General features: G+C 59.2%; 56 protein-coding genes (2 of these 56 running past the window's edge). 18 read left to right on the top strand and 38 right to left on the bottom strand.

The window, feature by feature from the left end; all coding sequences use genetic code 11:
- The 6 genes from odhB to sdhC all read right to left on the bottom strand — a co-directional run.
- Nucleotides 1-1020: the 5' portion of a 2-oxoglutarate dehydrogenase complex dihydrolipoyllysine-residue succinyltransferase gene (gene odhB / locus AB4P97_RS03780; protein WP_042558292.1), read on the bottom strand. The gene continues 210 nt to the left of window position 1, outside the view; only the first 1020 of its 1230 coding nucleotides appear in the window; the start codon lies at nt 1018-1020; the stop codon falls past the left edge of the window.
- 42 nt (nt 1021-1062) lie between these two features.
- Nucleotides 1063-3894 (bottom strand): 2-oxoglutarate dehydrogenase E1 component, encoded by a 2832-nt coding sequence (locus tag AB4P97_RS03775; RefSeq protein ID WP_042558291.1) that lies wholly within the window; start codon nt 3892-3894, stop codon nt 1063-1065.
- A gap of 251 nt (nt 3895-4145) precedes the next feature.
- Nucleotides 4146-4850 (bottom strand): succinate dehydrogenase iron-sulfur subunit, encoded by a 705-nt coding sequence (locus tag AB4P97_RS03770; protein ID WP_007959035.1) that lies wholly within the window; start codon nt 4848-4850, stop codon nt 4146-4148.
- 11 nt (nt 4851-4861) lie between these two features.
- Entirely contained in the window at nt 4862-6634 is a 1773-nt protein-coding gene (gene sdhA, locus AB4P97_RS03765) for a succinate dehydrogenase flavoprotein subunit (RefSeq protein ID WP_042558290.1), read from the bottom strand.
- Between the two features lie 3 nt (nt 6635-6637).
- Nucleotides 6638-7006 carry a succinate dehydrogenase, hydrophobic membrane anchor protein gene (gene sdhD / locus AB4P97_RS03760; protein WP_007977503.1) on the bottom strand — a complete coding sequence of 123 codons (369 nt, stop codon included), beginning with the start codon at nt 7004-7006 and terminating at the stop codon, nt 6638-6640.
- Complete coding sequence (gene sdhC, locus AB4P97_RS03755; protein ID WP_080896000.1) at nt 7000-7374, bottom strand: succinate dehydrogenase, cytochrome b556 subunit; 375 nt, start codon at nt 7372-7374, stop codon at nt 7000-7002. Before sdhC ends, sdhD begins: the two co-directional genes overlap by 7 nt.
- Nucleotides 7375-7736: 362 nt before the next feature.
- Here sdhC and gltA point away from each other — a divergent pair, with 362 nt between their 5' ends.
- Nucleotides 7737-9026, top strand: a complete 1290-nt coding sequence (gene gltA / locus AB4P97_RS03750) for a citrate synthase (RefSeq protein WP_042558288.1) — start codon at nt 7737-7739, stop codon at nt 9024-9026.
- Nucleotides 9027-9398: 372 nt separating this feature from the next.
- Here the strand turns inward: gltA and AB4P97_RS03745 are convergent, their stop codons facing one another.
- The 3 genes from AB4P97_RS03745 to AB4P97_RS03735 form a co-directional block, all read right to left on the bottom strand.
- The gene (locus AB4P97_RS03745) at nt 9399-11057 is read right to left on the bottom strand and encodes a cation acetate symporter (protein ID WP_042558287.1); all 1659 of its coding nucleotides are present in this window, start codon (nt 11055-11057) and stop codon (nt 9399-9401) included.
- Entirely contained in the window at nt 11054-11365 is a 312-nt protein-coding gene (locus AB4P97_RS03740; protein WP_042558286.1) for a DUF485 domain-containing protein, read from the bottom strand. Before AB4P97_RS03740 ends, AB4P97_RS03745 begins: the two co-directional genes overlap by 4 nt.
- Before the next feature lie 249 nt (nt 11366-11614).
- A complete protein-coding gene (locus AB4P97_RS03735) occupies nt 11615-12466 on the bottom strand; it encodes a glycine betaine ABC transporter substrate-binding protein (RefSeq protein ID WP_042558285.1) in 852 nt (283 codons plus the stop codon).
- Nucleotides 12467-12767: 301 nt separating this feature from the next.
- On the opposite strand from AB4P97_RS03735, the gene AB4P97_RS03730 reads away from it, so the two are divergent.
- Nucleotides 12768-14363 carry a glycosyl hydrolase family 17 protein gene (locus tag AB4P97_RS03730; RefSeq protein WP_042558284.1) on the top strand — a complete coding sequence of 532 codons (1596 nt, stop codon included), beginning with the start codon at nt 12768-12770 and terminating at the stop codon, nt 14361-14363.
- A 106-nt stretch (nt 14364-14469) separates the two neighbouring features.
- Here AB4P97_RS03730 and AB4P97_RS03725 read toward each other — a convergent pair whose 3' ends face one another.
- Nucleotides 14470-14838, bottom strand: coding sequence for a hypothetical protein (locus AB4P97_RS03725; RefSeq protein WP_042558283.1), 369 nt, complete (start codon nt 14836-14838; stop codon nt 14470-14472).
- Between the two features lie 224 nt (nt 14839-15062).
- On the opposite strand from AB4P97_RS03725, the gene AB4P97_RS03720 reads away from it, so the two are divergent.
- Nucleotides 15063-16361: a serine/threonine protein kinase gene (locus tag AB4P97_RS03720; RefSeq protein ID WP_042558282.1), complete on the top strand. Its 1299-nt coding sequence runs from the start codon at nt 15063-15065 to the stop codon at nt 16359-16361.
- A complete protein-coding gene (locus tag AB4P97_RS03715) occupies nt 16354-17142 on the top strand; it encodes a VacJ family lipoprotein (protein WP_042558281.1) in 789 nt (262 codons plus the stop codon). Before AB4P97_RS03720 ends, AB4P97_RS03715 begins: the two co-directional genes overlap by 8 nt.
- Nucleotides 17143-17280: 138 nt before the next feature.
- Here AB4P97_RS03715 and AB4P97_RS03710 read toward each other — a convergent pair whose 3' ends face one another.
- The gene (locus AB4P97_RS03710; protein ID WP_042558280.1) at nt 17281-18195 is read right to left on the bottom strand and encodes a DUF808 domain-containing protein; all 915 of its coding nucleotides are present in this window, start codon (nt 18193-18195) and stop codon (nt 17281-17283) included.
- A 135-nt stretch (nt 18196-18330) separates the two neighbouring features.
- Here AB4P97_RS03710 and AB4P97_RS03705 point away from each other — a divergent pair, with 135 nt between their 5' ends.
- A complete protein-coding gene (locus AB4P97_RS03705; RefSeq protein ID WP_042558279.1) occupies nt 18331-18936 on the top strand; it encodes a TetR/AcrR family transcriptional regulator in 606 nt (201 codons plus the stop codon).
- A 114-nt stretch (nt 18937-19050) separates the two neighbouring features.
- Here the strand turns inward: AB4P97_RS03705 and AB4P97_RS03700 are convergent, their stop codons facing one another.
- Together AB4P97_RS03700 and AB4P97_RS03695 are read right to left on the bottom strand one after the other, a co-directional pair.
- Complete coding sequence (locus AB4P97_RS03700) at nt 19051-19509, bottom strand: transposase (RefSeq protein WP_042558278.1); 459 nt, start codon at nt 19507-19509, stop codon at nt 19051-19053.
- Nucleotides 19510-19721: 212 nt separating this feature from the next.
- Entirely contained in the window at nt 19722-20162 is a 441-nt protein-coding gene (locus tag AB4P97_RS03695; RefSeq protein ID WP_042558277.1) for a heme-binding protein, read from the bottom strand.
- Between the two features lie 268 nt (nt 20163-20430).
- On the opposite strand from AB4P97_RS03695, the gene gcl reads away from it, so the two are divergent.
- The 11 genes from gcl (at nt 20431) to AB4P97_RS03640 (ending at nt 32760) form a co-directional block, all read left to right on the top strand.
- Nucleotides 20431-22206, top strand: a complete 1776-nt coding sequence (gene gcl / locus AB4P97_RS03690) for a glyoxylate carboligase (protein WP_007919935.1) — start codon at nt 20431-20433, stop codon at nt 22204-22206.
- A gap of 140 nt (nt 22207-22346) precedes the next feature.
- Entirely contained in the window at nt 22347-23129 is a 783-nt protein-coding gene (hyi, locus tag AB4P97_RS03685; RefSeq protein ID WP_395602086.1) for a hydroxypyruvate isomerase, read from the top strand.
- Nucleotides 23130-23256: 127 nt separating this feature from the next.
- On the top strand, nt 23257-24150 hold the full coding sequence (locus tag AB4P97_RS03680) for a 2-hydroxy-3-oxopropionate reductase (RefSeq protein WP_042558274.1): 894 nt from the start codon (nt 23257-23259) through the stop codon (nt 24148-24150).
- A gap of 153 nt (nt 24151-24303) precedes the next feature.
- On the top strand, nt 24304-25578 hold the full coding sequence (locus tag AB4P97_RS03675; RefSeq protein WP_150597139.1) for a glycerate kinase: 1275 nt from the start codon (nt 24304-24306) through the stop codon (nt 25576-25578).
- On the top strand, nt 25575-26990 hold the full coding sequence (gene pyk, locus AB4P97_RS03670; RefSeq protein ID WP_042558272.1) for a pyruvate kinase: 1416 nt from the start codon (nt 25575-25577) through the stop codon (nt 26988-26990). Before AB4P97_RS03675 ends, pyk begins: the two co-directional genes overlap by 4 nt.
- Nucleotides 26991-27203: 213 nt before the next feature.
- Nucleotides 27204-28118, top strand: coding sequence for an urea transporter (locus AB4P97_RS03665; RefSeq protein WP_395602085.1), 915 nt, complete (start codon nt 27204-27206; stop codon nt 28116-28118).
- A gap of 21 nt (nt 28119-28139) precedes the next feature.
- Entirely contained in the window at nt 28140-28964 is an 825-nt protein-coding gene (locus AB4P97_RS03660) for an ion transporter (protein WP_042558270.1), read from the top strand.
- A 100-nt stretch (nt 28965-29064) separates the two neighbouring features.
- Nucleotides 29065-30063: a sulfate ABC transporter substrate-binding protein gene (locus AB4P97_RS03655; RefSeq protein WP_042558269.1), complete on the top strand. Its 999-nt coding sequence runs from the start codon at nt 29065-29067 to the stop codon at nt 30061-30063.
- Nucleotides 30064-30381: 318 nt separating this feature from the next.
- Nucleotides 30382-31569: an MFS transporter gene (locus AB4P97_RS03650; protein ID WP_395602084.1), complete on the top strand. Its 1188-nt coding sequence runs from the start codon at nt 30382-30384 to the stop codon at nt 31567-31569.
- A gap of 151 nt (nt 31570-31720) precedes the next feature.
- Nucleotides 31721-32188, top strand: coding sequence for a helix-turn-helix domain-containing protein (locus AB4P97_RS03645; RefSeq protein WP_042558267.1), 468 nt, complete (start codon nt 31721-31723; stop codon nt 32186-32188).
- A complete protein-coding gene (locus AB4P97_RS03640; protein ID WP_047300289.1) occupies nt 32185-32760 on the top strand; it encodes a PIN domain-containing protein in 576 nt (191 codons plus the stop codon). Before AB4P97_RS03645 ends, AB4P97_RS03640 begins: the two co-directional genes overlap by 4 nt.
- Before the next feature lie 50 nt (nt 32761-32810).
- On the opposite strand, the gene AB4P97_RS03635 is transcribed toward AB4P97_RS03640, so the two are convergent.
- From AB4P97_RS03635 to ccmA, 10 genes are all read right to left on the bottom strand, one after another.
- Nucleotides 32811-33218, bottom strand: coding sequence for a hypothetical protein (locus tag AB4P97_RS03635; protein WP_042558265.1), 408 nt, complete (start codon nt 33216-33218; stop codon nt 32811-32813).
- 24 nt (nt 33219-33242) lie between these two features.
- Complete coding sequence (gene ccmI, locus AB4P97_RS03630; protein WP_395602083.1) at nt 33243-34442, bottom strand: c-type cytochrome biogenesis protein CcmI; 1200 nt, start codon at nt 34440-34442, stop codon at nt 33243-33245.
- Entirely contained in the window at nt 34435-34908 is a 474-nt protein-coding gene (locus AB4P97_RS03625) for a cytochrome c-type biogenesis protein (protein WP_042558263.1), read from the bottom strand. Before AB4P97_RS03625 ends, ccmI begins: the two co-directional genes overlap by 8 nt.
- Nucleotides 34905-35441 (bottom strand): DsbE family thiol:disulfide interchange protein, encoded by a 537-nt coding sequence (locus tag AB4P97_RS03620; RefSeq protein ID WP_047300287.1) that lies wholly within the window; start codon nt 35439-35441, stop codon nt 34905-34907. The genes AB4P97_RS03625 and AB4P97_RS03620 overlap by 4 nt, the downstream gene beginning before the upstream one ends.
- The gene (locus tag AB4P97_RS03615; RefSeq protein ID WP_042558261.1) at nt 35438-37426 is read right to left on the bottom strand and encodes a heme lyase CcmF/NrfE family subunit; all 1989 of its coding nucleotides are present in this window, start codon (nt 37424-37426) and stop codon (nt 35438-35440) included. Before AB4P97_RS03615 ends, AB4P97_RS03620 begins: the two co-directional genes overlap by 4 nt.
- A gap of 3 nt (nt 37427-37429) precedes the next feature.
- The gene (gene ccmE, locus AB4P97_RS03610) at nt 37430-37885 is read right to left on the bottom strand and encodes a cytochrome c maturation protein CcmE (protein ID WP_115147812.1); all 456 of its coding nucleotides are present in this window, start codon (nt 37883-37885) and stop codon (nt 37430-37432) included.
- On the bottom strand, nt 37882-38058 hold the full coding sequence (gene ccmD, locus AB4P97_RS03605; protein ID WP_007959239.1) for a heme exporter protein CcmD: 177 nt from the start codon (nt 38056-38058) through the stop codon (nt 37882-37884). The genes ccmE and ccmD overlap by 4 nt, the downstream gene beginning before the upstream one ends.
- Nucleotides 38055-38810, bottom strand: coding sequence for a heme ABC transporter permease (locus AB4P97_RS03600; RefSeq protein ID WP_042558258.1), 756 nt, complete (start codon nt 38808-38810; stop codon nt 38055-38057). The genes ccmD and AB4P97_RS03600 overlap by 4 nt, the downstream gene beginning before the upstream one ends.
- A gap of 96 nt (nt 38811-38906) precedes the next feature.
- Nucleotides 38907-39575: a heme exporter protein CcmB gene (gene ccmB, locus AB4P97_RS03595; RefSeq protein ID WP_007919970.1), complete on the bottom strand. Its 669-nt coding sequence runs from the start codon at nt 39573-39575 to the stop codon at nt 38907-38909.
- Nucleotides 39572-40207 carry a cytochrome c biogenesis heme-transporting ATPase CcmA gene (gene ccmA / locus AB4P97_RS03590; protein WP_042558256.1) on the bottom strand — a complete coding sequence of 212 codons (636 nt, stop codon included), beginning with the start codon at nt 40205-40207 and terminating at the stop codon, nt 39572-39574. The genes ccmB and ccmA overlap by 4 nt, the downstream gene beginning before the upstream one ends.
- A 197-nt stretch (nt 40208-40404) precedes the next feature.
- Between ccmA and AB4P97_RS03585 the strand changes: the two genes are divergently transcribed.
- Both AB4P97_RS03585 and AB4P97_RS03580 read left to right on the top strand, forming a co-directional pair.
- Nucleotides 40405-41979, top strand: a complete 1575-nt coding sequence (locus AB4P97_RS03585; protein WP_395602082.1) for a flagellar hook-length control protein FliK — start codon at nt 40405-40407, stop codon at nt 41977-41979.
- Nucleotides 41976-42305, top strand: a complete 330-nt coding sequence (locus AB4P97_RS03580) for an EscU/YscU/HrcU family type III secretion system export apparatus switch protein (RefSeq protein WP_047300283.1) — start codon at nt 41976-41978, stop codon at nt 42303-42305. Before AB4P97_RS03585 ends, AB4P97_RS03580 begins: the two co-directional genes overlap by 4 nt.
- Before the next feature lie 101 nt (nt 42306-42406).
- Here the strand turns inward: AB4P97_RS03580 and AB4P97_RS03575 are convergent, their stop codons facing one another.
- The 15 genes from AB4P97_RS03575 to AB4P97_RS03505 all read right to left on the bottom strand — a co-directional run.
- Complete coding sequence (locus AB4P97_RS03575; RefSeq protein WP_047300282.1) at nt 42407-42799, bottom strand: DUF2802 domain-containing protein; 393 nt, start codon at nt 42797-42799, stop codon at nt 42407-42409.
- Complete coding sequence (locus AB4P97_RS03570; protein ID WP_042558251.1) at nt 42800-43285, bottom strand: chemotaxis protein CheW; 486 nt, start codon at nt 43283-43285, stop codon at nt 42800-42802.
- A gap of 86 nt (nt 43286-43371) precedes the next feature.
- Nucleotides 43372-44322 (bottom strand): CheW domain-containing protein, encoded by a 951-nt coding sequence (locus AB4P97_RS03565; protein WP_200610785.1) that lies wholly within the window; start codon nt 44320-44322, stop codon nt 43372-43374.
- A 117-nt stretch (nt 44323-44439) separates the two neighbouring features.
- Nucleotides 44440-45228, bottom strand: a complete 789-nt coding sequence (locus AB4P97_RS03560; RefSeq protein ID WP_042558249.1) for a ParA family protein — start codon at nt 45226-45228, stop codon at nt 44440-44442.
- Nucleotides 45229-45271: 43 nt separating this feature from the next.
- A complete protein-coding gene (gene motD, locus AB4P97_RS03555; RefSeq protein ID WP_210622246.1) occupies nt 45272-46162 on the bottom strand; it encodes a flagellar motor protein MotD in 891 nt (296 codons plus the stop codon).
- Between the two features lie 15 nt (nt 46163-46177).
- Nucleotides 46178-46918, bottom strand: coding sequence for a flagellar motor protein (locus AB4P97_RS03550; protein ID WP_047300280.1), 741 nt, complete (start codon nt 46916-46918; stop codon nt 46178-46180).
- On the bottom strand, nt 46918-48069 hold the full coding sequence (locus AB4P97_RS03545; protein WP_395602081.1) for a chemotaxis response regulator protein-glutamate methylesterase: 1152 nt from the start codon (nt 48067-48069) through the stop codon (nt 46918-46920). Before AB4P97_RS03545 ends, AB4P97_RS03550 begins: the two co-directional genes overlap by 1 nt.
- A 49-nt stretch (nt 48070-48118) precedes the next feature.
- A complete protein-coding gene (locus AB4P97_RS03540) occupies nt 48119-50356 on the bottom strand; it encodes a chemotaxis protein CheA (RefSeq protein ID WP_395602080.1) in 2238 nt (745 codons plus the stop codon).
- A gap of 36 nt (nt 50357-50392) precedes the next feature.
- Nucleotides 50393-51181: a protein phosphatase CheZ gene (locus AB4P97_RS03535; RefSeq protein WP_042558244.1), complete on the bottom strand. Its 789-nt coding sequence runs from the start codon at nt 51179-51181 to the stop codon at nt 50393-50395.
- Nucleotides 51182-51203: 22 nt separating this feature from the next.
- The gene (locus tag AB4P97_RS03530) at nt 51204-51575 is read right to left on the bottom strand and encodes a chemotaxis response regulator CheY (RefSeq protein ID WP_008072643.1); all 372 of its coding nucleotides are present in this window, start codon (nt 51573-51575) and stop codon (nt 51204-51206) included.
- Between the two features lie 167 nt (nt 51576-51742).
- Nucleotides 51743-52483, bottom strand: a complete 741-nt coding sequence (gene fliA, locus AB4P97_RS03525; RefSeq protein WP_007920004.1) for an RNA polymerase sigma factor FliA — start codon at nt 52481-52483, stop codon at nt 51743-51745.
- Nucleotides 52480-53310, bottom strand: a complete 831-nt coding sequence (fleN, locus tag AB4P97_RS03520; protein ID WP_016771060.1) for a flagellar synthesis regulator FleN — start codon at nt 53308-53310, stop codon at nt 52480-52482. The genes fliA and fleN overlap by 4 nt, the downstream gene beginning before the upstream one ends.
- 116 nt (nt 53311-53426) lie before the next feature.
- Entirely contained in the window at nt 53427-54767 is a 1341-nt protein-coding gene (gene flhF / locus AB4P97_RS03515) for a flagellar biosynthesis protein FlhF (protein ID WP_047300277.1), read from the bottom strand.
- 11 nt (nt 54768-54778) lie between these two features.
- A complete protein-coding gene (gene flhA, locus AB4P97_RS03510) occupies nt 54779-56908 on the bottom strand; it encodes a flagellar biosynthesis protein FlhA (protein ID WP_042558242.1) in 2130 nt (709 codons plus the stop codon).
- A gap of 405 nt (nt 56909-57313) precedes the next feature.
- Nucleotides 57314-57671, bottom strand: the 3' end of a protein-coding gene (locus tag AB4P97_RS03505; RefSeq protein WP_395602079.1) for a hypothetical protein. The gene runs 1193 nt beyond the window's last position; 358 of the gene's 1551 nt are visible here — the last part of the coding sequence; its start codon lies beyond the right edge, outside the window; its stop codon occupies nt 57314-57316.

The following is a 57671-nucleotide window of genomic DNA, read 5'->3' as shown; positions in this document are numbered from 1 at the left end:
CGGGGTCGACATCATCGAACCGAAGGTACCACCGTTGGTGATGGTGAAGGTACCACCGGTCATCTCGTCCATCGACAGTTTGCCGTCACGGGCTTTCTTGCCGAAGGTGGCGATGCCGCCTTCGATTTCAGCCAGGCTCATCAGTTCGGCGTTACGCAGAACCGGAACCACCAGACCGCGGTCGCTGGAAACAGCAACACCTACGTCGGCATAGCCGTGGTAAACGATGTCGGCACCGTCGATCGAAGCGTTGACAGCCGGGAAGCGTTTCAGCGCTTCGGTAGCAGCCTTCACGAAGAACGACATGAAGCCCAGACGTACGCCGTTGTGCGACTTCTCGAACAGGTCCTTGTACTTCGAACGCAGCGCCATGACTTCAGTCATGTCGACTTCGTTGAAAGTGGTCAGCATCGCCATGTTCGACTGAGCTTCAACCAGACGCTTGGCCACTGTGGCACGAACGCGGGTCATCGGAACGCGCTTCTCGATGCGGTCGCCAGCGGCGAACACAGGAGCAGCAGCCGATGGTGCAGCAGCCTTGGCAGGAGCGGCGGCCGGAGCAGCTTTCTTGGCTTCAACAGCGGCAACCACGTCTTCCTTGGTTACACGGCCATCTTTACCGGTGCCTTTGACGGACGCCAGGTTGATGCCGTTTTCTTCAGCCAGTTTGCGTGCAGCAGGCGCGGCGATAGCATCTTCGTCGGTGCCGGCAGCAGGTGCAGCAGCAGCTTGGGCAGCGGCCGGAGCAGCAGCAGCGGCAGCCGGAGCAGCGGCAGCAGCGCCACCCGCTTCAATGGAGCCCAGGACTTCGTCGGACAGAACAGTGTCGCCTTCGTTCTTGACGATAGCGCCCAGTACGCCGTCGGCAGTCGCCAGAACTTCCAGTACGACTTTGTCAGTTTCGATGTCGACGATCAGGTCGTCACGCTTGACGGCGTCGCCCGGTTGCTTGTGCCAGGTGGCAACGGTGCCATCGGCAACCGATTCCGGGAAAGTGGGGGCTTTGATCTCGATAGCCATTATCTGTAGTTCCTTAAATTCGGTTTCAGGTGCGCGAAGGCGTTAAACGGTAAACGCGGCTTGCAGCAGTTTTTCCTGCTGCTCGGCGTGCATCGATGCGTAACCACAAGCAGGTGCAGCAGAGGCATCACGGCCCGCGTACTCGAGTACGAGAGATTTGTCGTGTTTGCCAACGATGCGGCGCATGTGGTGCTGGCTGCAGTACCAGGCACCCTGGTTCATCGGCTCTTCCTGACACCAAACGATATGTTTGAGGTTGGTGTACGGAGCCAGGACTTCAATCAAGTCGTCCTCAGGGAATGGGTACAGCTGCTCGATACGCACGATGGCGATATCTTCACGGCCTTCGGCACGGCGTTTTTCCAGCAGGTCGTAGTAGACCTTGCCGCTACACAGAACAACGCGCTCGACCTTGTTCGGGTCCAATACGTCGATTTCCGGGATAACGGTCTGGAACGAACCCTCGGCCAGATCTTCCAGGGTCGAGACAGCCAGCTTGTGGCGCAGCAGCGACTTCGGAGTCAGGACGATCAACGGTTTGCGCAGCGGGCGAATCACCTGACGACGCAGCAAGTGGTAGATCTGAGCCGGCGTAGTCGGTACCGCTACCTGAATGTTGTGCTCGGCGCACAATTGCAGGTAACGCTCCAGACGAGCCGAAGAGTGCTCAGGACCCTGACCTTCATAACCGTGCGGCAGCAGCATGGTCAGACCGCACAGACGGCCCCACTTGTGCTCGCCACTGGTGATGAACTGGTCGATAACCACTTGGGCACCGTTGGCGAAGTCGCCGAACTGGGCTTCCCAGATCACCAGCGCATCCGGCGTGGTGGTCGAGTAACCGTATTCGAACGCCAGAACGGCTTCTTCCGACAGGAACGAGTCGTACAGGTCAAAACGTGGCTGACCGTCGTACAAGTGCTGCAGCGGAATGTAAGTGCCCGCATCTTTCTGGTTGTGCAGAACAGCGTGACGGTGCGAGAACGTACCGCGACCGATGTCCTGACCGGTCATGCGAATCGGGTGACCTTCGAACGCCAGGGTCGCGTACGCCATGGTTTCGGCGTAACCCCAGTTGATCGGCAGGCCGCCGGCTTGCATCTTCTGACGGTCTTCGTAAATTTTCGAGACCTGGCGCTGAACCACGAAGCCTTCCGGAATTTCCAGCAGCTTGGCGGACAGTTCCTGCAGGGTCTTGAGGTCGAAGCGAGTGTCGTGACGCGCGGTCCAGGCGTGGCCCAGATACGGACGCCAGTCCACGAACAACTCTTTGTTCGGCTCTTTGACCAGGCTTTTTACTACGTGCAGACCGTTGTCCAGCGCGTTGCGGTATTCGTCGACTTTCGCCTGAACACGCTCAGCGTCGAGCACACCGCTCTGAGTCAGACTGTCAGCGTACAGCTCACGGGTGGTGCGCTGTTTGGTGATCTGCTGATACATCAGAGGCTGGGTGCCGCTCGGTTCGTCAGCTTCGTTGTGGCCGCGACGACGGTAGCAGACCAGGTCGATCACCACGTCACGCTTGAACTGCATGCGGTAGTCGATGGCCAGCTGAGTCACGAACAATACGGCTTCCGGATCATCGCCATTCACATGGAGGATCGGTGCCTGGATCATTTTCGCAACGTCGGTCGCGTACTCGGTGGAACGCGAGTCCAGCGGGTTGCTGATGGTGAAACCAACCTGGTTGTTGATCACGATGTGCACGGTACCGCCGGTCTTGAAACCGCGGGTCTGCGACATCTGGAAGGTTTCCATCACCACGCCCTGGCCGGCAAATGCCGCGTCGCCGTGGATGGAGATTGGCAGCACCTTCTCACCGGTAGGGTCGTTACGACGATCCTGACGGGCACGAACCGAACCCTCGACCACCGGAGAAACGATTTCCAGGTGGGACGGGTTGAACGCCATGGCCAGGTGAACTTCACCACCGGTGGTCATCACGTTGGACGAGAAGCCCTGGTGGTATTTAACGTCACCGGAACCCAGTTCGACCTTCTTCTTGCCTTCGAACTCGTCGAACAGCTCGCGCGGGTTCTTGCCGAAGGTGTTGACCAGCACGTTGAGACGGCCACGGTGGGCCATGCCGATCACGACTTCCTTGGTGCCATACGAACCGGAGCGTTGAATCAGCTCGTCGAGCATCGGAATCAGGCTTTCGCCGCCTTCCAGACCGAAACGCTTGGTACCCGGGTATTTGGTGCCCAGGTATTTTTCCAGACCTTCGCCGGCGGTGACGCGCTCGAGCAGGTGGCTCTTGATGTCGGCGGAGTACGTTGGACGGCCGCGCACGCTTTCCAGACGCTGCTGGAACCAGTGACGCTGCTCGGAATCGGTGATGTGCGTGAATTCAGCGCCGATGGTGCGGCAATATGTCTGCTGCAACGCTTCGTGAATTTCGCGTAGGCTCGCTTCCTCTTTGCCGATAAACAGGTCGCCGGCACGGAAGGTCGTATCAAGATCGGCATTGGTCAAGCCGTAATGATTGATCGACAGGTCTGCAGGTGCAGGACGCTGCCACAGCCCCAGCGGGTCAAGCTGGGCTGCCTGGTGGCCACGCATACGGTAGGCCTGGATCAATCGCAGCACTTCAACTTGCTTCTTCTCGTGCTCACTGCTCACGCTGCCGGCGGAAACCGGTTGAGCGCGGCGCTGGTTCTTTGCCAGCAGCACGAAATGATCGCGAATCGTGGAGTGCGAAACATCAGTGGCAGAGCCGCCGTCGGCAGGCAGCTTCTGAAAGTAGGTGCGCCACTCTTCTGGCACAGCGTTAGGGTCGTGCAGGTAGAGCTCATAAAGCTCTTCCACATAGGCAGCGTTTCCACCTGAAAGGTAGGCGCTGTTCCACATGCGCTGCATCACGCTTTCTTGCATGCTTGGTCACCCTCGGTTAGGGGAACACCATCGATGTCGACACCGAGCAAACTTGCAGAAGTCCGAATGCAGCGACTAAAACAAGCCACTTAGGATCACACTGATAGTCCGGGTACCAGCCCGGATGCCCCTGCTTGTCTCATTTCTTCAAAATAAGAGCCGCAGCTTGTGGCTGCTGCTCTGGTTATAGCCATGACGCGGGTTGAAGCCCGCGCCACAGCCTCTACGGTGCAGCGGTTACAGCAGCTGAATCACACGCCGCTCGAAAGCAGCATGTTACGGATGTGACCGATGGCCTTAGTCGGGTTCAGGCCTTTCGGACATACGTTGACGCAGTTCATGATGCCCCGGCAGCGGAAAACACTGAACGGGTCATCCAGCGAAGCCAGACGCTCGGACGTCTTGGTGTCACGGCTGTCTGCCAGGAAGCGATAAGCTTGCAGCAGTGCGGCCGGGCCCAGGAACTTGTCCGGGTTCCACCAGAAGGACGGGCAAGAGGTCGAGCAGCAAGCGCACAGAATGCACTCGTACAGACCGTCGAGCTTTTCACGCTCTTCAGGGGACTGCAGACGCTCGATGGCCGGAGCCGGCGTGTCGTTCTGCAGGAATGGCTTAACCTTCTCGTATTGCTTGTAGAAGATGCTCATATCGACAACCAGGTCACGGATAACCGGCAAACCTGGCAGCGGACGAACGATCAACTTGTTGCCTTTTACGACAGCGGACAGCGGCGTGATGCACGCCAGGCCGTTTTTGCCGTTGATGTTCATGCCGTCGGAACCGCAAACACCTTCACGGCAAGAGCGACGATAGGAGAAACCCTCGTCCTGCTCTTTGATCAGGGCCAGCACGTCCAGCACCATCAGGTCTTTACCACCGGTATCAACCTGGAATTCCTGCATGAACGGCGCGGCGTCCTGATCAGGGTTGTAACGATAAACGCTGACTTGCAACATGGCGGCCACCCTTAATAAGTCCGAATCTTAGGTTCAAAAGTCGGAACAGTTTTCGGCGAGAAATTCACGGCACGCTTGGCAACGCGCTTGTCACCCGGGAAGTACAGGGTGTGGCACAGCCAGTTTTCGTCATCACGATCTTCAAAGTCTTCACGGGCGTGCGCGCCGCGGGACTCTTTACGGACTTCGGCCGCAATGGCAGTAGCCTCAGCGACTTCCAGCAGGTTTTGCAGCTCAAGCGCTTCGATACGTGCAGTGTTGAACGCCTGCGACTTATCGTTGATTTTCACGTTGGCGATACGGGTGCGCAGGTCTGCCAGCTGGGCAATACCTTTCTGCATGTATTCGCCGGTACGGAATACGCCGAAGTAGTTCTGCATGCAGCTTTGCAGCTCGCGACGCAGCGTAGCAACGTCTTCGCCATCGGTACGGCTGTTCAGTGCATTGAGGCGCGACAGGGCAGCGTCGATATCAGCTTCGGTGGCGTCATCGTATTCGATGCCGTCAGTCAATGCTTTCTCGAGGTGCAGGCCGGCAGCGCGACCGAACACTACCAGGTCGAGCAGCGAGTTGCCGCCCAGACGGTTGGCACCATGAACCGATACGCAAGCCACTTCGCCGACGGCGAACAGACCATGAATGATCTCGTCCACGCCTTCAGCGTTCTGGGTGATCGCCTGGCCATGAATGTTGGTCGGAACACCGCCCATCATATAGTGGCAAGTCGGAACAACCGGAACCGGAGCAACAACCGGGTCAACGTGTGCGAAAGTCTTCGACAGTTCGCAGATGCCTGGCAGACGGCTGTGCAGCACTTCTTCACCCAGGTGATCGAGCTTGAGCAGCACGTGGTCGCCATTCGGACCGCAACCGTTACCCGCGATGATTTCCTTAACCATCGAGCGGGCAACAACGTCACGACCGGCAAGGTCTTTGGCGTTCGGAGCATAACGCTCCATGAAACGCTCGCCGTGCTTGTTGATCAGGTATCCACCTTCACCACGGCAACCTTCGGTAACCAGTACACCGGCGCCGGCGATGCCGGTTGGGTGGAACTGCCACATTTCGATGTCCTGTACCGGCACACCCGCACGCAGAGCCATGCCGACGCCGTCACCGGTGTTGATCAGGGCGTTGGTGGTGGACGCGTAGATACGACCTGCACCGCCGGTTGCCAGAACAGTAGCCTTGGCGCGGATGTAGGTGGTTTCACCGGTTTCGATGCAGATAGCGATCACACCGACGAACTCGCCTTGAGCGTTTTTCACCAGGTCGACAGCGTAGTACTCGTTCAGGAACGTGGTACCGGCTTTCAGGTTGCCCTGATAAAGGGTGTGCAGCAGTGCGTGACCGGTACGGTCGGAAGCGGCGCAAGTACGGGCAGCCTGCCCGCCTTTACCGTAATCCTTCGACTGACCGCCGAACGGACGCTGGTAGATGCGGCCCTGTTCGGTACGCGAGAACGGCATCCCCATGTGGTCCAGCTCATAAACGGCAGCCGGGCCTTCCTGACACATGTATTCGATAGCGTCCTGGTCACCGATGTAGTCGGAGCCCTTGACGGTATCGTACATGTGCCAGCGCCAGTCATCGTTCGGATCGGCAGAAGCGATCGCGCAGGTGATGCCACCCTGAGCCGATACAGTGTGCGAACGAGTCGGGAAAACCTTGGTGATCACGGCAGTCTTGTGACCACCCTGTGCCAGTTGCAGCGCAGCGCGCATGCCAGCACCGCCGCCACCAATAATGATGGCGTCGAAAGAAATCGTTGGAATGTTAGCCATGAATCAGATACCCCAGAGAATCTGCACACCCCAGACGAAGTAAGCGAACATCGCAACGCCGCATACTGCCTGGAAAAGGAAACGTACTGCGGTCGCGGACTTGCCCAGCGCCATTGGCGTCAGGTAGTCGGTCGCGATGGTCCACATGCCGACCCAGGCGTGAGCGCCAAGGGCAACGAGGGCCAGCAGACTGAAGATACGCATCCCGTTGTGGGCGAACAGGCCATGCCACTGGTCGTAACCAATGCCCGGATTCGCTGCAAGGTATCCGATCAGGAAGATGAAATAAGCCGCGAGAACAACCGCAGACACACGTTGCGCCATCCAGTCATAGAGGCCCGAACGCGAAAGGTTCGTAACGCTGGTTACCATATCCAAACTCCTGCCAGAACGATCAGCACCACGGAAATGGCGACGATGATTTTCGAGCCCAGGCGGCCGCCTTCCAGCGTCTCACCGATGCCCATATCCATGATCAAGTGGCGCACACCGGCTACCAGGTGATACAGCAGAGCGGACAGGAGGCCCCATGCTACGAACTTGGCCAGCGGGCTGGTCAAGCATGCCTTCACCTCGGCAAAACCTTCCTCGGAATCCAGGGATTTGCCCAATGCATAAAGCATGAAGCCCAGGCCCAGGAAGAGGATGATGCCGGAAACACGGTGAAGAAACGACGTAACGCCGGTGATGGGGAGTTTGATGGTCCTTAGGTCTAGGTTTACAGGTCGTTGGCTTTTCACGGCTTTTTTTTCACACTGAAGAGCCCCTAACAATCAGGGCAAAGTTGTTGGGGAGTGCACTGGTCAGGTAACCACCACCCAGGGATGCGACCCCCAATAAAGCAGGCCCAAAAGCCCTTGGCGGTCGGTGGCCGAGTATAGACAGTTAGGCTACTAATGACAACGCAATCACCTACCCCAAATAGCGCATTGCACAAGTCGTATAAAAGGCGTAAATGGCAGTCAATTTCGAGGAAAAAGGGCAGTTAAAGCCTTCTGGAGCAAGACTTTAGGCAAATTGACATTCGAATTTATCTCACTATAGTGGTGCGGGCCCTGCGTGGGGGGTCTGTCTGATGGTTCAAGCATAAATAGGAGGCCACATGGCTGACAAAAAAGCGCAGTTGATCATCGAGGGCGCAGCCCCCGTCGAGCTGCCCATTTTAACCGGCACCGTTGGTCCCGATGTTATTGATGTTCGGGGCCTGACGGCCACGGGCCGCTTCACTTTCGACCCGGGTTTCATGTCGACCGCCTCGTGCGAATCGAAGATCACCTATATCGACGGCGACAACGGCATTCTGTTGCACCGCGGCTACCCGATCGAACAGCTGGCTGAAAAGTCGGACTACCTGGAAACCTGCTATCTGCTGCTCAACGGTGAACTGCCGACCGCAGAACAGAAGGCCCAGTTCGTCAGCACCGTGAAAAACCACACCATGGTTCACGAGCAGCTGAAAACCTTCTTCAACGGTTTCCGTCGCGACGCCCACCCGATGGCCGTCATGTGCGGCGTAGTCGGCGCCCTCTCGGCCTTCTACCACGACTCCCTCGACATCAATAACCCGCAGCATCGCGAAATCTCCGCGATCCGTCTGGTTGCGAAGATGCCGACCCTGGCAGCGATGGTTTACAAGTACTCCATGGGTCAACCCATGATGTACCCGCGCAACGACCTGACGTACGCGGAAAACTTCCTGCACATGATGTTCAACACCCCGTGCGAGATCAAACCGATCAGCCCGGTGCTCGCGAAGGCCATGGACAAGATCTTCATCCTCCATGCCGACCACGAGCAGAACGCATCGACCTCCACCGTGCGTCTGGCGGGCTCTTCGGGTGCCAACCCGTTCGCCTGTATCGCCGCCGGTATCGCCGCACTGTGGGGCCCTGCCCACGGCGGTGCGAACGAAGCCGTTCTGACCATGCTTGACGAGATTGGCGATGTGTCCAACATCGACAAGTTCATCGCCAAGGCCAAGGACAAGAACGACCCGTTCAAGTTGATGGGCTTCGGTCACCGCGTTTACAAGAACCGCGATCCTCGCGCGACTGTGATGAAGCAGACCTGCGACGAAGTATTGAAGGAACTGGGCATCAACAACGATCCGCAACTCCAACTGGCCATGCGCCTGGAAGAGATCGCGCTGACCGACCCGTACTTCATCGAACGCTCGCTGTACCCGAACGTCGACTTCTACTCGGGGATCATCCTCAAGGCGATCGGCATTCCAACCAGCATGTTCACTGTGATTTTCGCGCTGGCACGTACTGTTGGCTGGATCTCCCACTGGAAAGAAATGCTCTCGAGCCCGTACAAGATTGGCCGTCCGCGCCAGTTGTACACCGGCTACGAGTCGCGTGACATTACCAAGCTGGAAGACCGCAAATAAGATTTGTCTTGCGATAAAGTCTTAGCGTTGCACCGGAAACGGCCTCTATTCATATAGGGGCCGTTTTTGTTTATGGGGGTTCAGGGTTTGGTTTGTGGGCATATCCGTTGCTGCGGGTGCCGCCGCTGGCGATTTTGCTCTTACAGCGACTCACTTTCCCAGGCGCCGATAAGCAAACATTAGCTTTGCCCCCCCCCGAAGCACGGTCTGCCGAAGAGGGCAAAAGATTAAAAGCCGAGATGGCTGGGGTGAGGGGCAAACTCGCCACAATCCAAAAACAGCCCAAGCCCGATAACCGCCCACAAAAAATGCCCCGATCTCTCGACCGGGGCATTTCTGTCTAACTCAACTTACCCAATCAATCCAAAAGCCTTAGTGCGAAACCGCCCCACTCGCCCCCAACCCTGTCTGCGAACGCACAAACTGAGGGAAGAACAAAGCACGTTCCCGGTCCGCAGCCGCCGACTTGTCAGTGATCGAGAAGAACCAGATCCCCACAAACGCAATGATCATCGAGAACAGCGCCGGGTACTCATAAGGGAAGATCGCCTTCTCATGATGCAGAATCTGCACCCAGATGGTCGGGCCGAGAATCATCAGGCCAACAGCGCTGACCAGACCCAACCAGCCACCAATCATCGCCCCACGAGTCGTCAGCTTCTTCCAGTACATCGAAAGCAGCAGTACCGGGAAGTTACAGCTCGCCGCGATGGAGAACGCCAGGCCAACCATGAACGCAATGTTCTGGCTCTCGAAGAGGATACCCAGACCAATCGCCAGCACCGCCAGGGCAATCGTGGTGATCTTCGAAACGCGAATCTCGTCCTTCTCGTTCGCCTTGCCCTTTTTGATAACGCTGGCGTAGAGGTCGTGAGAAACCGCCGAAGCACCCGCCAGGGTCAAGCCTGCCACTACAGCGAGGATGGTCGCGAAGGCAACCGCCGAGATGAAGCCAAGGAAGATGCTACCGCCGACCGCGTTGGCCAGGTGCACCGCCGCCATGTTGTTGCCGCCCAACAGCGCGCCAGCAGCATCTTTGAAGGCCGGGTTAGTGCTGACCAGCAGGATCGCGCCGAAGCCGATAATGAACGTCAGAATGTAGAAGTAGCCAATGAACCCGGTAGCGTACAGCACGCTCTTACGGGCTTCTTTTGCATCACTCACGGTGAAGAAGCGCATGAGAATGTGCGGCAGGCCAGCGGTACCGAACATCAACGCCAGACCCAGCGAGAATGCCGAAACCGGATCCTTGACCAGACCGCCCGGGCTCATGATCGCTTCGCCCTTGGCGTGCACCTTGATCGCCTCGGAGAACAGCGTGTTGAAGTCGAAGTTGACGTGCTTCATCACCATCAGTGCCATGAACGATGCACCCGACAGCAGCAACACTGCCTTGATGATCTGCACCCAGGTGGTTGCTAGCATGCCGCCGAACAGCACGTACATGCACATCAGCACACCAACCAGAATCACCGCAACGTGGTAATCCAGACCAAACAGCAGCTGGATCAGCTTGCCCGCACCCACCATTTGCGCGATCAGGTAGAACGCCACCACCACCAGCGAACCGCAGGCGGACAGCGAGCGAATCTGGGTTTGCCCGAGGCGGTAGGACGCCACGTCGGCAAAGGTGTATTTACCCAGGTTACGCAGACGCTCGGCGATCAGGAACAGAATGATCGGCCAGCCCACCAGGAATCCGATCGAGTAGATCAGGCCATCGTAGCCGGAGGTGAACACCAGCGCGGAAATCCCCAGGAAGGACGCCGCCGACATGTAGTCACCGGCAATCGCCAGACCGTTCTGGAAACCGGTGATCTTGCCGCCCGCTGCATAGTAGTCGGCCGCGGAGTTGTTTTTCTTCGAGGCCCAGTAGGTGATGTACAAAGTGGCGCCGACAAATGCCACAAACATCAGGATCGCGGGAATGTTCAGCGGCTGCTTGGCCACCTCACCGGTCAAGGCATCAGCCGCCCAGGCACCCGGTGCGAAAGCTGCAACGCTCAATAGAGCCAGTAGACGCCGGATCATTGCTGAGCCTCCTTGAGAATCGCATTGTTCAGGTCGTCGAACTCGCCATTGGCGCGCTTTACGTAGATGCCGGTCAGGATGAAGGCCGAAAGAATCAGCCCGACACCGATAGGAATGCCCCAGGTAATGGAGGACTCAGGACTGATCTTCGCGCCCAGAAGATGCGGCCCGTAAGCAATCAGAAGGATGAAACCGGAGTAAAGCCCAAGCATGATCGCTGAAAGAATCCAGGCGAACTTTTCTCGCTTGCTAACCAGTTCCTTGAATCGGGGACTGTTTTGAATCGAGAGGTAAATGCTGTCGTTCATTGTTTTTATCCTCGCAGCACAGATTATTGTTGGAACGATATCCACTGTATGCGGCTGCGAGCCAGGTTCCAGACGACCTTAGTAGTAGAACGCCATGACAGCTTTGCCATTCTCAAGCACATATAAAAAACTGTGGGAGCTGGCTTGCCAGCGATTGCGTCATGCCAGTCGACTGATTAGCCAACTGACAGACCGCTATCGCGGGCAAGCCCGCTCCCACAGGGTTCGCGGTGAAAAAGCTATGTCAGGTTATTTAGTCCAGTCAGCCACGCGCTCCGGGTGCTTGGCTACCCAGGCTTTGGCGGCGGCGTCAGGTTTTGCACCGTCCTGAATCGCCAGCATCACTTCGCCAATTTCGTCCTTCGAGGCCCACTGGAAGTTTTTCAGGAACTTCGCCACTTCCGGCGCTTTGGCATCAAGCTCTTTGCTGCCGATGCTGTTCACGGTTTCAGCTGCACCGTAAACGCCTTTCGGGTCGTCGAGGAAGCGCAGTTTCCATTTGGCGAACATCCAGTGCGGGACCCAACCGGTGACGGCGATGGATTCGTTTTTCTTCTCGGCGCGGGTCAGTTCGGCGATCATGCCGGCGCCGGAACTGGCCTTGAGCGAGTATTTGTCGAGGCCGTAGTCCTTGATCGCCTGATCAGTCTTGAGCATCACACCTGAACCGGCATCGATGCCGACGATGCGATTTTTGAACGTGTCGTCGGTTTTCAGGTCTTCAATGGATTTGGCTTTGACGTACTCCGGCACGATCAGGCCGATTTTTGCATCCTTGAAGTTCGGGCCGTAGTCGACGACCTGATCCTTGTTCTTCGTCCAGTAATCTCCATGGGTTACTGGCAGCCAGGCCGAGAGCATGGCGTCGAGTTTGCCGGTGGCCACACCTTGCCACATGATCCCGGTGGCGACGGCTTGCAGTTTCACGTCGTAGCCCAGTTTCTGCTTGATCACTTCGGCCGCCACGTGGGTGGTCGCGACGCTGTCGGACCAGCCGTCAACGTAACCGATGTTCAGGGTCTGTTTTTCAGCGCTGGCGAAAGTGGAGCTCATCGCAAGCGCCAGAACGGCACCTGCGCTTAAAAGTCGTCGCATCTTCATCGTTACTTCCCCGAAATGCTGCGCCCGACGGATGCCGGGCATCGTCAACGTATTGTTATGGTGCACAGCGCCCCCATCACGCCCGACCGCACACTCATTCGAACATCAGCGCGATTTATCAATAAGGGTTACTGACGGTTTCGATCATCAACCTGACGCCCGAGGCGACCTGCTCTGCCAGCGACCTCAAGGCAGCGAGAAACGACATTAGAAGGCCATAACCACGTCTATATAAATGACGCCAAATAATCCGCCCGAACTTTGCATGTCAAAATCATGCGAGCCACCTACCGCCGGATAAATGCAGGTAACATGCGTCGCTTTGCAGCCACTCGGCCTGACCATGTCCGCGACGTCCCGCTTTCCTTTTCTCCCTTATCTCTTCGCCTGCCTGCTCGGACTGTTTGCCTTCGGCGGCTTCTGGTATGGCCTCGGCAAACCGGTGATCCTGCCGGACGCCGCGACACCGACGCACAAGCTGCAATGCGCCTCCTACACCCCGTTCGACAAAGACCAGTCGCCATTCGACGTACCGTTCAAGTTGCGCCCGGAGCGCATGGACGCCGACCTCGCCCTGCTCGCCACCCGCTTCGAATGCATCCGCACCTACTCGATGACCGGCCTTGAAGCACTGCCGGATCTGGCGCGTAAACATGGCCTGAAATTGATGATCGGCGCCTGGGTCAACAGCAACCCGGTGGACAGCGAGAAGGAAGTCGACCTGCTGATCGCATCGGCCAACGCCAACCCGGACGTGGTCAGCTCGGTGATCGTCGGCAACGAAGTGTTGCTGCGCAAGGAAGTCACCGGCGGACAGCTGGTGAAGCTGATCAACAAGGTCAAAAGTCAGATCAAACAACCGGTGACGTACGCCGATGTCTGGGAATTCTGGCTCAAGCACCCGGAAGTCGCGCCAGCGGTGGATTTCCTGACCATTCACTTGCTGCCGTACTGGGAAGACGATCCGTCGAATATCGATGCGGCGCTGCAGCATGTGGCGCAGGTGCGCCAGGTATTCGGCAACAAGTTCGCCCCCAAGGACGTGATGATTGGCGAAACCGGCTGGCCGAGTGAAGGTCGCCAGCGCGAGACGGCACTGCCGAGCCGGGTCAACGAAGCGAAGTTCATTCGTGGTTTTGTTGCCATGGCCGAGAAAGAAGGCTGGCATTACAACCTGATCGAAGCTTTCGATCAGCCATGGAAGCGTGCCAGTGAAGGCGCGGTTGGCGGGTATTGGGGGCTGTTCGATGCCGACCGTCAGGACAAAGGCATACTCGCGGGGCCGGTCACGAACGTGCCGCACTGGAAGCAGTGGCTGGCGGTCGGCGGTCTGATTTTCCTTGGCACCCTGTTTCTCGGTGGTCGGGTGCGCAATACGCGCTCGGCATTGGTGCTGCCGCTGTTGGGCGCGCTCGCCGCTTGCTCGATCGGGGCCTGGGGTGATCTGGCATTTGTGACCACACGATTTGCCAGTGAATGGCTGTGGGTGGGCTTGCTGACGGCCTTGAATCTGTTGGTGCTGGCACATGCCGCGCTAACCTTGAGCGCTCGTACGGGCTGGCGTGAACGCATCTTCAATCTGCTGGAACGGCGTGCCGGATGGCTGGTGGCGGCCGCCGGATTTGCGGCGGCGGTGATGATGCTCGAGATGGTGTTCGATGCACGTTATCGCAGCTTTGCCACCATGGCATTTGTGCTGCCGGCGCTGGTTTATCTCTGCCGACCGGTGAACGTGCCGCGTCGGGAGATTGCTCTGCTGACGTTCATCATAGGCGCCGGCATTGCGCCGCAGTTGTATCTGGAAGGCATGCAGAATCAGCAGGCCTGGGGTTGGGCACTGGTCAGCGGGTTGATGGTTGTGGCTTTGTGGCGCTGCCTTCGCGTTCGCACCCGCTGATCTTCAGCGTTTGTGCCGGCCTCTTCGCGAGCAGGCTCGCTCCCACATTAGACCTGGGTGTTCCCCAATACCCTGTGGGAGCGGGCTTGCCCGCGATGACTGACCGTTATGCGCTACGGGACGCCCGGACCAGGCGCAGCCCAGCAATCACCCCGGCAAACACCGCCAACGTCGTGTTGTACAACGCCAGTGCCGGCAGCCCGAACACCAGCGCCAACACCGCCAACCACCACCCTGCCCGCCCCGGCACGACAAAACCGATCAGCGCACAACACAGTGCCGCCCAGCCCAATACCTTGAAGTGAATCATCAGCCCAAGATTGGCTCGCAGCTGACATTCCCAACGGCTGGCCTCATCGACGCAAATTCCCACCCATTTGCCATCCTCCATGAAGCCATAACGCGCGCCGTAGCTGGCGGCCAGCCACAATGGCAACAAAACGAGTAAAAGAATCACGGGCAAGCGGCGGGACATGAAGCACTCCAATCTTCGGAAATCGGCCGCCAGCTTAATCCGCCGCCAACCATACGCAAGCAATAACAACTGTTAACTAGTCATCCAATCAGTGCAAAGTGTATCGTCCAGCTACTATTACTCCGAATTCTGCCTGTTTGGTGCCGCGGCATGGCACTTTGGCGCAAGCGCGGTGGTCATAGCCTGCGAACTTCATTCGGCACCTTCCTCTTAGGGATTCAGTCATGCTCCATTCCTTGCGCTTCGCCGCGCTGTTTAGCGGCCTTATTTTGAGTGCGTCCGCACTGGCGGTGGATATCGACGCCGCCAGTTATGGCTATCCCCTGACCAACCCGTTCGAGGCGACCATCGCCACGACTCCGCCGGACTTGCGCCCGGAACTGCCGTTGGACGACGACATCAATCAATCGGACCGCAGCGTCACCCTGCGTCCGGAGCGCGAGTTCATCCTGCCGGACAACTTCTGGCCGGTGAAGAAGCTGACCTACCGCATCGCCGAACAGGACAAACCCGCGCCGCTGATCTTCCTGATCGCCGGCACCGGCGCGCGCTTCGACAGCACGCTCAATGAATACCTGAAAAAGCTCTACTACAAGGCCGGCTACCACGTCGTGCAGCTGTCTTCACCTACCAGCTTCGACTTCATCAGCGCTGCGTCCCGCTTCGCTACGCCGGGTATTACCAAAGAAGACGCCGAAGACATGTACCGGGTGATGCAGGCCGTACGGGCGCAAAATCCGGATGTGCCGGTCACCGACTATTACCTCACCGGTTATAGCCTCGGTGCGCTGGATGCCGCATTCGTCGCGCACCTGGACGAGACCCGTCGCAGCTTCAACTTCAAGAAAGTTCTGCTGCTCAATCCGCCCGTCAATCTCTACACCTCGATCACCAACCTCGACAAACTCGTGCAGACCGAGGTTAAAGGCATCAACAACAGCACCACCTTTTATGAACTGGTGCTGGCCAAGCTGACCCGCTACTTCCAGCAGAAAGGCTACATCGATCTCAATGACGCCCTGCTTTACGACTTCCAGCAGTCCAAGCAGCATCTGAGCAACGAGCAGATGGCGATGCTGATCGGCACTTCGTTCCGCTTCTCGGCAGCCGACATTGCCTTTACCTCGGATCTGATCAACCGTCGCGGCCTGATCACCCCGCCGAAATACCCGATCACTGAAGGCACCAGCCTCACGCCGTTCCTCAAGCGTGCGCTGCAATGCGACTTCGATTGCTACCTGACCGAACAGGTCATTCCGATGTGGCGCGCGCGCACCGACGGCGGCAGCCTGCTGCAACTGATCGACCAGGTCAGCCTGTACGCACTCAAGGATTACCTGCACGACAGCCCGAAAATCGCGGTGATGCACAACGCCGACGACGTGATTCTCGGCCCGGGCGACCTTGGCTTCCTGCGCAAGACCTTCGGTGATCGCCTGACCGTTTATCCACTGGGCGGCCATTGCGGCAACATTAACTACCGCGTCAACAGCGACGCAATGCTGGAGTTCTTCCGTGGCTAAATATCTCCTGCTGGTAGCAGCGTTCCTCTGTGCAGGCGTGGCCCAGGCCGACAACAGCAAAGCCAATGCACCGGTGGTGGTTGACAGCGACGGTTTCAAGGAGCCGCTGTCCAAACTCAAGTTCAACCCGGGCCTGGACCAGCGTGAATTCGAACGTTCGACGCTCAATGCGCTGGCCGTCTATGACCCGCTGGAGTCGTGGAACCGTCGGGTTTACCACTTCAACTATCGCTTCGACCAATGGGTGTTCCTGCCTGTAGTCGACGGCTATCGTTACGTCACGCCAAGCTTCTTGCGCACCGGCGTGAGCAACTTCTTCAACAACCTTGGCGATGTGCCGAACCTGGTCAACAGCCTGCTGCAGTTCAAAGGCCAGCGCTCGATGGAAACCACCGCGCGCCTGTTGCTCAACACCACAATCGGCATCGCCGGCCTGTGGGACCCGGCCACCGCCATGGGCCTGCCGCGTCAGAACGAAGACTTCGGTCAGACTCTGGGCTTCTACGGCGTACCTGGCGGCGCCTATTTCGTCCTGCCAATTTTCGGCCCATCCAACCTTCGTGACACCGCAGGTCTGGCCGTGGACTACACCACCGAATCGGCGATCAACTTCCTCAACGTCTCGGAAGTCAGCTCCAACCACCCGGAAGTCTGGGCCCTGCGCGCGGTGGACAAGCGCTACCAGACCGGCTTCCGCTACGGTCAGCTGAACTCGCCGTTCGAGTACGAGAAAGTGCGCTACGTGTACACCGAGTCGCGCAAGTTGCAGATTGCCGAGTAGATTCGGCAGGTACAAAAAAGGCCATTCGATGCGAGTCGAATGGCCTTTTTTCATGAAGATCAAAGGATCGCAGCCTACGGCAGCTCTTACATTGGGATGGAGTACACCCTGTAGGAGTTGCCGCAGGCTGCGATCTTTTTAGCCTTTCACAGCTTTCCAGATCTTGCCGATTACCGACACAACCGCCAGCACCACCGCACCGGCAATAATCCCCGCCACACCATTGAGCAGCACCGGCACCACAAACCCCGCGCTACCCGCCGCTGTACCGACGCTTTCAATCCAGTGATGAACCACAGGCACGCCGTGGGTCAGGATGCCGCCGCCGACCAGGAACATCGCCGCCGTGCCGATCACCGACAGAGCCTTCATCATGTAGGGCGCGGCGACCAGAATGCCGTTGCCGATTTTTTGGGCCATTTGCCCCGGCTTCTGGGTCAGCCACAGACCCAGGTCGTCGAGTTTGACGATGCCGGCCACCAGGCCATACACACCGATGGTCATGACAATAGCGATGCCGGACAGCACGATCACTTGCTGGGTCAGCGTGGCGCCAGCCACGGCACCCAGGGTGATGGCGATGATTTCTGCAGAAAGGATGAAGTCGGTGCGGATCGCGCCTTTGATCTTGTCCTTCTCGAACGCCACCAGATCAGTCGCAGGATCGGCTACGGCCGCGCTCAGTTGCGCGTGATCGGCGTCATCTTCAGCCTTGCTGTGCAGAAATTTGTGCGCGAGCTTTTCGAAACCTTCGAAGCACAGATACGCACCACCGACCATCAACAGCGGCGTCACCAGCCAAGGCACGAACGCACTGATCGCCAGCGCCGACGGCACCAGAATCAGCTTGTTGAGGAACGAGCCCTTGGCCACCGCCCACACCACAGGGATTTCCCGCTCGGCGCGCACGCCGGAGACCTGCTGGGCGTTGAGCGCCAAATCATCGCCGAGCACACCGGCGGTCTTCTTGGCGGCCATTTTGGTCATCAACGCAACGTCATCCAGTACGGCGGCGATATCGTCGATCAGCACCAGCAAACTGCTTCCTGCCATGAATCCTGTTTCCTTCTATGTATGAATGTTGCGAAGCATAACGCGACCGCAGGCCACATGGGGCATTGTTGAGCGCTGCGCGAGGCCGGTGCTACCATGCGCCACCGCCAGAACAGGCAAGGAACCACCGGGTTTATGAGCACAATCCGCGAGCGCAACAAAGAACTGATCCTGCGTGCTGCCAGTGAGGAGTTTGCCGACAAGGGCTTCGCTGCGACAAAAACCAGCGACATCGCCGCGAAGGCAGGATTGCCCAAGCCCAACGTCTACTACTACTTCAAGTCCAAGGAAAACCTCTACCGCGAGGTGTTGGAAAGCATCATCGTGCCGATCTTGCAGGCTTCGACTCCGTTCAACGCGGACGGCGTGCCGAGCGAAGTGCTGAGCGGCTACATCCGCTCGAAGATCCGCATCTCCCGCGACCTGCCCTTCGCTTCCAAGGTGTTCGCCAGCGAAATCATGCACGGCGCCCCGCACCTGAGTGCCGACCTGGTCGAGCAGCTCAACGGCCAGGCCAAGCACAACATCGACTGCATCCAGACCTGGATAGACCGCGGCCAGATTGCCCCGATCGACCCCAACCACCTGATGTTCAGCATCTGGGCCGCCACCCAGACCTACGCCGACTTCGACTGGCAGATCTCGGCGATCACCGGCAAGGACAAGCTGGATGAAGCGGATTATGAAGCGGCGGCGCAGACGATTATCCGGTTGGTGCTGAAGGGGTGTGAGCCGGATTGAGACACCGCGGTGCGACTATCGCGAGCAGGCGAAGGCCTACAGAAGATTTGTGAACGACACAGATCCAATGTGGGAGCGAGCCTGCTCGCGAATGGCCGCGACACAGTGTTACGCTCAAACCCAAATCGCATCCCACAGCGGGTAGTCGCCAAGCTTCTCAACCAGACCAGCACGCAACGGGTTAGCTACGATATACCGCGCCAGCTTCACCAGATCTTCCTCTCTGCGTAATGCACGATTATGAAAACCTGATTGCCAAAGACTGGTTTGTCGACCAGTCGAGAGGTTCACGGCTTTGGTGCTCAGCGATTTGGTTCGCTGCATCAACTCACCGAGTGACCCGCGCTTCAATTCAATCAACCAATGAAAATGATCCGGCATGACAACCCAGGCTAAGGTGTTGGCATCCCCCCTCTCCTCTGCGACGCGAAATTGATTCACGACTAATCTACCCAACGCAAAATCGGCAAAAACCGGCTGTCGCCCTGCAGTATTAGTCGTCAGCAGGTAGATGCAGTTGTGTTCTGAGTAGCGGCCAGTTCGCAAGCGATGTGAAGCAGATAGATCCAGCATTCCTTTGTCCTTTCATGTCCTGATCATGAAAGGCTAGCTCTGCGAACGTCCGAACAAGCGTTGGACTTTTAGCAAGATGTGTACTGAAGATCGCCTTCGCGAGCAGGCTCGCTCCCACATGGGACTCGGGGTATTTGGACATTATGTGTCTGACCACAGATCCAACGCAGGAGTGAGCCTGCTCGCGATAGCGGTTAATCAGTCACCACTAATCAAGCAGCCACCCCCGCATCCGCCCTCAAATCCAGCGCCTGCACCGCTTTGATCGCCACCTGCTCATCAATGTCCGACAGGTCGCCGCTAATCCCGATCGCACCCAGCAAATTCCCCGCCTGATCGCGGATCAACACACCGCCCGGTGCCGGCACGACGCTGCCCTGCCCCGTGCTGTTGAGTGCCGCGAAGAACGCCGGGCGTTGTTGAGCATCCACTGCCAGCAGGCGTGAGCCCTTGCCCAGCGCAATCGCGCCCCAGGCTTTGCCGATGGCGATCTGCGGGCGCAGCAGGCTGGCGCCGTCTTCGCGTTGCAGGGTGATCAGGTGGCCGCCGGTATCGAGTACCGCGATGGTCAACGGCGCGGCATTGATGCCCCGCCCTGCGCTGATGGCTTCGTTGACCAGGTTGACTGCGACTTTCAAGGTTAAAGCGCTCATGGTGCCGTCCTCATTTTGTTATAGGGAAAGTCGTGGAGCTGCGCTTAAGTGCCGCAGTCCGATGCAACAAATAGAACACAATGAGTTATTTTTTTGTATACAATAATTCTCGAAAAGCGCCACATGCGACGAAAAGCCACAGCAGAACCGGCTTCCGACGAATGAAACAGTCGCTTGAGAAAATGGATTGACCTGCGCCGTCCGCCGTGAATACACTCTGCGCAAAGCCACTTGTATACAATTACAAAACGTAAAGAGGCACAAAACCATGAGCAAAATGAGAGCAATCGAAGCCGCCGTTCTGGTGATGCGCCGTGAAGGGGTTGATACCGCTTTTGGCATTCCGGGCGCTGCAATCAACCCGCTGTACTCCGCCTTGCAGAAAGTCGGTGGCATCGATCACGTCCTTGCTCGCCACGTTGAAGGCGCCTCGCACATGGCCGAGGGCTATACCCGCACCAAGGCCGGCAACATCGGCGTGTGCATCGGGACTTCCGGCCCTGCCGGTACCGACATGGTCACCGGGCTCTACAGCGCCTCGGCCGACTCGATTCCAATCCTGTGCATTACCGGCCAGGCACCCCGCGCCCGTATGCACAAGGAAGACTTCCAGGCTGTCGACATCACCAGCATCGTCAAGCCAGTGACCAAGTGGGCGACCACTGTTCTGGAACCGGGCCAGGTGCCTTACGCGTTCCAGAAAGCGTTCTTTGAAATGCGCTCCGGCCGTCCAGGCCCTGTGCTGATCGATCTGCCGTTCGACGTACAAATGGCTGAAATCGAATTCGACATCGACGCTTACCAGCCTCTGCCGCTGGCCAAGCCGACCGCGACCCGCGTTCAGGTCGAAAAAGCTTTGGCTTTGCTCGATCAGGCCGAGCGTCCATTGCTGGTGGCCGGTGGTGGCATCATCAACGCCGATGCCAGTGATCTGCTGGTCGAGTTCGCTGAACTGACCGGCATCCCGGTCATCCCGACCCTGATGGGCTGGGGCACCATCCCGGACGATCACCCGTTGATGGTCGGCATGGTCGGTCTGCAGACTTCGCACCGCTACGGCAACGCGACCATGCTGAAATCCGACGTGGTGTTGGGTATCGGTAACCGTTGGGCCAACCGTCACACCGGTTCGGTTGACGTCTATACCGAAGGTCGCAAGTTCATTCACGTCGACATCGAAGGCACGCAGATCGGCCGCGTATTCACACCGGATCTGGGCATCGTGTCCGACGCCGCTGCCGCGCTGACCGTGTTCATCGAAGTCGCCCGTGAGTGGCAAGCGGCCGGCAAGCTGAAAAACCGCAGTGCCTGGCTGCAGGATTGCCAGCAGCGCAAAGCCAGCCTGCACCGCAAGACCCACTTCGACAACGTGCCGGTCAAACCGCAGCGCGTGTATGAAGAGATGAACCAGGTGTTCGGCAAAGACACCTGCTACGTCAGCACCATTGGTCTGTCGCAGATTGCCGGCGCGCAGTTCCTGCACGTCTACAAGCCGCGTCACTGGATCAACTGCGGTCAGGCTGGCCCGTTGGGCTGGACCATTCCGGCCGCACTGGGCGTGGTCAAGGCCGATCCGAGCCGTAAAGTCGTGGCCCTGTCGGGGGACTATGACTTCCAGTTCATGATCGAAGAACTGGCGGTCGGCGCTCAGTTCAAACTGCCTTACATCCACGTCGTGGTGAACAACTCGTACCTGGGCCTGATTCGTCAGGCACAGCGTGGGTTTGAAATGGACTACTGCGTGCAGCTGTCCTTCGATAACCTCAACGCGCCGGAACTCAACGGTTACGGTGTTGACCACGTCGCAGTTGCCGAAGGCCTGGGCTGTAAGGCACTGCGTGTGTTCGAACCATCGGAAATCGCCCCTGCCCTGCGCAAGGCCGAACAGATGATCGAAGAGTTCAAGGTGCCGGTGATCGTCGAGATCATTCTGGAGCGTGTGACCAACATCTCCATGGGTACCGAGATCAACGCCGTCAACGAATTCGAAGACCTGGCGCTGGTCGGCAACGATGCGCCAACGGCGATTTCGCTGCTTGATTAACTGCTGACCGCTCTCCTTGTGGGAGCGAGCCTGCTCGCGAAGACGGCTTCATATCCAACACCGATGTTGGCTGACAGACCGCTTTCGCGAGCAGGCTCGCTCCCACGAGGGGAACCTCACAAGATTTACGGGAGACCACCATGCCGCGTTTCGCAGCCAACCTGTCCATGCTGTTCACCGAACAGGATTTCCTTGCCCGTTTCGACGCCGCCGCCAAGGCTGGTTTCAGTGGTGTTGAATATCTGTTCCCGTACGACTTCAGCTCTGCCGAAATCAAGGCCAGGCTCGACGCCAACGGTCTGACCCAAGTGCTGTTCAACCTGCCGGCCGGTGACTGGGCCAAGGGCGAGCGCGGTATCGCGTGCCTGCCTGATCGGGTTGAAGAGTTCCGCGCCGGGGTTGATCTGGCGATTGCTTACGCACAAGTGCTGGGCAACACCCAGATCAACTGCCTGGCCGGTATTCGTCCGCAGGGCGTTGACGATGCCACCGTTGAAAAGACCTTTGTCGCCAACCTCAAGTACGCCGCCGACGAGCTGCAAGCGGCGGGCATCAAACTAGTGATGGAAGCGATCAACACCCGTGACATTCCGGGCTTCTACCTGAACAACACGGCGCAAGCCCTGTCGATTCGCGAGCAGGTCGGCAGCGCCAATCTGTTCCTGCAATACGACATCTATCACATGCAAATCATGGAAGGCGATCTGGCCCGCACCCTGCAATCGCACCTGGGCGAGATCAACCATGTGCAGCTCGCGGACAACCCGGGGCGCAACGAGCCAGGCACCGGCGAAATCAACTACCGCTTCCTGTTCGAACACCTTGATCGCATCGGTTATCAGGGTTGGGTTGGCTGTGAATACAAGCCACTGACCACCACCGAAGCAGGCCTCGGCTGGCTGAAGTCGCACAACGCAATCTGACCCATACATAACCTGTAGGAGCTGCCGAAGGCTGCGATCTTTTGATCTTGACCTTCAAAAGCAGAATCAAAAGATCGCAGCCTTCGGCAGCTCCTACGGCTGTTTATAAAAACAAGAGGATTTTCTCATGGCTAAAATCGGATTTATCGGCACCGGCATCATGGGCCACCCAATGGCGGCGAACCTGCAGAAAGCCGGTCACAGCCTGTTCCTGTCGGCGCACCACGACGCCGCGCCTGCCGACCTGGTTGCCGCTGGCGCCGTCGCTTTGGCCAATCCGCGCGAAGTCGCGCAGGAAGCTGAATTCATCATCGTCATGGTGCCGGATACCCCGCAGGTCGATGACGTGCTGTTCCGCGCCGACGGCGTTGCGGCAGGCATCAGCAAAGGCAAAATCGTCATCGACATGAGCTCGATCTCGCCGACCGCCACCAAAGCTTTCGCGGCGAAGATCAACGAGAAAGGCGCGCAATACCTCGACGCGCCAGTGTCCGGCGGTGAAGTCGGCGCCAAAGCCGCGACCCTGAGCATCATGATCGGTGGCGACGCCGATGCCTTCGAACGCGCATTGCCGCTGTTCCAGGCCATGGGCAAGAACATCACTCTGGTCGGTGGCAATGGCGACGGTCAGACCGCCAAGGTCGCCAACCAGATCATCGTTGCCCTGAACATCCAGGCTGTCGCCGAAGCGCTGCTGTTTGCTTCGAAAAACGGTGCGGATCCAGCCAAGGTGCGTGAAGCGCTGATGGGTGGTTTTGCCTCTTCCAAGATTCTCGAAGTACACGGCGAGCGCATGATCAAAGGCACCTTCGATCCAGGCTTCCGCATCAGCCTGCACCAGAAGGACCTGAACCTGGCCCTGCAAGGCGCCAAGGAGCTGAACATCAACCTGCCGAACACCGCCAACACTCAGCAAGTGTTCAGCACCTGCGCGGCGATCGGTGGCAGCAACTGGGACCACTCGGCGCTGATCAAGGGTCTGGAACACATGGCCAACTTCTCGATTCGCGACAAGAAATAAAGCCTACGCAAACCCTGTGGGAGCGAGCCTGCTCGCGAAAGCGGTTGCACATTCAACATCCATGTTGGCTGACACACCGCCTTCGCGAGCAGGCTCGCTCCCACAAGGGATCTGAGTTGCCCTTTCGAATAACAAGAATTCCGGGAGCCCGCCATGTCGGTCGATCCGCAACAACTGCTGCGCGAGCTGTTTGCTACAGCCATTGACGCGGCCCATCCGCAGCAAGTCCTCGAAGCCCATCTGCCAGCCGATCGTACCGGTCGGGTGATCGTCATCGGCGCCGGCAAAGCCGCCGCCGCCATGGCGCAAGTGGTCGAGCGCTGCTGGCAGGGTGAAGTATCTGGCCTGGTTGTGACCCGTTACGGTCACGGCGCCCCGTGCGAAAAAATCGAAGTGGTCGAAGCCGCGCATCCAGTGCCGGACGCTGCCGGTCTGGCCGTAGCCAAACGCGTGCTGGACCTGGTCAGCAACCTGAGCGAAGACGACCGCGTGATTTTCCTGCTGTCCGGTGGCGGCTCTGCCCTGCTCGCCCTGCCAGCCGAAGGCATCACGCTTGCCGACAAGCAGTCGATCAACAAAGCCCTGCTCAAATCCGGCGCGACCATCGGCGAGATGAACTGCGTGCGCAAGCACCTCTCGGCGATCAAGGGCGGCCGACTCGGCAAGGCCTGCTGGCCGGCGACTGTTTATACCTATGCGATTTCCGATGTACCGGGCGACCTCGCCACGGTCATCGCTTCCGGCCCGACCGTGGCCGACCCGAGCACGTCAGCCGAAGCCTTGGCGATCATCAAGCGCTACGGCATCGAGATCCCGGCGTCGGTACGCACCTGGCTGCAAAGCCCCGAGTCGGAAACCGTCAAACCCGGCGACCCAAGCCTGGCTCGCAGTCATTTCCAGTTGATCGCCCGCCCGCAGCAATCGCTGGATGCCGCCGCGGTGAAATGCCGTCAGGCCGGTTTCAGCACGCTGATCCTCGGCGACCTGGAAGGTGAGTCGCGCGAAGTGGCGAAAGTCCACGCCGGCATCGCCCGCCAGATCATCAACCACGGCCAGCCACTGGCAGCGCCGTGCGTGATTCTCTCCGGCGGCGAAACCACCGTGACCGTGCGCGGCAATGGCCGTGGCGGCCGCAATGCCGAATTCCTCCTGAGCCTGACCGACAGCCTCAAGGGCCAGCCCGGCGTCTACGCCTTGGCCGGTGACACTGACGGCATCGACGGCTCGGAAGACAACGCCGGCGCCATCATGACCCCGGACAGCTACGCCCGCGCCGCCGCCCTTGGCCTGAGCGCCAGCGACGAACTGGATAACAACAACGGCTACGGCTACTTCCAGGCACTCGACGCGCTGATCGTCACCGAGCCGACCCGCACCAACGTCAACGACTTCCGCGCCATTCTGATCCTTGAGAACTCTAAATCATGACGCCTGATAAAAAGGTCAAAATCCTCGCCACCCTCGGGCCTGCGGTCGATGGCATCGACGCTATCCGCGAACTGGTCGAGGCCGGGGTCAATATCTTCCGCCTCAACTTCAGCCACGGTGATCACGCCGACCACGCCAAGCGCTATCAGTGGATCCGCGAAGTCGAGCGCCAGCTCAACTATCCGCTGGGCATTCTGATGGACCTGCAAGGGCCAAAACTGCGCGTTGGCAAATTCGCTGACGGCAAGGTGCAGTTGCATCGCGGCCAGGCATTCCGTCTCGATCTGGACGCGACACCGGGCGATGAGCGCCGGGTCAACCTGCCCCATCCGGAGATTATCGAAGCGCTGGAAGCGGGCATGGATCTGCTGCTCGACGACGGCAAACTGCGCCTGCGCGTGGTCACCAAATACGCCGACGCGATCGACACCACGGTGCTCAATGGCGGCGAACTGTCGGATCGCAAAGGCGTGAACGTGCCACAAGCGGTGCTCGAACTCAGCCCGTTGACCGCCAAGGATCGCCGTGACCTGAGTTTCGGTCTGGAACTGGGTGTGGATTGGGTCGCGCTGTCGTTTGTGCAGCGCCCGCAAGACATTCTCGAGGCCCGCGCACTGATCGGTGACAAAGCGTTCCTGATGGCGAAAATCGAGAAGCCGTCGGCGGTTGAGCAACTGCGTGAAATCGCCGAACTGAGCGACGCGATCATGGTGGCTCGCGGTGATCTGGGCGTAGAAGTCCCGGCCGAGAGCGTGCCGCAGATCCAGAAAAACATCATCACCACCTGCCGCGAACTCGGCAAACCTGTCGTCGTCGCGACGCAAATGCTCGAGTCGATGCGCTTCTCCCCTGCCCCGACTCGCGCCGAAGTCACCGACGTTGCCAACGCGGTGGCCGAAGGTGCCGATGCGGTCATGCTGTCGGCGGAAACCGCGTCCGGCGAGTATCCGCTGGAAGCTGTGCAGATGATGAGCAAGATCATCCGCCAGGTGGAAAACGGTCCGGATTATCAGACACAACTGGACGTCAGTCGGCCGAAGGCTGAGGCCACCGTGTCCGATGCGATCAGTTGCGCGATCCGGCGCATCAGCAACGTGTTGCCGGTGGCCGTTTTGGTCAACTACAGCGAGTCGGGCGCATCGAGCCTGCGTGCATCGCGGGAACGGCCGAAAGCACCGATCCTCAACCTGACGCCGAACCTGCAGACCGCGCGCCGTTTGAGCGTGGCATGGGGCATTCACTCGGTGGTCAATGATCGCCTGCGTCAGGTCGATGAAGTCTGCTCGACCGCGCTGGAAATCGCCCAGGCGCAGGGAATGGCCGAGCGTGGTGACACGCTGCTGATCACTGCCGGCGTGCCGTTTGGGCAGCCAGGGTCGACGAACTCGCTGCGTATCGAAACATTGATTTAAGCCACACCGTTTCAAGCTCAAAAAGCACCTGGGGGGATAGCGGTAATTCCTTCAATCAAAATGCTTGAGCGCTACAACTGGCCTCATCGCCAGCAGGCTGGCTCCCACATGGGTTTTGTGTCGTTCGCAAGATCAAGACTGAACAGAGATTCAGTGTGGGAGCCAGCCTGCTGGCGATGCGGGTGACCCGGTTTCTTTGACTTCAGAACTGCCATGCCTGCCAAACATTTCAATACCCACTGCCCCGACTGGGCCGAGGCTTTGCTCAACGGTTTCAGTCAGATATTCCTCCAGCGCCATCCACTGTGCGGCCTGCTGTGTCTGCTGGCGATCCTGCTGACCGCGCCTGTGCTGTTCGCCGGTGCGCTGCTGGGCGCTGTCGCCGGATTGCTCACCGCGCAACGGCGCAACTACGCCAAGGCTGATCGCCAGGCCGGGTTGTTCAGTTACAACGGCGTCCTGCTTGGTTTGTTGCTGAGCCTGTATTTCCCGTGGTCACCGCTGCTGCCGCCGCTGATTCTCGCCGCCGGCGGCTTGAGCGCGATGCTCACGCAACAATGGCTCAAACATGTGTACCGCAACCGCGCCATACCGGCCTACACCTCGCCGTTCGTGGCCATGAGTTGGGTGTTGCTGCTGTTCGCCGAACCGTTGGCGCCGATGGCTCACGTCGAGATGAACCTGATCAATCTGTTCGCAGCCGAGTTCAAAGGGCTCGGACAGGTGATGTTCCTCGGGCATCCATTGGCCGGGGGGTTGATTGCCATCGGTTTGCTGATCGCTGATCGCCGCGCTTTTGCCTGGGCACTGCTGGCTTCTGCAATCGGTCTGGCGTCCAGTTTGCTGCACCACGAAACCAGTTCCGCGCTGCTGGGCCTGGGCAGCTACAACGCCGTGCTCGCCGCCCTCGCCTTCAGTGCCCAACGCGAACAACCGTGGTTGCCATTGCTCGGCATCGTCCTGGCATTGCTGATCACACCGCTGTTCGCCGCCATGGGTCTGGCCACATTGACCGCGCCGTTCATTCTGGCCTGCTGGCTGATCCGCGCCGGTATCCAGATGCTTGGCAAAGCCAACGTCGACAGCACGTCTTGCGCTCAGGGGGAGAATCAACCTAGGCTGCGCTGATCTTTGATTCAGGCATTATTCATGGACAGCAGCAGCAACTGGCGTGAACGGCTTTACGTCATGATTTTCCAGAGCGACACCCTCGCCGGACGGCGCTTCGACGGCATTTTGCTGTTGATCATCCTCGCCAGTCTGGTGATCGTGATGCTCGACAGCATCGACAGCATTCACCAGAACTACGCCAACGTGCTGGCCTACATCGAGTGGGGTTTCACGATCATCTTCCTCGGTGAGTACATCCTGCGTCTTTACTGTTCGCCCAAGCCGCTGCGCTATGCGTTCAGTTTTTACGGGCTGGTGGATTTGCTGGCGATCGTGCCGGGCATTCTCGCGCTGTATTACAGCGATGCGCAGTATCTGCTGATTATTCGCATCATCCGCATGTTGCGGATTTTCCGCGTGCTCAAGCTCAGTCCGTACCTCAAGCAAGCCAATTACCTGATGTCGGCGCTGCGCGGCAGCAAACAGAAAATCGTGGTGTTTTTGGTCAGTGTCTGCACGCTGGTGACGGTGTTCGGCACGTTGATGTACGTGATCGAAGGTCCGGAGCACGGCTTCACCAGCATTCCCAAAGGCATCTATTGGGCTATCGTGACGCTGACCACCGTGGGTTTTGGCGACATCGTGCCGAAAACGCCTCTGGGTCAGGTGATTTCGTCGCTGGTGATGATCACCGGTTACTCGATCATCGCCGTGCCTACCGGGATTTTCACCGCCGAACTGGCCAACGCCATGCGCGGTGAACAGCTGCAACATGATTGCCCTGTGTGCAAGAAGAACAGCCACGAACATGGCGCCGCGTTTTGCTCGCGATGTGGCAACGCGTTGTTCAAAAAAATGGAATAAGCAAAGAGTTTTTTAATCTTTAAACGACTATGTCCGACCCGTTATAGTCAGTGGCAATTAAACATCACTCCCCTGTAGCAGACACAACAAGGAATGCGCAGTGAAAAAACTCTTTGGCGCCTCACTTCTCGCCGCTGGCCTCGCGTTCGGCAGCGTGGCTCAAGCCGCACCGACCCTGCTCAACGTTTCGTACGACGTGATGCGCGATTTCTACAAGGACTACAACACTGCGTTCCAGAAACACTGGCAAGCCGAGCACAACGAAAACATCACTGTGCAGATGTCCTTCGGCGGTTCGAGCAAACAGGCGCGATCGGTGATCGACGGCCTGCCGGCTGACGTCATCACCATGAACATGGCAACTGACATCAACGCCCTCGCCGACAACGGCAAACTGGTGCCGGAGAACTGGGTCACACGCCTGCCGAACAACAGCGCGCCGTTCACTTCCGCCACCGTGTTCATCGTCCGCAAAGGCAACCCGAAAGCCCTGAAAGACTGGCCGGATCTGCTCAAGGACGGCGTACAAGTGATCGTGCCGAACCCGAAAACGTCGGGCAACGGCCGCTATACCTACCTGTCGGCATGGGGCTATGTGCTGAAGAACGGCGGTGACGAGAACAAGGCCAAGGACTTCGTCGGCAAACTGTTCAAGCAAGCGCCGGTGCTCGATACCGGTGGTCGCGCCGCCACCACCACGTTCATGACCAACCAGATCGGCGACGTGCTGGTGACCTTCGAGAACGAAGCCGAAATGATCGCCCGCGAGTTTGGCCGTGATCAGTTTGAAGTCGTCTACCCAAGTGTCTCCGCTGAGGCCGAGCCACCGGTTTCCGTGGTCGACAAAGTCGTCGACAAGAAAGGCTCGCGTGCGGCGGCTGATGAATATCTGAAGTACCTGTGGTCGCCACAAGGTCAGGAAATTGCTGCCGCCAACTACCTGCGCCCGCGTGATCCGGCGGTGCTGGCGAAGTACACCGATCGTTTCCCGAAAGTCGATTTCCTTTCGGTGGAGAAGACTTTTGGTGACTGGCGCACCGTGCAGAAGACTCACTTCAATGACGGTGGGGTGTTTGATCAGATTTACACGGGGCAGTAAGGCTTAAGTAGCAATGAAAAAGGCGACCTCGGCAGGTCGCCTTTTTTGTGTCCAGCACCCCCTCACCCCAGCCCTCTCCCGAGGGAGAGGGCTGGGGCTAGGGAGAGGGGGAGCGTGTGATCATAAGCACGCTATCGAACAGATGTAAGTGAATGTATCATCGGCGCTCACCAGTCGGACGCCAGTCCATCCAGGATGAAACGCTGAAACACCCCAACATTGCGCACCTTGATAACTGATATCAACCAAAGGCGTCTTCTGCCCGCCCGGTTTGTCCCATAGCCTCACCGCATTCCTTTCGCTGGATCGAGAAACCCTATGACCGCCACGACTCACGCAATGACCCGAGGCATGGTGCTGCTGTTCGCTTTTTGCTGCGGCGCCATCGTTGCCAATATCTACTACGCGCAGCCGATCATCGGCCTGATCGCGCCGGACATCGGTCTGACCGACACCATGGCCAGTTTCATCGTCTCGCTGACGCAGATCGGCTACGCGCTGGGCCTGTTCTTTCTGGTGCCGTTGGCGGACCTGCTGGAAAACCGTCGGTTGATGATCATCACCACGTTAGTCGCTATCGCCAGCCTGCTGGCTGCGGCGTTCACCGATCAACCCAACCTGTTTCTGCTGATCTCGTTGCTGGTGGGCTTCAGTTCGGTGTCGGTGCAGATCCTGATTCCATTGGCCGCGCATCTGGCGCCTGAGGAATCTCGCGGTCGCGTTGTCGGCGGAATCATGGGCGGTTTGTTGCTGGGCATCCTGTTGGCGCGACCGGTATCGAGCGTGGTGGCCGACCACTTGGGCTGGCGGGCGATGTTCATGATCGCGGCGGCGTTGATGGCGGCGATCAGCGTGGTGTTGGCGCTGACAGTCCCCAAGCGCCAACCGGATCACAGCGCATCCTATGGACAACTGCTCGGCTCGCTTTGGACGCTGCTGCGCCAGCAACCGGTGCTGCGTCAGCGTGCGTTTTATCAAGGCTGCATGTTCGCCGCGTTCAGCCTGTTCTGGACTGCAGTGCCGCTGGAACTGGCACGCAATCATGGCCTGTCGCAAACCGAGATTGCGATCTTCGCCCTGGTCGGCGCCATCGGTGCCATCGCCGCGCCAATCAGCGGCCGCCTGGCCGACGCCGGCCACACCCGAATCGCGTCCTTGCTGGCCATGCTGTTCGCCAGCCTGAGCTTCCTGCCCGCCTTCATCCACCCGGCCTACAGCGTCATCGGCCTGGCCGTGACCGGCGTCGTCCTCGACTTCTGCGTGCAGATGAACATGGTGCTCGGCCAGCGTGCGGTGTACTCGCTGGACGCGAAAAGCCGTGGTCGTCTGAACGCGCTGTACATGACCAGTATCTTCATCGGCGGTGCTTTCGGCTCGTCGGTGGCCAGCGCGGTGTATGAGCATGGCGGTTGGTTATGGATCGTGATTGTCGGCAGCGTATTTCCGTTGCTGGCGTTGCTGCGATTTTTGAGTGCGTCGCGAAGACGGTCGCTGGCGACAGCGTAAAAATGCAAGAGCAGAGCGGGCATATCCGCCCGCGATGCCATTTAACACTGAATCAATTTCAAGACTGTCACATTAATTTTCGTTTATTGCGATTTTCGTTTAATTCGAATAACGTTCCTGGCATCCCCTTTTAGATTGCTGGAACATCCCTATGTCGATAGTCATTCAACCCGCCATCAACCTCCCCGTTGAACGCGAAGTCAAAGCCGCCGTCGAGGGCAAACGTGCGCTGGCCGCTTACCTTGCAACTCAATTCGAAACCCAGCACATCCAGATTTTCGATGAGCAGAACGAAGCCCACCTCGTCGAATTGCCCACCTCCGCCCTGCGCCTTTTGGTCGACATCCTTGCTGCGCTGGCAGAAGGCAATGCCGTCAAGGTAGTACCGATCCACGCTGAATTGACCACGCAGGAAGCTGCCGACCTGCTTAACGTCTCACGCCCGCACCTGATAAAGCTGTTGGAAAGCGGCGAGTTGTCCTACCACAAAACAGGCAAGCACCGACGTGTGCGTTTTGCCGATTTGATGGACTATAAAACCCGGCGAGACACCGCCAGCGAGCAGGCAATGAAGCTTCTCGCAGAGCAGGCACAGGCACTAAGGACAGGATACGAGTGAGGCACTCCTCTTTCACCGCTGTATACGATGCATGTGTTTTGTACCCGGCTCCGTTGAGAGACTTTCTGATGTGGCTCGCGCTCTCCGGCAGGTTTCGAGCGCGATGGACGAAGGAGATTCACTGCGAATGGAAACGCAATCTATTGAAGAACCGAACTGACCTGACAATGGAGCAACTGGATCGAACATCGGACCTAATGGATCGTGCGATCCCCGAAGCCTGCGTCATTGACTATGAGGATCTCGTCACGGGACTGACATTGCCAGACAGAGATGACCGCCATGTTCTGGCGGCCGCCATACGTTGTGGAGCGGGTGTGATCGTGACCTTTAACCTTAAAGACTTTCCCGATGTGCTCTTGGCTCCTTTTGGCATCGAGGCGCAACATCCAGATGAGTTTGTCGAAAATCTATTTCATCTGGATCCGTCAGCCGTTGTTGCAGCCGCTCAGCGTCAGCGCCAGCAACTGAAAAACCCTGTCATGGATATCGAATCGTTTCTGAATCTTCTGCAACGGCAGGGGCTGTCCCGATCGGTTCAGGCACTTGCAAGCTATCGCGCGATTCTGTGAGCTCCCAACAGACACACAGCAAAACGGCGATCCGAAGATCGCCGTTTTCATTACTGCCCGAATTTCTTGCCCAACCCCGGAGGCACGCCGTGGATGTTGGTGTCTTCCCATGGGCCGTTGGGGCTGACCGCGCGGCTCCAGCCGTTGTTCCAGCGGTAGTAGGTGCGCTGGCGATAGAACGTATTGGTCTGATCGTCGAGAACGTAAACGCCGAGTTTCTGATCCCAGTGGCTGTTGCCACCCGGTGGCGGGGCGAAGCTGGCCGAGGTGCGCGGGACGGGTTTTGCCGGTTTGGCCGGGATGCTTTTGCCTGGGGTCGGCGAAGTCGACGGGGTCGGGCTTGGCTGTGATGGCGGAATCGGCGGCAGGTTGGTGGTCGGTTCCGGTCGTTGCTGCACCGCACATGCACTCATGCCCAGGGCCAGTGTGAGGACTGTGATTCGGGCGATGGTGTGCATGTCGGTGCTTTCCTGTGGTTCCGGTTATTTATCCGGGCTGTCGATGGTCAGTTTTTGCGGCGCGGTGGTGCTGCTGGGCAAAGGCCCGCTGCGACCGACCCATTCACCAGCAGTCGGCTGGCCGGCACGGGAGACGCGCGCAACCAGTTGGACTTCAGGGAAGTTCGACAGTTTCAACTGCGGCATCATCGCATCGGCATCGCCTAGCTCAACAGTCACTGGCAGATCAGCCACGGTCAGGCGCTTGGCCGCCAATGGCGCCGGCGGGCCGGACGTAGCGCGGGCGAAAATGAACACGCTGTCGCCCGGTTGCACCTTGCCTTTGAGTTCGCTGGCCAGATCGACGCTGACCTTCAACAACGCGGCTTTCGGCGCTGTGGCCTCAGCGACTGTGCCGCCACTGGCCTTGAGACGCTCGGCTGCACGCTCGATTCCGCCTTGCAGCGCGGCCCGGGATTTGTCGTCCGGCGGCAGTTGCGCCAGCAAGCGGTTCCAGTAATCGATGGCTTGCTGATAACGCTCGCCTTCAAACGCGGCGATGCCGAGCAGGCCGAGGCTGGTCACTTCTTTCGGATCAGCCTTCAGTGCTTCGTCGGTCAGGGCCTGAATCTTGTCCGACCACTTTTTACCGTCGGCAAAATACTGTGCCTGCGCCCACTGACCAAGCAACTCCGGTTGGCGACCGGCGAGGTTGGCAGCGCGCTCGAACATCTTCGCCGCATCCGCCGGACGCTCCTGAGCCATGTAGGTACGGCCGAGGAAGTAGAGGCCTTCAGCGGAATCCGGTTGCGCGGCAACGGCGCGCTCCAGACGCTGGGTCATCTCTTCCATCGACTGCGGCGCCTGGGCAAATTCGCGGGTCAGTTCAACCTTGTCGGCGGCGCCAAAGTGCAAGTACAGCGCCAGGCCCAATACCGGCACCAACACGGCAGCCAGCAGCGGCAACGGCTTGCCCAGTCGGGACACCCGCGGCGCAACGACACCTTCGGTATCGGCGAGCAGTTCACGCGCGGCTTCAGCGCGGCCGCTGTCCAGTTGCACGGCATCGAGTACGCCTTCGGCCTGTTGCGTTTGCAACTCGGCGACGCGCTCCTGATAGAGCGCGACGTTCAGGGCAGTTCGATCCTCTTCACGCTGGGCGCGACGTTCACGCAATACCGGGATCAGCAGAAAACTCAGGGCGACCAGTAGCAACAGCCCTGCGGCGAGCCAGAAATCAATCATTCTTGGTTTTATCCAACAGTTGGTCGAGGCGCTGACGTTCTTCGGCAGACAGCGATTGCGGTGTCTCGGCGCGTTGTCCGCGACGGCGGCGGACGATCACGGCGATCACCACAAAACCACCGAGCAGCAGACCGGCCGGGCCAAACCACAGCAGCGCGGTCTTGGCGTTCAGCGCGGGTTTGTAGCGGACGAAATCACCGTAGCGATCGACCATGAAGTCGATGATCTGCTGATTGTCCTTGCCCTCGCCCAGCATGCGGAAAATCTCTTTGCGCAGGTCAGCGGCAATCGGTGCATTGGAGTCAGCGATGTCCTGATTCTGGCACTTGGGGCAACGCAGTTCCTTGGTCAGTTCGCGGAAACGCTCGCGATCACCTTCTTTGGCAAACTCGTAAGTGTCGATGGCCGCGTGAGCCACGCCGACCAGACTCAAACCCAGCACCAGGGCAGCTAAAAAGCGCTTCATGGCTTGGCCTCATCGACCAGCGCCTGGTACTTGGCCGCGAGTTTTTCGCGCCAGACCTGCTCGTCGATCACACCGACATACTTGTCGCGGATGATGCCCTTGGCGTCGATGAAAAAGGTTTCCGGCGCGCCATAAACACCGAGGTTCAAACCCAGCGAGCCATCGTCGTCACGGATGTCGAGCTGATAAGGATTGTGGAACTCGGCCAGCCACTTCAAGGCATCGGCGTTGGTGTCCTTGTAGTTGATGCCGTAGATCACCACTCCGCGTTCGGCGAGCTTGTTCAGCACCGGATGCTCGACCCGGCAGGAAATGCACCAGGTCCCCCAGACGTTGACCAGTGCCGGTTTGCCGAGAATATCGGCTTTGGTCAGGGTTTTATCACCCTGCACGTTTGGCAGGGAAAAATCCGGAAATGGCTTGTTGATCATGGCCGACGGCAGTTCCGCCGGATCAAGGTACAGACCGCGATAAAGGAATACCGCCACCAGCAGAAAAATCGCCAGGGGCACCAGCATCAACCAACGTCTCATGCAGCCGCTCCTTCCATGCCCAGCGCTTCACGCACACGGGCTTTAACCTTGACTCGGTAGCGTCGATCCATCGCTGCCAGCAACCCGCCGAAACCTGTCAGCAAGCCGCCGAACCAGATCCAGCGCACGAACGGTTTGACGTGTACGCGCACCGCCCAGGCGCCGTTTTCCAGCGGTTCACCCAATGCGACGTAGAGGTCACGGGTGAAACCGGCGTCGATTCCGGCTTCGGTCATCACCGAATTCTGCACCGTATATAGACGCTTCTCAGGGTGCAGTACGCTGATTTCCTTGCCGTCACGGATCACCCGGATTGTGCCTTTGTCGGACGTGAAGTTCGGCCCTTCGAAGTGCTTGGCGCCTTCGAACACAAACTGATATCCGCCCAGATCCATCGACTCGCCCGGCGCCAGACGCAGGTCGCGCTCGGCACTGTTCTGACTCGACAACACCACGCCCAACGCGCAAACGGCGATACCGAGGTGAGCGATCTGCATGCCCCAATAGCTGCGAGTCAGCGTTGGCAGGCCTTTGATCAGGCCTTTGTGGCGCGTCTTGTCGAAGATGTCGCGCACACCGGCGAGCAATACCCACGCGGCGAGCAGGAAGGTGGCGATCACCGCCCAGTTGAAATCGCCGTAAGCAATACCGGCGATCACGGCCAGAGCAACGCTGCCGAGCAGCACCGGGGCCAGCATGTTCAACAGCCATTTCACCGGAGTGTCTTTCCAGCGCACGAGCATGCCCACCGCCATCACCATCATCAACAACGCCATCAACGGAATGAACAACGCGTTGAAGTACGGTGGGCCGACCGACAGTTTGGCGCCGCTCAAGGCATCGAGAATCAGCGGATACAACGTACCAAGCAGGATCATTGACGCCGCCACGACCAATACCAGGTTGTTGCCCAGCAGCAGTGTTTCGCGTGACCACAGGTTGAACCCGACCTGGCTTTTTACGACCGGTGCGCGCAACGCGAACAGGGTCAGCGAACCACCGACGACAAACAGCAGGAAGATCAGGATGAACACGCCGCGCTCCGGGTCGGACGCAAATGCATGCACCGAAGTCAGCACACCGGAACGCACCAGGAACGTACCAAGCAGGCTCAGCGAGAAAGCGGCAATCGCCAGCAACACCGTCCAGCTTTTAAACACGCCACGTTTCTCGGTAACCGCCAGCGAGTGAATCAGCGCGGTACCGACCAGCCATGGCATGAACGAGGCGTTTTCCACCGGGTCCCAGAACCACCAGCCGCCCCAGCCGAGTTCGTAGTAAGCCCACCACGATCCGAGGGTGATACCGATACCGAGAAAGGCCCAGGCAACGATGGTCCAGGGACGCGACCAGCGCGCCCACGCCGCATCAAGACGACCGCCCATCAATGCCGCGATGGCGAACGCGAACGCCACCGAAAACCCGACGTAACCCATGTACAACATCGGCGGATGAACGATCAGGCCGATGTCTTGCAACAAAGGATTCAGGTCAGCGCCATCGCTGGGCATTTGCGGCAGGATGCGTTTGAACGGGTTGGACGTGAGGATCAGGAACAGCAGGAAACCGGTGCTGATCATGCCCATCACTGCCAGCACACGGGCGAGCATCACTTGCGGCAACTGGCGCGAGAACACCGACACGGCGAACGTCCAGCCGCCGAGGATCAATGCCCACAGCAGCAACGAGCCTTCGTGGGCGCCCCACACCGCGCTGAATTTGTAATACCACGGCAACGCGCTGTTGGAGTTGTTGGCCACATAGGCGACGGAGAAGTCATCGACCATGAACGCGTACGTCAGGCAGCCGAAGGCGAACAGCAGAAACGCGAACTGCCCCCACGCGGCCGGCTGGGCCAGACTCATCCAGAAACGGTCACCGCGCCAGGCACCGACCAATGGCACCACGGCCTGCACCAGCGCAAAACACAGCGCCAGAATCATCGCCAGATGGCCGAGCTCGGGAATAAAGATTGCGGAAGTCATCAATCAACTCTCCTTCGCTGGGGTCGGGGCGGATTGACCGCTGTCTTTCAACGCTTTGGTCACTTCCGGCGGCATGTACTTCTCGTCATGCTTGGCCAGCACTTCATCAGCGACGACTACACCGTCGGCGTTGATCTTGCCCAGGGCAACAATGCCCTGCCCTTCGCGAAACAGGTCTGGAAGGATGCCGCGATAGGTGATGGTCACGGATTTCTTGAAATCGGTAACGACGAACCTGACGTCCAGCGAGTCCGGGGAGCGTTGCAGGGAACCGGCCTCCACCATGCCGCCAGCGCGAATGCGCGTACCCTGCGGTGCTTCGCCATTGGCGATCTGGGTTGGCGTGTAAAACAGGTTGATGTTTTCCTGCAGCGCGCTCAAGGCCAGGCCGACAGCAGTGCCGACCCCGACCAGAATTGCCAGAATGATGATCAGACGCTTTTTACGCAGCGGATTCACTTGCCGTTCTCCCGGCGCAGACGACGCGCCTCTTGTTGCAGATAGCGCTTGCGGGCGGCAATTGGCGCCGCGACGTTGAGGACCAGTACCGCCAGACAGATGCCGTAGGCCGACCAGACATACAGGCCATGATGGCCCATGGCGAGGAAGTCGCCGAATGAAGCAAAACTCATCGCGCGCCCTCCAGACTGTTCTGCACTTCTTCTTTCACCCAACTGGCGCGGGCTTCGCGCTTGAGCACTTCGAGGCGCATGCGCAGCAACAACACGGCGCCGAAGAAGCAGTAGAAACCCAACACCGTCAGCAGCAGCGGCAGCCACATTTCGACAGGCATTGCCGGTTTTTCAGTGAGGGTGAAAGTCGCGCCCTGGTGCAGGGTGTTCCACCACTCCACCGAGTATTTGATGATCGGGATGTTGATCACGCCGACGATGGCCAACACTGCACAGGCCTTGGCGGCGCTGTCGCGGTTGCTGATCGCGTTGCCCAGCGCGATCAGGCCGAAATACAGGAACAGCAGAATCAGCATCGAAGTCAGGCGCGCATCCCAGACCCACCACGAGCCCCACGTCGGTTTGCCCCAGATCGCCCCGGTGACCAGCGCCACGGCGGTCATCCACGCGCCGATCGGTGCCGCGCATTGCAGGGCGACGTCGGCCAGCTTCATCTTCCACACCAGACCGACCACACCGCACACCGCCAGCATCACGTAGATCGACTGAGCGAGCATCGCGGCGGGCACGTGAATGTAGATGATGCGAAAGCTGTTGCCTTGCTGATAATCCGGCGGCGCGAAGGCCAGGCCCCAGACTACGCCGACACCAATCAGCAGCAACGCTGCAATGCTCAACCACGGCAAAAACTTGCTGCTGATGCCGTAGAACCACTTGGGCGAGCCGAGCTTGTGAAACCAGGTCCAGTTCATACTGTATCCATCACGGGTGCCGCTCATCGGTGTGAGCTGGCATTTGGGTCATGCCTTTCCTGAAAAAAGCGGTTAATTTTTAACCAGACCTCATTATTATTCGCCGACGCTGATCTTCAGGCCAGCCGCTATTGCAAAGGGTGTCAGGGTTATCGCCAGGGCGGTCAGGCTCCCAAGCCACAGCAGATAACCGGTCGCCGGCATGCCTTGCAAGGCTGCCTGCAAGGCGCCACTGCCGAGGATCAACACCGGGATGTACAACGGCAGAATCAGCAGCGCCAGCAACAGGCCGCCACGCTTCAAACCCACAGTCAGCGCCGCGCCCACCGCGCCGAGCAAGCTCAGCACCGGGGTACCCAGCAGCAATGACAGCAGCAATACCGGCAGACAGGCAGCAGGCAAACCGAGCATCAACGCCAGCAAGGGTGAGAGCAAAACCAGCGCCAGCCCGGAAAAGAGCCAGTGTGCCAGCACCTTGGCCAAAACCAGAAGTGGCAGCGGGTGCGACGAAAGGACCCACTGCTCCAGAGAGCCGTCTTCGAAATCACTGCGGAAAAGCCCGTCCAGCGAGAGCAGCACGGATAAAAGCGCCGCCACCCAGACTAACCCCGGGGACAGGTTTTGCAACACTTGAGTTTCCGGGCCGACGGCCAGCGGGAACAAGGCGATGACGATGGCAAAGAAAATCAGTGGATTGGCCAGCTCCGCCGGGCGGCGAAACAGCAGTCGGGATTCACGGGCAACCAGCAGGCCGAACACACTCATACTGCCCAGCTCCCCAAATCGATGTCGCGATAACCCGAAGGCATCCGTGTCAGGGTGTGGTGCGTGGTCAATACCACCAGACCGCCGCGCTCACAGTGTCCGGCCAGATGTTCTTCAAGTTGCGCCACGCCCTGCTTGTCGAGGGCGGTAAACGGCTCATCGAGAATCCACAGCGGCGGGCTATCGAGATACAGACGCGCCAGCGCCACGCGGCGTTGTTGACCGGCAGAAAGACTGTGGCAGGGAACATCTTCGAATCCGCGCAATCCTACCGCTGCCAGTGCTTGCCAGATCGCATCGCGTTCGGCGGGATGATGCAGGGCGCAGAGCCACGACAGGTTCTCTTCCGGAGTCAGCAAGTCCTTGATCCCGGCAGCATGGCCGATCCACAACAGATTGCGCGCCAGTTCACTGCGTTGCTCGGTCAACGGCTGACCATTGAGCAGGACCTGACCTTCGGTCGGCTGCATCAGACCGGCCAGCAAACGCAGCAAACTGGTTTTACCGCTGCCGTTGGGGCCGCTGATCTGCACCATATCGCCGCTGACGAGTCGCAATTCGAGATTTTCGAAGAGCAGCCTCAGATCACGTTCACACGCGAGGGCAACGGTTTGCAGGACAGGACTGGTCAAGGGATCACGGGCCTTATACGGTTCAAGTCGGCTCTGGCGCGGCCGTTAAAGAGATGCAGCATAAATGCAATGACGGCTCGATCTAGAGAGCTGCGTCAAACAATTGCTATGTTTTTTGAACGAAGCGCAAGACGGGCGGCATTATACATGTCGTGCCTTACTCTCAAGAGTGCAATTTCCTCAGGTTGTGTCCGCGTATGACAGGCGAAATGAACATCCTCCCGCTCCCGACGACCACCCCGGCGACCGTTCGCCCGCAGGTCGGCGAGTTGCTCAAGCTGCTGACACCGGTCGAAGGCTTGATCGGGACCGGCCAGAGCGCCAAGGCTGAGGTGTTGTCGCTCAAGCAGGCGGATCAGACGTTTGAACTGCTGCTCAAGGTAACGCTGGACAGCGGCCGCCAGACCACCGTGCAAGCGACCAGCAATCTACCGCTGGCGCAAGGCACCAGTCTGGCGATCACTCAGCCGTCTGCGGGTAACCTGGCGATTACCGTGCAACAGGCCATTGCCAGCAGCGTTGCCGCCCTCACCCGCATCGACACGGCGCAATTGCCGGTGGGCACCCTGCTGCAAGGCAAAGTGCTGACTTCGCAGGTGCTCCCGCAAACACCGGGGCAAGCGACGGTGTTTCGTTCGATGGTCAGCCTGCTCAATACCGCCTTGAGCGGCAGCACATTGACCATCGACAGCCCGCAGCCCTTGCGCATCGGCACCCTGCTCTCGGCGTTGGTGGAAGATTCGCAAACGTTGAAATTCCTGCCGCTGAGCAGTCGTCAGGAGCAATTGGCCGTGAGCCAGCAACTGGTCGGCCAGCAAGGTCGTCAGGCTTCATTGACCGGTTTGCTGAACGCGCTGCAAAACCTGCCAGCCAACACCGATCAAACGTCGACAGATTTACGCGCTGCGGTAGATCGCCTGCTCGCCAGCCTGCCGAACGTGCAACAGCTGAGCACCGCCAAAGGCGTCGCACAGGCCTTGGCCAACAGCGGCATGTTTCTCGAAGCCAAACTGCTGACCGGACAAACCCCGACGCTGGCACCGGACATGAAAGCCGATCTGCTCAAACTGGTCGCGCAACTGACACCGGGCCTGCCGAGCAGCACCAGTTTCAACGCAATCATCGCCGCCAACACCCTCGCGCAGGCGATGCCGAGTTTCGTACGCAACGCCCTCGGCATGCTCGGCCAGGTCAGCGCCAAACCGCTGCCCAGCAGCTTCCCGCTGCCCGACCGTTTGCTGCAAAGCCAGGACGGCGAAGGTGATCTGGAGCATTTGCTGCGCCTCGCTGCTGCTGCCATCTCGCGCTTGCAAAGCCATCAGTTGTCGAGCCTGGAACAGACTGGCGTCACCGATGACGGGCGGCTGCTCAGCACCTGGCAGCTGGAAATTCCCATGCGCAACCTGCAAGACATCGTGCCGTTGCAGGTCAAGTTCCAGCGCGAAGAAGCGCCGGAGAAAGAACCGCAACCGAACGAGCGGCGCGACGAACGCGAGCCGAAACAACAACTGTGGCGCGTCGATCTGGCGTTCGACATGGAGCCGCTCGGGCCGATGCAGATTCAGGCGCAACTGATCGCCGGCAGCCTGTCGGGCCAGTTGTGGGCCGAACGGCCGTACACCGCCGACCTGATCGAAAACAACCTGTTCGCGCTGCGCCAGCGCCTGCTGGATCGTGGGCTCAACGTTGGTGATATCGACTGTCACCACGGCACCCCGCCACAAGGCAATCAAACCCGTCTCGACCACCGCTGGGTTGATGAAACCGCATGAATGACGCCACCGCTCCACGCCAGGCCATCGCCCTCAAGTACGACGGCAACCACGCCCCGACGCTCACCGCCAAAGGTGATGACGAACTGGCCGAAGAAATCCTGCGGATCGCCCGCGACTGTGAAGTGCCGATCTATGAGAACGCCGAACTGGTGCGACTGTTGGCGCGAATGGAATTGGGCGACAGCATTCCCGAAGAGCTGTACCGCACCATCGCCGAGATCATCGCGTTTGCGTGGAATCTGAAGGGGAAATTCCCCGAGGGACACGACCCGGATGCACCGATGGTCGAGAAGGACATCACCGAGCGCGGCGATGATTATTAGGCCGTAAAAGCAAAGATCGCAGCCTTCGGCAGCACCTACAGGGAAATGCGAATTCCGATGTAGGAGCTGCCGAAGGCTGCGATCTTTTGATCTTGCTTGCTTCAGTTCTTGTGTAGCTTGCGCATCAACTCCGCCTCAGCCTGGGTCAAGCCACAGGACTGAGTCAGCTCATCAACGCTCGCGCCCATCCCCACCAGTTTCGCCGCTTGGGCGAACGACAGGCTGGATGGATCACGCTGTTCCAGCTGAACGATTTTGTCCGGCAACGGACCGACTACCGCCCGCAGTTCGTGCAGGGCTTCGCCCATGCGCACATTGCCGTTCTGATAATCGTCAACGCGCTTGGCCAGTTCCTTGATGCGCTGATCACGCAGCGCATCGCCCTCGGCCTGTTGCGCAGCGATCACCCGCTGCGCCTTGATGTACGCCAGAAACATTGCCAGCGTGCCTGCCCAGAAGAGGAACAGGACAATGACCGCAACTTCGAGAATCAATCAGATGTTCTCCAGGTCCGACCACTCTTCTTCGCTCATCATCTTGTCCAACTCGACCAGGATCAGCAACTCGTTGTTCTTGTTGCATACGCCCTGGATGAACTTGGCCGACTCTTCGTTACCGACGTTTGGCGCCGTTTCGATTTCCGACTGACGCAGGTAAACCACTTCGGCCACGCTGTCGACCATGATGCCGACGACTTGCTTGTCGGCTTCGATGATGACGATACGGGTGTTGTCGCTGATCTCGCCGGTGCTCAGGCCGAAGCGCTGACGGGTGTCGATCACGGTGACCACGTTACCGCGCAGGTTGATGATGCCCAGCACGTAGCTTGGCGCACCCGGCACCGGAGCGATCTCGGTGTAGCGCAGCACTTCCTGAACGCGCATCACGTTGATGCCGTAGGTTTCGTTGTCCAGCTTGAAGGTCACCCATTGCAGGATCGGATCTTCAGAACCCTTTGCCGCCGTCGCCTTGTCGTTCATACCCTAGCCCCTCGAAGTACCGCCCCTGGCGGTGTATGTTCTGTGCCCCGCCATGCGTATGCCGGTGCTTGTCTGTTATGTAAGTGTTAAGTCGGTTTGTGGTTCGGCTTACTGCCGGGCATGTGCTTTGCCCCGCCGCTGGCGATCAACTCCGCAAGAGCTGCGACATCGAGCAAGGCGCACATGTGTTCAATCACGGTGCCGGCAAGCCATGGCCGCTGACCCCGGTGACTTCTCCATTTGATTTCATTCGGATCAAGACGCAACGAACGACTGACCTGATGCACCGCCAGGCCCCACTCGTAACCTTGTACCGAAATCACGTACTGCAAGCCCTGACGGAAATCATCGCGATAGCGATCCGGCATGACCCAGCGCGCGGTGTCCAGAACTTTCAGGTTGCCGGCCTGGCTCGGCAGAATTCCGAGGAACCATTCCGGCTGACCGAACAGCGGCGTCAGCTCGTGACCGGCCAGCGAGTAGATCGAGCCCAGGCAAACCAGTGGCACGGCCAGGGTCAATCCGGCGACATCGAACAGCAGGCATTCGAAGGCTTCGGAGGCCCAGGCCGGACGGCCGTCGGTGTCGACCGGCGGCGGTGTGTTGCTTGGCGGCAGATGCACTTCCACCAGCGGCGTGACGAGCGCTTGAACAACCGGTTCGGCCGCTGGTGCTTCTGGCTCTGGCTCTGGCTCGACGGGTTCAGGCACAGCTTGCAGCAACTGCGTTTGCAGCAGCGGCGCAAGGGTCGATACCACGCGCACAGGTTCAGCCGTTTCGAGCAACACCACGGGCGCCCTGGCCACCGGGGCGGGCGCAGCGACCGGCGCAACAGCTCTGGCTGCTTTCTCGGCATCGCGCGCCTGCTCTTCAAGCACCGCCGCCTGGAATTCATCCAGCGCTTCGGCGCTTTCAATCACTTCAGGCTGGGAAGCGACCTGCACCGGCAACTCGTCCGGGATCTCCTCCAACAAGCTGTCCAGATAGGACTGCAACGCCATCTGCGGCTTGGAGGTCAACTTCACCGGCCGATTCATACACAACCGCCTGTAGGAGCTGCGGAACGCTGCGATGTTTTGATCTTTTCAGAAGCGCCACAAAACCCGATCAAAAGATCGCAGCCTGCGGCAACTCCTACACAGGGCAAAATCATCTCAAGCCACCTGCGCAACAAGTTGTTGCGCCAACAGATGCTTGAGCAGCGCGCGGTAAGCCAGCACGCCACGACTCTTGCCGTCGAATTGCGAAGGCGTGACACCCGCGCGGCTGGCGTCGCGCAGACGCGTATCGACCGGGATGTAGCCCTGCCAGATATCGTCGGGAAATTTGTCGCGCAGCACGCGCAAGGTGCTCATCGACGCTTGAGTACGGCGGTCGAACAACGTCGGCACGATGCTGAACGGCAGCGCCTGTTTGCGTGAGCGGTTGATCATCGCCAACGTGTTGACCATGCGCTCCAGGCCTTTGACGGCCAGGTGCTCGGTCTGTACCGGGATCACCAGTTGCTGGCTCGCCGCGAGGGCGTTGACCATCAGCACGCCGAGCAACGGCGGGCTGTCGATGACCGCGTAATCAAAGTCCTGCCACAACTGCGCCAGACTCTTGGCGATCACCAGCCCCAGGCCACTTTGCCCAGGCGACTGGCGCTCAAGCGTTGCCAGCGCGGTGCTCGATGGCAGCAGGGAAATGCGTTCGTCACTGGTCGACAGCAGCAACTGTCCGGGCAAGCCTTGCGGCACGCTGCCCTTGTGCAGGAACAGGTCGTAGTTGCTGTGTTCCAGGCTGTCGGGATCGTAGCCGAAATAGCTGGTCATCGAGCCGTGCGGGTCGAGATCGACCACGACCACGCGCTTGCCCGCCTCGGCCAGCAATCCGGCTAAAGCGATGGAAGAGGTGGTTTTACCGACCCCACCCTTTTGATTGGCGACTGCCCAGACTCTCATTCAGTTCGTTCCTCCCGACCGAGATGCTCGGCCGAGACATGGCTCAGCGTATTAATGCGGGTGACGGAGAATTGACGGCACTCTCGCGTCCCGGCGTCTTGACCGGGGTCGGTGCAGTTTGTGTGCCAGCGCGCTTCAGTGCGGCGTCCGGTTGCGCATGAGCGGTTCCGGTACCCGTCAGGCTGCGGCGCACATCCAGATTGCGCGACACCACCAGCACCACGCGACGGTTTTTCGCCCGGCCTTCGGCAGTGGCGTTATTCGCTACTGGCTGGAATTCACCGTAGCCCACCGAGGCCAGCCGACCGGGATTGACGCCCTGCATCGCCAGCATGCGCACGATGCTCGCCGAGCGCGCCGAGGACAGTTCCCAGTTGGTCGGGTACTGCGCGGTGCGGATCGGCTGGTCGTCGGTAAAACCTTCGACGTGGATCGGGTTGTCGAACGGTTTGAGGATCGCTGCAACCTTGTCGATGATGTTGAAGGCGATGTCGCTCGGCATGGCGTCGCCGCTGCCGAACAACAGGCTGGAGTTGAGTTCGATCTCGACCCACAACTCATTGCCGCGCACAGTCATCTGGTTGGAGCTGATCAGGTCACCGAATGCGGCGCTGATGTCGTCGGCAATGCTTTTCAGCGGATCGCTGGCGCCGGCGATACCGGCGTCAACCTGCTCGGCATCCTTGACCAGCGGCTTGGCCGGGGTCACGGTCTTCGGTCTCTCGTCGCCAATCTGGATCGGCTTGAGCGCGCGGTCGGAGTCGGTAAAGACCCCGACCAGCGCTTCGGAAATTTCCTTGTACTTGCCTTCGTTGATCGACGAAATCGAGTACATCACCACGAAGAAAGCGAACAGCAGCGTAATGAAGTCGGCGTAGGACACGAGCCAGCGCTCGTGATTAACGTGTTCTTCCTGATGCCTGCGACGAGCCATAGTCCATTACCCCCATCAATCCATGAAGCCCTGAAGCTTCAGCTCGATAGAGCGAGGGTTTTCACCTTCGGCGATCGACAAGATCCCTTCCAACAACATTTCGCGATAACGCGACTGCCGCAACGCGATGGACTTCAGTTTGGCCGCTACCGGCAACAGGATCAGGTTGGCACTGGCCACACCATAGATCGTCGCAACGAACGCCACGGCGATGCCGCTGCCCAGTTGCGTCGGGTCGGCGAGGTTGCCCATCACGTGGATCAGGCCCATCACCGCGCCGATGATGCCGATGGTTGGTGCGTAGCCACCCATGCTTTCAAAGACTTTGGCGGCTTCGATATCGCGCGCTTCCTGGGTGTAAAAATCCACCTCGAGGATGCTGCGGATGGCTTCCGGCTCGGCGCCATCGACCAGCAGTTGCAGGCCTTTGCGCGAGTAGTTGTCAGGTTCGGCGTCAGCCACCCCTTCCAGCCCGAGCAAGCCTTCCTTGCGCGCAGTGAGGCTCCAGTTGACCACGCGGTCGATGCCGCCAGCCAGGTCCACGCGTGGCGGAAAGAAGATCCACGCGAGGATCTGCATCGCGCGCTTGAACGCGCTCATCGGCGATTGCAACAGCGCGGCACCGATGGTGCCGCCTATTACGATCAGTGCCGCCGGGCCGTTGGCCAGCGCACCGAGGTGACCACCTTCCAGGTAGTTGCCGCCTATGATGGCGACGAACGCCATGATGATCCCGATAAGGCTAAGAACATCCATCAGATACACGCCTCGACGATGTGCTTGCCGATGTCGTCCAGACCGTACACCGCGTCAGCGAGGTCGGCTTTGACGATGGCCATCGGCATGCCGTAGATCACGCAGCTTGCCTCATCCTGCGCCCACACCGAACTGCCGCCCTGCTTGAGCAGACGAGCGCCCTCACGGCCGTCAGCGCCCATACCGGTCAGCACGACCGCCAGAACTTTGTCGCCGTACGACTTGGCTGCAGAACCGAAGGTGATGTCCACGCACGGCTTGTAGTTCAGACGCTCGTCGCCCGGCAGGATTTTCACCGCCCCACGGCCATCGATCATCATTTGCTTGCCACCCGGTGCCAGCAGCGCCAGGCCCGGACGCAGGATGTCGCCATCCTCGGCTTCCTTGACGCTGATGCGGCAGAGCTTGTCCAGACGCTCGGCAAAGGCTTTGGTGAACGCCGCCGGCATGTGCTGGATCAGCACGATCGGCGCCGGGAAATTCGCCGGCAACTGCGTCAGCACGCGTTGCAGCGCGACCGGGCCACCTGTCGATGTACCGATAGCGACGAGTTTGTAGGCCTTGCGTTTCGGTGCCGGCGACGAAGCACTTGCAGCCGGCGTGCGGGTCGGCGCCGGAGCAGGTGCCGGGCGTGCCGGTGCGCTGCTGGTGTGGCTGCTTTGGCTACTGAAACTCGATGCAGCCGGGGCCGGAGTCGGCGCAGGGGCTGGAGCAGCAACAGGCGCAGGTGCGCTGTAAGCACTGAAACGACGATTACTGCGCGAGATGCTATGCACCTTTTCGCACAGCAGTTGCTTGACCTTCTCGGGATTACGCGAGATGTCTTCGAAATTCTTCGGCAGGAAATCCACCGCGCCGGCGTCCAGCGCATCCAGGGTTACCCGGGCGCCTTCGTGGGTCAGCGAGGAGAACATCAACACCGGGGTCGGGCAGCGCTGCATGATGTGCCGCACTGCCGTGATGCCGTCCATCATTGGCATCTCGTAGTCCATGGTGATCACGTCAGGCTTGAGCGCCATGGCCTGATCGATCGCCTCTTTACCGTTGGTTGCCGTACCGACAACCTGGATGCTCGGATCCGCTGAAAGAATTTCCGAGACGCGGCGGCGGAAAAAACCCGAATCGTCCACCACCAGGACTTTGACTGCCATAAACACTCCATTAGGTGCAGCGGAGCATCATCGCCCCGCCGCCCCGGATTCAAATACGCCGTGCGGCGTAACGCTTGAGCATGCTCGGAACATCAAGGATCAGCGCGATACGGCCGTCACCAGTGATGGTGGCGCCGGACATGCCCGGAGTACCCTGAAGCATTTTGCCCAATGGCTTGATGACCACTTCTTCCTGGCCGACCAGTTGATCGACGACGAAGCCGATCCGCTGGGTGCCCACCGAAAGGATCACCACATGGCCTTCGCGCTGCTCTTCGTGAGCGGCGGAGCTGACCAGCCAGCGCTTGAGGTAGAACAATGGCAAGGCCTTGTCCCGCACGATCACCACTTCCTGACCGTCGACAACGTTGGTGGTCGACAGGTCGAGGTGGAAGATTTCGTTGACGTTGACCAGCGGGAACGCGAACGCCTGATTGCCCAACATGACCATCAGCGTCGGCATGATCGCCAAGGTCAACGGCACCTTGATGACGATCTTCGAGCCCTGGCCCTTGGTCGAGTAGATGTTGATCGAACCGTTGAGCTGGGAAATCTTGGTCTTCACCACGTCCATGCCGACACCGCGGCCAGACACATCGGAGATCTCGGTCTTGGTCGAGAACCCAGGTGCAAAGATCAGGTTGTAGCACTCGGTATCGCTCAGGCGATCGGCTGCATCCTTGTCCATCACACCGCGTTTTACCGCGATGGCGCGCAGGACGTTCGGGTCCATGCCTTTGCCGTCATCGGAAATCGACAGCAGGATGTGATCGCCTTCCTGCTCGGCGGCCAACACCACTTTGCCGCCACGGGCCTTGCCCGAAGCTTCGCGTTCTTCCGGCGACTCGATGCCGTGGTCGACCGCGTTGCGCACCAAGTGGACCAGCGGATCGGCCAGGGCCTCGACAAGGTTTTTGTCGAGGTCGGTTTCTTCGCCGACCAGCTCCAGGTTGATTTCTTTCTTGAGCTGACGAGCCAAGTCGCGAACCAGACGCGGGAAGCGCCCGAAGACCTTCTTGATCGGTTGCATCCGCGTTTTCATCACCGCGGTCTGCAAGTCAGCCGTGACCACGTCGAGGTTCGACACAGCCTTTTGCATGGCTTCGTCGCCGCTGTTCAGACCCAGACGCACCAGACGGTTACGCACCAGCACCAGCTCGCCGACCATGTTCATGATTTCGTCGAGACGCGCGGTGTCGACCCGTACGGTGGTTTCGGCTTCGCTGGCCGGTTTTTCCGGCGGTGGCGCGGCTGGCGCACGGGCCGGAGCCGGTGCAGCAGCGGCCGCCGGTTTTGGCGATTCGGCTTTCGGCGCAGGCTTGGGCGCTGCGGCCGGGGTCTTGGCGGCAGGTTTTGCGACAGCGGCAGTGCTGCCGGCAGACGCGGTCCCTACTTCAGTGAACTTGCCTTTGCCGTGCAGTTCGTCGAGCAGCGATTCGAATTCGTGATCGCTGATCAAATCGCTGCCGGCCGCAGCCGCTGCCGGAGCAGCAGGCGCAGGCACCGCAGCAATCGCCGATTCCAGCGCATCAACGGCAAAGTTGCCCTTGCCGTGCAACTGATCGAGCAGCGCTTCGAATTCGTCGTCGGTGATGTCCGAGCTGTCGCCCTTGGCCGGTGCCGCAGGGGCCGCCGCCGCAGGGGCCACAGCATCAACCGCGAACTGGCCTTTGCCGTGCAGTTGATCGAGCAACGACTCGAACTCGGCATCGGTGATTTCATCGCTGGCCGCTTCAGTTGCAGCAGGCGCAGCGACAGCCGCCGGGGCTTCGGCCTGAGCCTTGACGGCGTTCAGCGAGTCCAGCAACTGTTCAAATTCGTTATCGGTGATGTCGCCCGAATCGCTTTCGGCAACCGGTGCCTCGACGACTTCTTCAACCGTTTCGGCTTCAGCCGATTGCGGTTCGGCCAGACGCGCCAGGGCGGCCAGCAGCTCAGGCGTAGCCGCCGTAATCGGGCTGCGCTCGCGCACTTCGGTGAACATGCCGTTCACCGCATCCAGCGCTTCAAGCACAACGTCCATCAGTTCTGAATCAACGCGACGCTCACCCTTTCGCAGGATGTCGAACACGTTTTCGGCGATGTGACAGCACTCAACCAGCTCATTGAGCTGAAGGAAGCCGGCGCCCCCTTTTACAGTGTGGAAACCGCGAAAAATTGCGTTGAGCAGATCAGCATCATCCGGACGGCTTTCCAGCTCGACCAATTGTTCTGACAGCTGCTCAAGAATCTCGCCGGCCTCAACCAGGAAATCCTGAAGGATCTCTTCATCGGCGCCGAAGCTCATTAAGGGGGTGCTCCTACAGGTCTAAAAACCTAAAACTCAAAATCCAAGGCTGGATAGCAAATCGTCCACATCGTCCTGACCGGACACAACGTCTTCTCGTTTATCGGCATGAATCTGCGGACCTTCACCCTGCGAGAGATGTTTTTGTGGATCTTTTTCAGCGAGCATCGCCGCACGGTCATGTTCGATGCCCGCAAAGCGGTCCACCTGACTGGCCATGAGCACGAGTTTGAGCAAATTGCTTTCGACTTCGGTGACCAGTTGGGTCACACGTTTGATCACCTGACCGGTGAGGTCTTGATAATCCTGAGCCAGCAGGATGTCGTTCAGATTGCTCGACACCGCACGGTTGCCCGTGCTGCTGCGTGACAGAAAACCGTCGACCCGGCGCGCCAGTTCGCGGAACTCTTCGGCCCCGACCTCACGACGCATGAAGCGACCCCAATCGGTACTCAAGGCCTGGGCTTCATCAGCCAGACCATTGACCACCGGCGTGGCGCTTTCCACCAGATCCATGGTGCGGTTGGCCGCGGCTTCCGTCAGCTTGACCACATAGCCCAGGCGTTCGGTGGCGTCGGTAATTTGCGACACTTCCTCGGCCTGCGGCATGTTCGGATCAATCTGGAAATTGACGATCGCACTGTGCAGTTCACGTGTGAGCTTGCCAACTTCCTGGTACAGGCCACGGTCACGGGTCTGATTGAGCTCATGGATCAATTGCACAGCGTCGCCGAACCTGCCCTTTTCAAGGCTTTCGACCAGTTCGACCGCATGTTTTTTCAGGGTCGATTCAAAATCGCCCTGTGAAGATTCTTTGTGGTCCATAGCTCCCCCGTGGCGCAGTTTCTCAACCGATGCGTTCGAAAATCTTCTCGATTTTGTCTTTCAACGCCTGGGCCGTGAAGGGTTTCACCACATAGCCGTTTACACCGGCCTGGGCTGCTTCAATGATCTGCTCGCGCTTGGCTTCAGCGGTCACCATCAGCACTGGCAGGTGCTTGAGTTTTTCATCGGCGCGCACGTGACGCAGCAGGTCGATACCGGTCATGCCCGGCATGTTCCAGTCCGTTACCAGAAAGTCGATGCTGCCGCTGTTGAGAACCGGAATGGCGGTAATGCCATCGTCAGCCTCGACGGTGTTGGTGAACCCCAGATCGCGCAGCAGGTTCTTGATGATCCGCCGCATCGTTGAGAAGTCATCAACGATGAGGATTTTCATGTTCTTGTCCAATTCGACCTCCAAGCAGTCTTAAACGCGCCCAGCACCTGGACGCGCCATTTCATTCAATCCGGCGTAACACTCAAAGACTGTCTGGAGCACAACAGAGCAAGACCGGTGCCGTTCATCACCGCACCAGCCTCGTTCGCAGTGTCCCCACACTGCCTTCAGCGCGCTCGCCACTCCCCCAAACGCCCCCGCAAACGGGCCGCGCACTGGCTGTGTAACTGGCTGACCCGCGACTCACTGACGCCAAGGACTTCACCGATCTCCTTGAGGTTCAGCTCTTCGTCGTAGTACAGCGCCAACACCAGTCGCTCACGCTCCGGCAAATTGGCAATCGCGTCCGCCAGCGCTGCCTGGAAGCGTTCATCTTCCAGATCGCGTGACGGCTCAAGATGAGCACTCGCGCCATCCTCGTGCAGCCCTTCGTGTTCGCCGTCCTGCAACAGGTCGTCGAAACTGAACAAGCGGCTGCCCAGGGTGTCATTCAAAATCCCGTAATAATCGTCGAGACTCAATTGGAGTTCGGCCGCAACTTCATGATCTTTAGCATCACGGCCGGTTTTAGCTTCAATTGAGCGAATTGCGTCGCTGACCATACGGGTATTGCGGTGAACCGAGCGTGGCGCCCAATCCCCTTTGCGCACTTCGTCGAGCATCGCGCCGCGGATTCGAATGCCCGCGTACGTTTCGAAACTGGCGCCTTTGCTGGCGTCATATTTGGTCGAGACTTCGAGCAGGCCGATCATCCCGGCCTGGATCAGATCCTCGACCTGCACACTCGCCGGCAACCGTGCCAGCAAGTGGTAGGCAATGCGTTTGACCAGTGGCGCATAACGCTCGATCAACTCGTACTGCGCATCACGTGCCGACTTTTTGTAGTAGTTCATACCGCTTGCGGTCATATGACAGGCCCTGCCGTTTGCTGCACGAGGCGCTCGACGAAGAATTCAAGGTGGCCGCGCGGGTTGGCAGGCAGCGGCCAGGTATCGACCTTCTGTGCAATGGCCTTGAACGCCAGTGCGCACTTGGAACGCGGGAAGGCTTCATAGACCGCACGTTGTTTCTGCACGGCCTTGCGCACGCTTTCGTCGTAAGGCACGGCGCCGACGTATTGTAGGGCCACGTCAAGAAAGCGATCCGTGACCTTGGTCAACTTGGCGAACAGGTTGCGCCCTTCCTGCGGGCTCTGCGCCATGTTGGCCAGGACGCGGAAGCGGTTCATGCCGTAATCGCGGTTGAGCAACTTGATCAGCGCGTAAGCGTCGGTAATCGAAGTCGGCTCGTCGCAGACCACCAGCAACACTTCTTGCGCGGCGCGTACGAAACTGACTACCGAGTCACCAATGCCCGCAGCGGTGTCGATCACCAGTACGTCGAGATTGTCGCCGATGTCGCTGAACGCCTGAATCAGACCGGCATGCTGAGCCGGGCTCAGATGCACCATGCTCTGAGTGCCCGATGCAGCCGGCACGATGCGAATTCCGCCCGGGCCTTGCAACAGCACGTCGCGCAATTCGCAGCGGCCTTCGATCACGTCGGCCAAGGTGCGTTTGGGCGTCAAACCCAGCAGAACGTCGACGTTCGCCAGTCCCAGATCGGCGTCCAGCAGCATGACCCGACGGCCAAGCTCTGCCAGCGCCAGAGACAAGTTCACTGACACGTTAGTCTTGCCGACGCCACCTTTGCCGCCAGTCACCGCGATAACCTGTACGGGATGCATGCTGCCCATGTTATTTCTTTACCTTGTCTTGCATAGACGGAGGCCACATTACTGGCTGCGCGTTCACAAACGGAACAATGCATGGCAGACCATCGATGTAGGTACAAAAATTGTTCATGATTACCTCAGCCTACCTGCTTGGTCGGGCTGTGATAGATATCAGCGAACATGTCAGCCATGGCTTCTTCGCTGGGTTCTTCCTGCATTTGCACGCTGACGGCGCGGCTGACCAGTTGATGACGGCGCGGCAGATGCAAATCATCCGGAATCCGTGGGCCATCGGTCAGATACGCGACCGGCAATTCATGACTGATCGCCAGGCTCAACACTTCGCCGAGGCTGGCCGTTTCATCCAGTTTAGTCAGGATGCACCCGGCGAGCCCGCAACGCTTGTAACTGTGATAAGCGGCGGTTAGAACCTGTTTTTGGCTGGTGGTTGCCAGCACGAGATAATTTTTTGAACGGATGCCACGCCCGGCCAGACTTTCGAGCTGCATACGCAGTGCCGGATCGCTGGCCTGCAGGCCGGCGGTATCGATCAGCACCACGCGTTTGCGCAGCAGCGGGTCCAGGGCCTGCACCAGCGACTGACCCGGATCGACGTGCGTTACCGGCACGTTGAGAATCCGGCCCAGGGTCTTCAGTTGTTCCTGAGCGCCGATGCGGAAGCTGTCCATGCTCACCAGCGCGACATTCTGCGCGCCGTACTTGAGCACGTAGCGGGCAGCAAGCTTGGCAAGCGTGGTGGTCTTGCCCATGCCGGCAGGGCCGACCATGGCAATCACACCGCCCTCTTCCAGCGGCTCGACTTCCGGTACGGCAATCATCCGCGCCAGGTGCGCCAGCAGCATGCGCCAGGCCTGACGAGGTTCTTCGATATCGGTGATCATCGCCAGCAGGTCGCGCGACAACGGGCCGGACAGGCCGATACGTTGCAGACGACGATACAGGTTGGCTTGCGCCGGGCGGCTGCCTTGCAGCTGGTTCCAGGCGAGGGTGCCGAGCTGAACTTCCATCAGCTCGCGCAGGCTGTTCAATTCAAAACGCATCGAATCCAGTGCACGCGGATCAATCCCGCCTGACGATTGCGCAGGTGCCGGGGCCGGACGCGCCGGGGCCGCGTAAGTCGGCTCGCTCAACGGTTCGGCAGCGGTCAGCGGCAGGCCGGCCGTCATTGGCAAACCGGCGAACAGCTGGCGATTGGTGTCGCCGTCGGCTTCGCCCCGCAGACTCAATTCGGCCTGGGCGGTGACGATGCGCGACTGGGTCTTGCGCAGCTCGTCTTCGAGCTCCATGTTCGGAACCCGTGGCGCGAGCGCCGACAACTTGTAATCCAGCGCCGCCGTCAGTTCGACGCCGCCGGCAATGCGGCGGTTGCCAATGATGGCGGCATCAGCGCCCAGCTCATCACGAACCAGCTTCATGGCCTGACGCATATCGGCGGCGAAAAAACGCTTAACTTGCATAAACCACTACCTCAGCCGTTGGGCCCTACTGTCGCAACGATCGTCACTTGCTTGTTGTCCGGTATTTCCTGGTAGGCCAGCACGTGCAATCCAGGGACTGCCAGGCGGCCAAAGCGCGAGAGCATCGCGCGGATCGGGCCGGCTACCAAGAGGATGACCGGCTGACCTTGCATTTCCTGCCGCTGCGCCGCTTCGATCAGCGAACGCTGCAGCTTCTCGGCCATGCTTGGCTCCAGCAGAACGCCCTCTTCCGAGCCTTGTCCTGCCTTCTGCAGACTATTGAGCAATATCTGTTCCAACCTTGGCTCCAGAGTGATAACAGGTAGCTCAGACTCCGTGCCTACAATGCTTTGGACGATTGCGCGAGATACGCCGACCCGCACAGCAGCCACCAACGCGGCGGTATCTTGACTCTTCGCGGCGTTGTTGGCGATGGCTTCGGCAATGCTGCGGATATCGCGTACCGGCACATGCTCGGCCAGCAACGCTTGCAGCACCTTGAGCAACTGCGACAACGAAACCACGCCCGGCACCAGCTCTTCCGCCAGTTTTGGCGAGCTTTTGGCCAGCAATTGCATGAGTTGCTGCACTTCCTCGTGGCCGATCAGCTCGCTGGAGTGCTTGTACAGAATCTGGTTCAAGTGCGTCGCGACCACGGTGCTCGCATCCACAACGGTATAACCCAGCGATTGTGCCTGCGCGCGCTGACTGATTTCGATCCACACCGCTTCCAGACCGAAAGCCGGATCTTTGGCGTTGATACCGTTGAGCGCGCCGTAGACCTGACCGGGGTTGATCGCCAGTTCACGATCCGGGTAAATCTCGGCCTCGGCCAGGATCACCCCCATCAAGGTCAGGCGGTACGCGCTCGGAGCCAGATCGAGGTTGTCACGAATGTGCACAGTGGGCATCAGGAAGCCCAGATCCTGCGACAGCTTCTTGCGCACGCCCTTGATCCGCGCCAGCAATTGCCCGCCCTGATTGCGATCCACCAGCGGGATCAGGCGATAGCCGACTTCCAGGCCGATCATGTCGATCGGGGTCACGTCGTCCCAGCCAAGCTCTTTGGTTTCCATGGCGCGGGCCGGCGATGGCAGCAATTCCTGCTGACGCTTGACCTCTTCCAGCGCGACGACTTTGGCCACGTTCTGTTTTTTCCAGAACAGGTACGCGGCGCCGCCAGCCAGTGCGGCCATGCTTAGGAACGAGAAGTGCGGCATGCCCGGCACCAGGCCCATGACCGCCATCAGACCGGCAGCCACTGCCAGCGCTTTGGGCGAGGCGAACATTTGGCGGTTGATCTGCTTGCCCATGTCTTCCGAACCGGAAGCACGGGTCACCATGATCGCCGCCGCTGTTGATAACAACAGTGATGGCAATTGCGCCACCAAACCGTCACCGATGGTCAGCAAGGCGTAAACCCGGCCAGCGTCACCGAAGCTCATGTTGTGCTGGAAGATACCGACGGCCATACCGCCGATGAGGTTGATGAACAGAATCAGCAGGCCGGCGATGGCGTCACCACGGACGAATTTGCTCGCACCGTCCATGGAACCGTAGAACTCGGCCTCTTGGGCGACTTCCTGACGGCGCGACTTGGCCTGGTTCTGGTCGATCAGACCGGCGTTGAGGTCGGCGTCGATCGCCATTTGTTTGCCGGGCATCGCATCGAGGGTGAAACGTGCGCTCACCTCGGAAATCCGCCCAGCCCCCTTGGTCACCACGACAAAGTTGATGATCATCAAAATCGCGAAAACCACGATACCGACCACGTAGTTACCGCCGATCACCACCTCACCGAAGGCCTGGATCACCTTACCGGCGGCGGCGTGGCCGTCCTGACCGTGGAGCATCACCACCCGCGTCGACGCCACGTTCAACGCCAGGCGCATCAGCGTCGCCACCAGCAGGATGGTCGGGAACACCGCAAAATCCAGTGGCCGCAGGGCGTAAACGCACACCAGCAGCACGACGATGGACAAGGCAATGTTGAAGGTGAAAAACACGTCCAGCAGGAACGGTGGAATCGGCAACATCATCATTGCCAACATGACCAGCAGCAACAACGGCACGCCCAGATTGCCTCGACTGAGGTCGGCAACGTTTGAGCGAGCACTGTTGAGTAACTGAGAGCGATCCACCGGTTTTCCCCGTTCCTTTAAAGCAAACTTTTGACGCCCAGAGCGGACGTACGGCGGCTACTGCAAGAAGCTTTCCAACTTTTGCGCTGGCATAAAAAGATCCAAGCTTTCGGCAGTTCCTAAATGGATTTACGCCTCTTGTAGGAGCTGCAGAAGGCTGCGATCTTTTGCTTTTAACGGGTGCATCAGCGTTCCATGCTTTGTCGCAGATTCAATGTCTGCAATTCCGGTATGGTCCGTGTAGAGAGCTTCCCCTCCACCTCGTCGTCCACCGCAGTAGGCCGGACAGCGCCATGCCTGGCGCACGAATACAAAAAACCCGATGCGGTGCATCGGGCATTTGGTGAATCCGGTGAGACTAGAGACCCAATTTCCTCACCACGGGCGCTTCCGGGCCCCGGCTGCTTACACCGGGACCAAGGTGAACGCGAACTGCCGGTTTGTGGGCAAATCGGAGATCGGGTAACCGGTCGCCACGACTTCATCAGCATAGCGCCGCCAATAAAATCTTACGCCCGGAGGCACACCCTCATAGGGCACGTGCCACCGTCCGCCGGACGCTCCTTCGGTAGGGAACATTTGTGCTAAAACGGAAAAATTATAGTTCAAGGCAAGACCGTCCATCCTCACCGCGCGCCCCCCTTGGTTCAGAGCCCACGTATTCGCCTCAGCCGGCGTCATCGCCGAACTTGATGTGATTAACCTGTAGACGTTGGAAACCACCACCTGGTAAGACACTCTGTTCTTCGATGCGTCGCTAACA

This window comes from Pseudomonas sp. A1230 (assembly GCF_044218825.1).
In the GTDB taxonomy this organism is placed as follows: domain Bacteria; phylum Pseudomonadota; class Gammaproteobacteria; order Pseudomonadales; family Pseudomonadaceae; genus Aquipseudomonas; species Aquipseudomonas iridis.
The sequence above is the reverse complement of the archived record's forward strand: the minus strand, read 5'-3'. Positions and strand labels throughout refer to the sequence as shown.

Excerpts from the sequence above, each read along its gene's own strand:
- AB4P97_RS03650 (WP_395602084.1), top strand. The coding sequence starts at position 30,382 with ATGACCGCCACGACTCACGCAATGACCCGAGGCATGGTGCTGCTGTTC.
- AB4P97_RS03570 (WP_042558251.1), bottom strand. The coding sequence starts at position 43,285 with ATGAACGACAAGGCGACGGCGGCAAAGGGTTCTGAAGATCCGATCCTG.
- AB4P97_RS03620 (WP_047300287.1), bottom strand. The coding sequence starts at position 35,441 with ATGAGACGTTGGTTGATGCTGGTGCCCCTGGCGATTTTTCTGCTGGTG.
- AB4P97_RS03775 (WP_042558291.1), bottom strand. The coding sequence starts at position 3,894 with ATGCAAGAAAGCGTGATGCAGCGCATGTGGAACAGCGCCTACCTTTCA.
- AB4P97_RS03625 (WP_042558263.1), bottom strand. The coding sequence starts at position 34,908 with ATGAAGCGCTTTTTAGCTGCCCTGGTGCTGGGTTTGAGTCTGGTCGGC.
- AB4P97_RS03770 (WP_007959035.1), bottom strand. The coding sequence starts at position 4,850 with ATGTTGCAAGTCAGCGTTTATCGTTACAACCCTGATCAGGACGCCGCG.
- AB4P97_RS03675 (WP_150597139.1), top strand. The coding sequence starts at position 24,304 with ATGTCGGTCGATCCGCAACAACTGCTGCGCGAGCTGTTTGCTACAGCC.
- AB4P97_RS03700 (WP_042558278.1), bottom strand. The coding sequence starts at position 19,509 with ATGCTGGATCTATCTGCTTCACATCGCTTGCGAACTGGCCGCTACTCA.
- AB4P97_RS03565 (WP_200610785.1), bottom strand. The coding sequence starts at position 44,322 with ATGAATCGGCCGGTGAAGTTGACCTCCAAGCCGCAGATGGCGTTGCAG.
- sdhA (WP_042558290.1), bottom strand. The coding sequence starts at position 6,634 with ATGGCTAACATTCCAACGATTTCTTTCGACGCCATCATTATTGGTGGC.
- AB4P97_RS03710 (WP_042558280.1), bottom strand. The coding sequence starts at position 18,195 with ATGGCAGGAAGCAGTTTGCTGGTGCTGATCGACGATATCGCCGCCGTA.
- AB4P97_RS03540 (WP_395602080.1), bottom strand. The coding sequence starts at position 50,356 with ATGAGCTTCGGCGCCGATGAAGAGATCCTTCAGGATTTCCTGGTTGAG.
- AB4P97_RS03665 (WP_395602085.1), top strand. The coding sequence starts at position 27,204 with ATGCCTGCCAAACATTTCAATACCCACTGCCCCGACTGGGCCGAGGCT.
- AB4P97_RS03730 (WP_042558284.1), top strand. The coding sequence starts at position 12,768 with ATGCAGGTAACATGCGTCGCTTTGCAGCCACTCGGCCTGACCATGTCC.
- AB4P97_RS03550 (WP_047300280.1), bottom strand. The coding sequence starts at position 46,918 with ATGGATGTTCTTAGCCTTATCGGGATCATCATGGCGTTCGTCGCCATC.
- AB4P97_RS03720 (WP_042558282.1), top strand. The coding sequence starts at position 15,063 with ATGCTCCATTCCTTGCGCTTCGCCGCGCTGTTTAGCGGCCTTATTTTG.
- gltA (WP_042558288.1), top strand. The coding sequence starts at position 7,737 with ATGGCTGACAAAAAAGCGCAGTTGATCATCGAGGGCGCAGCCCCCGTC.
- hyi (WP_395602086.1), top strand. The coding sequence starts at position 22,347 with ATGCCGCGTTTCGCAGCCAACCTGTCCATGCTGTTCACCGAACAGGAT.
- pyk (WP_042558272.1), top strand. The coding sequence starts at position 25,575 with ATGACGCCTGATAAAAAGGTCAAAATCCTCGCCACCCTCGGGCCTGCG.
- AB4P97_RS03585 (WP_395602082.1), top strand. The coding sequence starts at position 40,405 with ATGACAGGCGAAATGAACATCCTCCCGCTCCCGACGACCACCCCGGCG.
- AB4P97_RS03695 (WP_042558277.1), bottom strand. The coding sequence starts at position 20,162 with ATGAGCGCTTTAACCTTGAAAGTCGCAGTCAACCTGGTCAACGAAGCC.
- AB4P97_RS03680 (WP_042558274.1), top strand. The coding sequence starts at position 23,257 with ATGGCTAAAATCGGATTTATCGGCACCGGCATCATGGGCCACCCAATG.
- ccmB (WP_007919970.1), bottom strand. The coding sequence starts at position 39,575 with ATGAGTGTGTTCGGCCTGCTGGTTGCCCGTGAATCCCGACTGCTGTTT.
- AB4P97_RS03735 (WP_042558285.1), bottom strand. The coding sequence starts at position 12,466 with ATGAAGATGCGACGACTTTTAAGCGCAGGTGCCGTTCTGGCGCTTGCG.
- fliA (WP_007920004.1), bottom strand. The coding sequence starts at position 52,483 with ATGACCGCAAGCGGTATGAACTACTACAAAAAGTCGGCACGTGATGCG.
- AB4P97_RS03740 (WP_042558286.1), bottom strand. The coding sequence starts at position 11,365 with ATGAACGACAGCATTTACCTCTCGATTCAAAACAGTCCCCGATTCAAG.
- ccmI (WP_395602083.1), bottom strand. The coding sequence starts at position 34,442 with ATGATTGATTTCTGGCTCGCCGCAGGGCTGTTGCTACTGGTCGCCCTG.
- sdhD (WP_007977503.1), bottom strand. The coding sequence starts at position 7,006 with ATGGTAACCAGCGTTACGAACCTTTCGCGTTCGGGCCTCTATGACTGG.
- AB4P97_RS03635 (WP_042558265.1), bottom strand. The coding sequence starts at position 33,218 with ATGCACACCATCGCCCGAATCACAGTCCTCACACTGGCCCTGGGCATG.
- AB4P97_RS03660 (WP_042558270.1), top strand. The coding sequence starts at position 28,140 with ATGGACAGCAGCAGCAACTGGCGTGAACGGCTTTACGTCATGATTTTC.
- AB4P97_RS03580 (WP_047300283.1), top strand. The coding sequence starts at position 41,976 with ATGAATGACGCCACCGCTCCACGCCAGGCCATCGCCCTCAAGTACGAC.
- AB4P97_RS03645 (WP_042558267.1), top strand. The coding sequence starts at position 31,721 with ATGTCGATAGTCATTCAACCCGCCATCAACCTCCCCGTTGAACGCGAA.
- AB4P97_RS03745 (WP_042558287.1), bottom strand. The coding sequence starts at position 11,057 with ATGATCCGGCGTCTACTGGCTCTATTGAGCGTTGCAGCTTTCGCACCG.
- AB4P97_RS03545 (WP_395602081.1), bottom strand. The coding sequence starts at position 48,069 with ATGGCAGTCAAAGTCCTGGTGGTGGACGATTCGGGTTTTTTCCGCCGC.
- AB4P97_RS03535 (WP_042558244.1), bottom strand. The coding sequence starts at position 51,181 with ATGGACCACAAAGAATCTTCACAGGGCGATTTTGAATCGACCCTGAAA.
- AB4P97_RS03725 (WP_042558283.1), bottom strand. The coding sequence starts at position 14,838 with ATGTCCCGCCGCTTGCCCGTGATTCTTTTACTCGTTTTGTTGCCATTG.
- gcl (WP_007919935.1), top strand. The coding sequence starts at position 20,431 with ATGAGCAAAATGAGAGCAATCGAAGCCGCCGTTCTGGTGATGCGCCGT.
- AB4P97_RS03705 (WP_042558279.1), top strand. The coding sequence starts at position 18,331 with ATGAGCACAATCCGCGAGCGCAACAAAGAACTGATCCTGCGTGCTGCC.
- AB4P97_RS03615 (WP_042558261.1), bottom strand. The coding sequence starts at position 37,426 with ATGACTTCCGCAATCTTTATTCCCGAGCTCGGCCATCTGGCGATGATT.
- ccmD (WP_007959239.1), bottom strand. The coding sequence starts at position 38,058 with ATGAGTTTTGCTTCATTCGGCGACTTCCTCGCCATGGGCCATCATGGC.
- fleN (WP_016771060.1), bottom strand. The coding sequence starts at position 53,310 with ATGGGCAGCATGCATCCCGTACAGGTTATCGCGGTGACTGGCGGCAAA.
- AB4P97_RS03600 (WP_042558258.1), bottom strand. The coding sequence starts at position 38,810 with ATGAACTGGACCTGGTTTCACAAGCTCGGCTCGCCCAAGTGGTTCTAC.
- motD (WP_210622246.1), bottom strand. The coding sequence starts at position 46,162 with ATGGCTCGTCGCAGGCATCAGGAAGAACACGTTAATCACGAGCGCTGG.
- flhF (WP_047300277.1), bottom strand. The coding sequence starts at position 54,767 with ATGCAAGTTAAGCGTTTTTTCGCCGCCGATATGCGTCAGGCCATGAAG.
- AB4P97_RS03530 (WP_008072643.1), bottom strand. The coding sequence starts at position 51,575 with ATGAAAATCCTCATCGTTGATGACTTCTCAACGATGCGGCGGATCATC.
- AB4P97_RS03560 (WP_042558249.1), bottom strand. The coding sequence starts at position 45,228 with ATGAGAGTCTGGGCAGTCGCCAATCAAAAGGGTGGGGTCGGTAAAACC.